Below are 57,671 nucleotides of genomic sequence, written 5' to 3' on the forward strand. Positions count from 1 at the left end.
TTATCGTTGTAATGATGTTACTAGGTTATTCGCCTGGTAATTCTGCTTTCTGGGCCACCCTTTCCTGTATTATAATCAGTCAGTTTGACAAAGAGCATAGAATGGGCCTTAAGGAAATCTGGGAGGCCATTATTACTGGAGCTAAAAGCACTCTGGTTATTGGTGCTACAGTAGGAGTAATTGGTATAATCGTAGGTACCATTGCTCTTTCAGGTATAGGCTTAAAATTTTCAGATATCATCATCTCTCTTTCCAAAGGAAGTTTGCCCATTGCTATTTTGCTTATTGGTTTGGCTTCTTTAATTCTGGGCATGGGCGTACCAGTAACAGCTTCTTACCTTATTACTGCAGTGTTAGCTGTACCTGCCCTTACTGAAATCATGCAACAGATGCCCATCTGGCAGGGACACGACGCAACCATGGCCATAGCTGCTCACATGATTGTCTATTGGTTTAGCCAGGATTCCAATATTACGCCTCCTGTATGTGTAGCTGCCTATGCTGGAGCAGCCATTGCTGGAGCTGACCCCTGGAAAACAGGCTGGACTTCCTTTAAATTTGCCAAGTTGTTATATGTAGTACCTTTTCTTTTCGCTTATGTGCCAGGCATTTTGCTTGCTGGAAGCTGGTCTGAAATAGGTATGGCTTTTTTTAGTGCCACTGTAGGCACAATAGCCTTTTCTGCCCTTACCATGGGTTATTTAGTAAGAAATACTACTATTTTCGAATGGATTATCTTTGCTCTTGGCACTTTTCTCTGTTATCATCCTCACTTAAGTAGCGATATAATTGGTATTACTATTATTTTCCTGGTTTATCTCTGGCAACGCTATAAAAACAAAAAAGAAGGATTGGCTTAAAAAATAAGGAAGGATAGGAAGAAAACAAAAATCTTCCTATCCTTCCTTTAACACTCCTATCTGTCTGTAGGCTTCATAGAGAACAATTCCTGCTGCAGTGGAAAGGTTTAAACTCCTCACCTTTCCCCAGAGAGGAATTCTTATGCGAAAAGGACTTTGGGCTAAAATATATTCAGGAAGACCTCTACTCTCTGGCCCAAAAACCAGTACATCCTTCTCAGTAAAAGAAAACTCTGTGTAAATTTCTCCCTGCCTGGCGCTGGTAAACACCAGCCTTTTATCTGGAGCCTGGTTTTGATAAAAATCACTCCAGCTTTTCCACACTCTTAAGTTTAGATATTGCCAATAATCCAGGCCAGCCCTTTTCAAATATTTATCTTCTAGCTTAAAACCCAAAGGCTCTATTAGGTGTAAAGGAGTAGTGGTGGCAGCACACAGACGGGCAATATTGCCGGTATTGGGTGGGATTTCTGGCTCAAAAAGTACAATTTCCAAGGATAACTCTCTAAGGACAGGTGGTGGGCGGTCGGGGATTTGAACCCCGGACTTCCACCGTGTGAAGATGGCACTCTAACCACTGAGTTAACCGCCCTGATTCAAAAGAAATTATCTTCACTCACCAGGGTAGTCAAGATGATTTTTCCTCTCAATTACCCTGGTGAAAATTTTTTATCAATGTAAAAATTCTTTTAAGGCCAAATAATTACTGCCCATTTGTTCTACAATCTCCCGTACTTCTGGATTGGCCAATTCTTGAACATAGTTTTTGATTTTCTTATTCTTTTGCAAGTAAAGGCGTAAGAAACCATAAAGGTCCTCTAATTCTTTTATTCTTTTAGCCCAGAATAATCCCTCTTTGTAAACCAATTTTGAAGCTAAATAAGAGCCTAACAAGGAAAACCTATATCTGGCAGGCGTATCGGCTAAAATCCTTTTTTTATACCTGGATACCAGGACAAAAGGACAATATTCCAAAACCTGTTCCTGCAACAGGTCATCTGCACTCAAATCTCCCACCTTCTCGGTTAACAGAGAGGAAATAATATCACTTAATTCATTTATCTCTCTGGAAACTTCCAGACTTATTTTAGTTAAAAATTCCTTTTTACTTCGCAACTTGTATTCCCACAAAAGAAGCCTGGCTTCATCTCTGGCCCTTTTTTCCAAAATCTCTAATACTTCTTTTATATACTCCTCCTTTAATTCCAAAAATTCCTGCTCATTTAAAATCAATCCCGCCAAAATTTCATAGGAAGAAGAAATAACCCCAGCTTTATTGGCTGAAGAGCCGTGAATGATTAATACGCCCTTTTCCTGTAATTTCTCCCTGGCTTCTGGAGAAATAAACAAGTTGGCTCCTTCTATAATGGCCTGGGCTGAAGGTTTACCTTCAGGAGTCAAAAATTTTGCCCAGTTCTTAAGGTTAATGGTATCAGGCCTGCCTCCACAGGGTAAAAATACATCTGCCACTACTTTATTATGTAGTTCATTACGGATTTTTACGCCTTCTGGAGTATCTGCTTTGACCAAAAAGGCCTCTTTAGACTTAAGCCTAGCAGGAGAAAACTCAGAGGTAGGTTTTTCTTCCTTTACCAGACGAAGTAACTCTTCATGATCCAGGCCAGATGGGTCATAAAGACAACCATGCCCATCACTTAAAGACAATATCCTGGCCTTGCTGCCATACTTCTGGATAATCAACTTCAAGGCATTACCTGCTACATCTCCAGCAGGACCACCTGTAAGTTTTACACTAAACTCCTGTTCATAAGGATTAAGGCCCAGAAACTTTAAAACCTCTTCCATATACACCACCACGCCCAGGCTGGTAACTCCATACTGCTTGTGGTTTATGCCAGCTACAGGCTTAGAGCTCATAATGGCCTGGGGCCAGGAATATCCCTTTTCCCTGGCTCTTTGAACAATCCAGTTGATGTGTTTAGGAGATATATTTTCATCCGGACCCAAGTAAATAAGTTCATGTCTTTTTAGATAATCAACAATATTTTCTTTGCAGGGAGAGTCTTTACTGGAAACAATAAGATCCAAAAGAGAATCAGCCATGGCTTTTACCGCCAAATCTATATCCCCTAAAGGATGAAGTAAAATAACTGCCTTGGAACCACCCTCAGGAATATCTTTATTTTTATATTGCTGGGCCAAAGCCAGCCCTCTCGCTTCATCAAATACCCGATGTAGCTCCATTTTGTAGTGTTCCAGGTTTTTGGTACGCACTACCCTTACTCCACCTCTGGCCATATCTCTATAACGAATGTGAAAACCAATAAAAAACCTTCCATAAAAATAATAAATACCAAAGGGGATTTCTTCATCTTTAATAAAAGAAGCAAAAACCTTTGGGTCCAAACGAAAACTAAGCCCAAAAAGGTTTTCAAAAAAATAATTGGTACGCAAAATATTCTTATAAAAAAGTAAAATGCTTTCAAAAACATTCTTGGCAATTTCATCAGTAAGTTCAGCCAAGCTCTTTTTTAGATTCAGCTCTCTTACGGCCATTAAGTCTTCTCTGGATTCTTCTTGAGGAGAAAAACGAGCATAAAAATAATCTACAAGCTCTTCTGTAATTTCTGGATAGGCTATCAGCTTGGCCTTTATTCTGGCCTGAGTATAGGCATAGGGGTCTATTTTCAAAAGATATTGATGGGCAAATTCACTACTGGCCTGTAAAAGAAAAACCTTTTTTACAGAAAAGTTTTTTTCCTGAGCAAACCATTCCAGTTCATCAGGGAAAAACCATTTTACCAAACTCAAATCCTCTTGTAGATTTAACAGGCAACTATCCTTTTCTAGCTCTTTAGCCGTACATTTTAAGTAGCAGCTTATAATCAAAGAGGTAATATCTTTTTCTCTATTGTAAAAAGTATCCAGGTAAAGCCTGTTTATATTTAAAGTATGCCTAAAAAATATTTTTATAATCTCTAAAAGCAGACCATAGCTAGGCGGGTTGTTCATGGCAATAGTTATACGGCTTTCTTCAGCATATACTTCCGGCTCTATATTTAAATATACCTCTTCTTTTCCTCTTAAACTTTTTAATATTTTAAAGTGCCTGGCAACCCTTCCTCTTTCCAGCCTGGTCAAGTATTCACTATTGGCACAGGAAATAAAAGAAGAAAACTCTTCTTTCTCTTCAGGCTTGATAATCTTCTCTTTAAAAAAATTGTCCAGTTCAAGGTTTAGCTCTTCTTTTATTTCTAAATCTTCTACTTGTTTATAGGTTTGAAAAGTACTAAGACAGATACTTCCATCCAAAGAAGTATACATCCTGACCGTCTGAATCTTTTTTTCCTTAAAATCTTCTAAAATTTTTATTAAAGCACTTTTATTTTCTCCAGGAGTAATAAAGGTAAATCTGGTCCCACAGGGGCTCTCTAAAGAAATAATACCCTTATCCGTAGTGAGTCGGCCGGAAATAATGGCCAAAATATGTTTTTTTATCTCTTCTTCAGGGTGAAAGCGAAAATAATAGGGATGCATATTGGCAAAAAACCAAGGACTTATCTCCTCAGCCATAGAGCCTAAAATTTCTTTAATCTGAGGAGTGAGTGCACTTACTTCTAAAGTCATAGGACCTCCCTTGTTTTTTCTTACCCTAGTAACTCAAATTTTTCTCTGAGGTAAAGAAAATTTTTCTTGCTTTAAACGGTTTTTTTGCTTAGCTTATAAAATATTTACATTTATTTCAGGGAGTTAGTAGTGAAAATCTTGGTAACGGGTGGAGCAGGATTTATTGGCAGTAATTTTTTATACTATCTTTTTGCAAAATATGAAAACCTGTTTGTGGTTAATCTGGACAAACTGACCTATGCTGGAAATTTAAAAAATCTAAGTGAGCTGGAAAAAAAAGCAGGAAAAAATTATGTATTTATCCGTGGCGGTATAGAAGAGGAAAAGCTGGTAACAGAAATACTTCACAAGTACGACATAGAGTATATAATCAATTTTGCTGCTGAATCGCATGTGGATAGGTCCATTGATAATCCCTACCCTTTTATTACCACCAATGTCCTGGGGACTCAAAATCTTTTGGAGTGTGCCAGAAAAAAAGGAATCAAAAAATTCATTCATATTTCTACTGATGAAGTTTATGGCTCTCTGGGCAAAGAAGGCAAGTTTACTGAAAATACCCCTCTAGCTCCCAATAGTCCCTATTCTGCCTCCAAGGCTTCAGCTGACTTGATTTGCCGAAGCTATTACAAAACTTATAACTTTCCAGTGGTTATTACGCGCTGCTCCAACAATTATGGTCCCTATCAATTCCCGGAAAAACTTATTCCCCTTACCTTTTTAAAGGCTTCTAAAAACGAACCCATTCCAGTTTACGGCAAAGGAGAAAACATTCGGGACTGGATTTTTGTGGAAGACCACTGTCGGGGGATAGATCTGGCCTTAAGTAAAGGAAAACCTGGAAAGGTTTACAACTTTGGCGGTCAGGCAGAAAAAACCAATCTAGAAGTGGTCAAGGCCATCCTTGATTTTTTGGGCAAGCCCCACACTTTAATCAAGTTTGTCCAGGATCGACCAGGGCACGATTTTCGCTATGCCATGGATTTTAGCCTGGCTTCTAAAGAACTTGGCTTTTACCCCAGCTTGACTTTTGAGCAAGGATTGGAGAAGACTCTAACCTGGTACACACAAAACTTGTCCTGGATAGAAAGTATCCTCAGTGGAGAATACTTAGAATTTATGCGGAAATGGTATGCCAAAAGATAAAAGAGCCCTGGTTTTGGGCGGTAAAACAGGCCTTTTAGGACAAAAGTTAAGCCAAGTTCTCCAGGAAAGGGGATGGGAAGTAAAAGCTCCTTTTCGGGGAGAGCTGGATATCTTTTCTGAAGAAGCTGTAAGCTCTTATGTCCAGGAACATTCTATCTCGCACATCTTTAATACTGTTGCCTATACCCAGGTGGACCTGGCAGAAGAAGAGAAAGAACAAGCCAGATTACTAAACCGCAATCTCCCCAAAATCCTCGCTCAAGTGGCCAGTAAAAAAAATCTCTATTTCATTCATTACAGCACAGACTTTGTCTTTAATGGCAAACATACCCTTCCCTATGAGCCAGAAGATAAACCCCATCCCTTAAGTGTCTATGGACAAACCAAACTTGAAGGGGAAAGGGCCATTACTGACATACTTAAGCAAAATTTTCTTATCATTAGAACAGCCTGGCTCTTTGGAGAAGACAAGGAAAATTTTGTGAGTAAAATTTTAAGGCTAGCCAGAGAAAGGGAAAGTTTAAAAGTGGTCCACGACCAGATAGGCTCCCCCACCTATACCAAAGATCTGGCTATCTATACTTTAAACCTGCTGGAAAAACAAGGTACAGGTATTTTCCATCTGGTAAATTCAGGGCAAGCCTCCTGGTGCGAACTGGCTCAAGAAGCCATAAGTTGTGCTGGACTGCCCTGCAAAGTAATTCCCATCACTTCCAAGGAGTATCCCCAAAGGGCTTTGCGCCCTTCCTTTTCAGTCCTAAGCACTCGAAAGTTTACCCAACTAACGGGCATAACTCCCAGACCCTGGATTCAAGCCTTAAGAGAATACCTTTTCTCCTTTCATTTAGAAGGCTAAATCTTTCCAAATCTTGACACTCCAACACTCCATAATTACCACTAAAACACTTAAATCTGTTTTATATCTGTGGTAATCAAAAAAATTATGCTTAACCAACGAGAAATTCAAGTTTTAGCCACTCTGATAGGAATATTCTTACAAACAGGTCAGCCTGTGGGCTCGCGTATTGTCTCCAAAAAATCCCGCCTGGGATTAAGCTCTGCTTCCATCCGCAATATCATGGCTGACCTTACAGAAAAGGGTTATCTTCATCAGCCTCATACTTCAGCTGGAAGAATCCCCACTGCTAAAGGCTTAAAATTTTATCTAAGCAAAGTATATGCACCTGCTCCGCTCACTTCTGAGGAAAAAGACCAAATAATTTTAACCTTACGCCAAAACATGCCAGACCTGGAAAAAACCCTAAGCAGTGCCAGTAAGATACTCTCTTCTGTCTCCAGGCAAGTAAGTCTGGTACTTTCGCCACAAAAAAAACTTTCTCACTGGAAAAGCATAGAATTTATGTACATCAAACCTGGTCTGGTTCTCTCCATTTTAATTCTGGAAGAAAACCTCATTCAAAATAAACTTATCAAAGTAAATAAAGACATCACTAAAGAAGATTTAATCAAGTTTAGCAATTTTTTAAATGAAAAGTTTAAAGGACTTCCTCTATATATAGTTCGGCAAAAAATTATAGAAGAAATGAAAAGCGCTCAGGCAAAATTTGAAAATCTTTACCAACAGGCAATGAAAGTGGCCAAAGAAGCCTTTGAAGATTCTAACCGTCAACTTTATGTAGAAGGCACTACCCATATTTTAAGTAAAGACCAGATGAAAAATATTAATACCATGAAAGAACTTTTCCACTTTTTAGAAGAAAAATCCAGATTACTGGAAATTTTGGATAAAACCATAGAAGAAGGTCTAAATATTTTAATTGGTTCAGAAGATCTAGAAAATTTAGGAGACTATTCAGTCATCTCTTCTCCTTATGCTTTCAAGGAAGGGACTCAGGGAGTAGTTAGCGTCATCGGGCCTATGCATATGGATTATACCTATATAATTCCACGTGTTGACTTAATTTCCAAAGTGCTTACCAAAATATTTCAAGAATTTTACTAACTAGAAGGTGTGGAGGGAAAATGAAGGACGAAAAAGAAAAAAAAAGCAAAGTAAAGGAAAAATCTTCTGAACATTCCGCTCAAGCTTCTGAAAAAAAAGAAACCAATACCCAAACTTCAAGCGAAGAAAAACTTACTCTCCAAGAATTCAAAGAAAAAATCTGCCCGGAATGTGAACAATTAAAAGAAAAGGAAGAAAAAGTTTTAAGAACTCTGGCAGAAGCTGAAAACTTAAAAAAACGCTTGCAAAGAGAAAAAGAAGAATTTTGCAAATTTGCTACTTCTGCCTTTTTAGAAGAGCTCTTACCGGTTTTAGACAACCTGGAATTAGCTCTTACCCACAGTCAAAACCAAAAAGAATGTGCTGGGCTCCACCAGGGAGTGGAGATGACCCTGAAAATTTTCAGGGATATCCTGAAAAAACACGGCCTGGTACCTGTAGGTGAGGTGGGAGAAAAGTTTGATCCCAGCATTCACGAAGCCATGGCCCAGGAAGAAAGGGAAGACATGGAAGAAGGCTGTGTAGCCCAGATGTATCAAAGAGGTTATAAACTGCACGAACGCTTGCTCAGACCAGCAAAGGTTATTGTTAGCAAAAAGTGTGCACCGAAAGAGGAAAAAACAGAATAACGCTCTTTACAAAAAGGAAAAAAGACTTAGTTTTTGTCTAGTGAAAAAATAATTAGTTTCAAATAAATGAGGAGGCTTTAGAAATGGGAAAAATCATCGGCATAGACTTAGGAACCACTAACAGCTGTGTTTACTACATGGAAGGAAAAGATCCTAAGTGTATCACCAATCCAGAAGGTGGTAGAACCACTCCTTCAGTAGTTGCCTTTACTGATAAGGAAAGACTCATTGGAGAAATTGCCAAGCGTCAGGCCATCACCAACCCTGAAAGGACTATCTATGCAATAAAAAGATTAATGGGACGCAAATATGACGATCCTCTAATCCAAAAGTGGAAAGAACGTTGTCCTTATAAAATAGTTCCTGGCCCCAATGGAGATGCTTACGTCCAGATTGGCGATAAAAAGTACAGTCCTCCTGAAATCTCAGCAATGATTTTGCAAAAATTGAAAAAAGATGCTGAAGAATTCTTAGGAGAAAAGATTACAGAAGCAGTTATTACAGTGCCTGCCTATTTTAATGACAGTCAACGTCAGGCCACCAAAGACGCGGGAAGAATTGCAGGCCTGGAAGTAAAAAGAATCATCAACGAGCCTACGGCTGCTTCTCTGGCCTATGGCATGGATAAAAAGAAAAATGAAAAGATTGCTGTATATGACTTGGGTGGCGGTACCTTTGACATCTCTATCCTGGAAGTAGGCGATGGAGTGGTAGAAGTTAGGTCCACCAATGGAGATACCTTCTTGGGTGGCGAGGACTTTGACCAGAGAATTATCAATTATCTCGTCGATGAGTTTAAAAAAGAAAATGGTATTGACCTCTCCAAGGACACCATGGCCTTACAGCGCTTAAAAGAAGCTGCAGAAAAGGCCAAAAAAGAACTTTCTTCTTCCCTAGAGACTGACATCAACTTGCCCTTTATTACTGCAGACCAAACTGGCCCCAAACACTTAAATATCAAACTCACTCGCGCCAAGCTGGAAAAATTAGTCGAAGACCTGGTAGAAAGAAGCATTGAACCCTGTAAAAAGGCCTTGGCTGATGCAGGACTTAAGGCTTCTGATATTGATGAAGTAATTCTGGTGGGTGGAATGACCCGTATGCCCCTGGTCCAGAAGAAAGTTGCTGAATTCTTTGGCAAAGAACCACACAAGGGAGTAAACCCAGACGAAGTGGTAGCCATGGGTGCAGCCATTCAGAGTGGTATCTTGGCTGGAGATGTAAAAGACGTCTTGCTCCTGGATGTAACACCTCTTTCTTTGGGCATTGAGACCTTAGGTGGCGTGTTTACCAAGCTCATAGAAAGAAACACCACCATTCCTACCAAAAAGAGTCAGGTCTTTACCACAGCTGCAGACAACCAGACTTCTGTAACCATTCATGTCCTGCAGGGTGAAAGGCCCATGGCTGCAGACAATATGTCCCTGGGTCGTTTTGAACTTACCGGTATTCCCCCTGCACCTAGAGGAGTACCTCAAATCGAAGTAACCTTTGATATTGATGCCAATGGTATTGTAAACGTTTCCGCCAAGGACTTAGGTACTGGAAAGGAACAATCCATTAGAATCACTCCGTCCAGTGGGCTTTCTGAAGATGAGATACAAAAACTCATCAAAGAAGCAGAAGCTCATGCAGAAGAAGATAAGAAAAAACAAGCTCTTATTGAAGCTAGAAACCAGGCTGACACCCTTATTTACACTACGGAAAAATCCCTCCGTGATTTAGGAGATAAGGTAGAGCCAGTCTTAAAGAGTGAGATTGAAAACAAGATTGAAGAATTAAAGAAAGTAATGAACCAAGATGATGCTGAGGCTATCAAAAAAGCTTCTGAAGAGTTAGCGCAAGCTTCTCACAAACTGGCTGAAAAGCTCTATGCCCAGAAGACAGCTGGAGCCAATCCTGGAGCTGACGCTTCTGCTGGGGCAGATGCCAGCAATAAACCCAAAGACGATGATGACGTAGTAGATGCAGATTATACAGAAGTAAAATAACCTTTACTTGACAGTACTCCCTCCCCCTCCCTATAACCAGGGTCTGGAATTAATTTCCAGGCCCTTTTAATTTTCTATCAAGAAGGTAAAACAATGTTAAAAAAAATACCTTATCTTGTTTTTTTGCTAATCTTACTTAGCAGTTGTACTAAAAATATTTACCTTACTACACCTAAAAACCCAGTAAAAGAAGCTGACCAGGCTTACAAAGAGGAAAAATGGCTTAAGAGCAAAGTCCTCTATCAAAAACTTCTCGCTACTCCCAACCTGGACTTACAAAGCAAAACTCTATTTTTAAAAAGATTGGCTAAAAGTAGTCTGGAAGTAAAAGATTTTCCGTTAGCTCAAGATAGCCTGCTTCAATTATTTACTCTCAATCCAGAAGAAAAAAAAGACTGGGAAAATCAAAAAATCCTGGCCCTCAGTCTAAAAGAGACCCAGGGAATAGATGAGTTTAAAGAATATTTATTAAGGCTGGGTCTGGATTCAGACCTTCCGTTTTCTTTAAAAAGAGAAATGGGCTTTTTTCTTCTCCAGGAACTACCAGAAAAAGACCTGGCAGATGCCTATAGCATTCTGGAAGAAGTATATAATTCTTTAACTATTGAAGAGAAAAAAACTTTGGAAGAAGATTTCTATTACTACTTAGCCAATAAGGATGGGAAAAGCCTGGAAAGTCTAAAAGCAAAAATCTGGAATGAAGAAAAATTTCCCCAAAACATTATTACCTTTGTCTATTTTTTTAACCTTGCCCAAAGAGAAAGCACAGACTGGAGCTTTTACTGGAGTAAACTAAAGGTTCTCCTGAAAAAAGCCAATTTTAGCTCTCCTCTTTTTCAAAATCTCTTTGCTGAAAAAGAAAATTCCCTGGGTATTCCAGAACAAAAAATAGCCCTGATTTTACCCCTGGAAGGTCCCTATGCCAGCTTTGGCTGGAAAATCTTAAAAGGAGCCAGTTTAGCTCAATGGAAACTTTTAGGAGAAGGGCAAAAAGTAGATTTAATTATCTTTAATTCCCTGGATTCCAGCTGGCCTGAACAAGTTCTACAAACCTCGACTAAAGTCATAGGCGGCCCCCTTATTCCTGATAATATCGCCAGGGTACTGCAAAATAAACTCTATGAGAAAAAACTCTTTTTTACCTTTTCTCCCAGTTCTGAAAAAGAAGGAAAGGAAATCTGGCGATTTTTCCCCAGTGCAGAAGACCAGGTACGCATTTTAATTAAACAGACCCATGAACAATTGGGTATCAACAACTTTGCCATTTTATACCCGGAAGAAAACTATGGACAAAGAATGAGCAAGGTCTTTTATCAAGCATTAAACCAACAGGGCGGAGAATTAAGAGGACTAACTAGCTATCCACCCGATGCACCTCCTAAATGGGGGAAAAAGGTCGCCCAACTCTTAAAGGTAGAAGAAAAAAACCAAGAAGAAGAAAAGCTAGAAACATTTCCAGAGCCAGATTTTGAAGCAGTTTTTATCCCGGACAATCTCTCCAGGGTAAAAGCCATTGCTTCTTATTTCTTTTTTTACAACGAACCACGTCTGTTTTTCCTTGGCCCCAGTTTATGGGCAAATCCAGATGAACTTTCTGATTTAGAAAAAATTTACTTAACCTTAGCCTTTTATCCCAGCCCCTGGTGGTCTGCTAATCCCAGTTTTGAAGTAAGTGAACTTAAACAGCTACTTAAGGAAAGCGTGCAAGGAGAGCCTGATTTCTGGGTGGGATTAGGTTTTGATTTTGTACGTTTCTTTGCCTCCCTTCCCATTTACCCCCACCTCCCAGCAGATAAGGTAAATGAGCTACTTAGTAATAAGTCCAGGGACTTTAACTGGACTATAGCTCCTCTTACCTGGAACGAAGAGGGAAAAGCCACTGAAGATCTTTTTCTCTTCAGTCTCTATCAAGGAGAAAATAAACTTGCGGATTTAAATTTACTCCAGAACATCAGGGCGAAAAGAATAGAAAACAGAAAAGTAAAAAAAATAGAGTATTATAAAAAACACAATCTTCCTCTTCCAGAAGAGGATACAAATTCTACTCTTGAGGAGAAAAGTAATGAAAATAACTAAAGAAGAAGTAAAACAAATAGCTACTCTGGCTAGATTAAAACTACCAGAAGAAAAAGTAGAAATTTATCAAAAACAGTTTTCAGCAATTTTAGATTATATGGAAAAATTAAAGGAAATAGACACAAAAGAGGTTAACCCCCTCTATTCTCCTGCAGAGTTAAAAAATGTTTTTAGAGAAGATGAAGTTAAAAAAGATCTAGATAGAGAAGAAATACTAAAAAATGCACCTAAAACAGATGGAGAATTCTTTATTGTACCTAAAATAATCTAAAGGAGAAAAAATGGAAATTTTAAATAAAACCCTTACAGAGATAAGAGAAAGTCTACAAAAAAAAGAAATAGGCGTTGAAGAGCTCATCAAGACTTGCTTACAGCACATTGCCAATACAGAGCCTAAAATAAACGCCTTTATCACCCTGCGCGAAGAAGAGGAGCTTTTAGAAGAAGCCCGCCAATTGGATAGACAAGGGCCTGACCCCAATCAGCCTTTGTGGGGGATACCCTTAGGGATAAAAGATGTCTTAACCACCAAAAACTTGCGCACTACCTGTGGCTCTAAAATTCTGGAAAACTTTGTGCCTGTATATGACGCCTTTGTGGTAGAGAAGTTAAAAGCAGCTGGCGCCATTATTCTGGGCAAGCAAAACATGGATGAATTTGCCATGGGCTCTTCCACTGAAAATTCTGCCTTTGGTCCCACCAAAAACCCCTGGGATTTGAGCAGAGTACCTGGTGGCTCCAGTGGAGGTTCAGCAGCCAGTGTGGCAGCCAGACAGTGTTTTGGAGCTATTGGCACTGATACAGGAGGATCCATTCGCCAGCCTGCTTCCTTTTGTGGATTGGTGGGTTTAAAACCAACCTATGGACGGGTCTCCCGTTATGGCCTGATAGCTTATGGCTCTTCTTTTGACCAGGCCGGGCCACTTACCCGCAGTGTTCAAGATGCAGCTTTACTTCTGGAAGTAATCGCTGGCCATGACCCCAAGGACTCCACTTCTTTAAATGCTCCTGTACCTAAATATAGTCAAAGCATAACTTCCCTTTCAGCAACAAAATTTACTTTTGGTTTACCCAAAGAATACCTTGGAGAAGGATTAGACCCTGAAGTAGAAAAGGTTTTTCAAAGCACCATTAAGTTAATTGAAAACCTAGGCGGAGAAATCAAAGAAATTTCCTTGCCTCACACTCAATACGCCATTGCTACCTATTATATCCTGGTTATGGCTGAAGCTTCTTCTAACCTGGCCCGCTTTGATGGGGTTAGGTATGGAGTACGCAATGCAGAAGCCAAAACACTAAAGGAACTCTATGAACTTTCACGCTCTCAAGGTTTTGGAGATGAGGTGCAAAGAAGAATCATGCTAGGCACCTATGTCCTGTCTGCAGGTTATTATGACGCTTATTACAAAAAAGCTGCCCAGGTAAGAAGGCTCTTAAGTGAAGACTTTGTTCAGGCCTGGAAAGAATGTGATTTTATTCTGGCGCCAGTCTCTCCTACTCCTGCCTTTAAACTGGGAAGCACCATTAATGACCCTTTAAAAATGTATCTCATGGACATTTATACCACTTCTCTAAATCTAGCTGGACTTCCTGGCCTAAGTTTACCCATAGGGCTTAGCTCTGACAATTTGCCCATAGGCGCACAAATAATAGGCCCCAAGTTAAGTGAAGAAAAACTTTTAGCTCTTGCTTCCAAACTGGAAGAGGCTTTGCCCAAACTTCCTCTTCCCCCTCTAAGCTAAATGCAGGTAGGAGTATTATTAAGCGGTGGCATAGACAGCCTTTATAGCCTGCTTTTATTAAAAGAAGCAGGCTATAAGGTAATGGGTATACACGGTCTTTTTTTTGATTCTCCTCAAGAAAAAAAGCAATTAGACCACTTGCGCACTTTAGCCAAGCAAATGGATTTTTCCCTGCAAATTTTGAATTTAAAAAAGGAATTTGAAACAAAAGTTATTCAACCCTTTATTCAAAGTTTTAAGCAGGGATTAACTCCCAATCCCTGCTCATTGTGTAATCCCAGCATCAAATTTGGCCTTTTACTGGAAAAGGCCAGAGCTTTGGGGTGTACTAAATTGGCTTCAGGCCATTATGTAAACCTCCAAGAAAAGGGACTTTCGCCCTTAAGCAGAGGAAAAGATAGGACCAAAGATCAAAGTTATTTTTTAGCCCTGGTACCTAGAAAAAATTTCAACTACCTGATTTTTCCTTTAGGCAGGCTGGAAAAAAAACAGGTTTACGCAGAAATAAAAAAAAGAGAACTTCTTATTTTGACTGCCCAGGAGAGTAATGAAATTTGTTTTGTCCCAGCAGACTATCGTCAGTTTCTAACTTCTAGAAATATAAGCCTGGGAGAACCAGGTCCTATCAAACTTTTAGACGGCACCCTTCTGGGTACTCACAAGGGGTTGCTCAACTACACCATAGGACAGCGCCGGGGCCTAGGGATAGCCTATAAAGTACCTCTTTATGTCCTGGATAAGGATAAAGCTTCCAATACCCTTTTTGTGGGACCCAAAGAAGAACTCCAGGCCCAAGGGGTTATAGCCAGTAAGTTTAATTTTCTCTGTCCCCTGGAAAAATGGCCTCAAGAGATTTGGGTCCAAATCAGATACAGGCAAAAACCTAAAAGAACCCGATTTTTAAAGCAAGAAGGAAGTTATTTTTACTTTGAATTCCTGGAACCAGAAGAAAGGCCTTCTCCCGGGCAAACCCTGGTGGTCTATTTTCAAGAAGAGGTTCTTGGCGGAGGTATTATTCAAGGTGGATTTTAAAACCTTTCACATCAAAACCCTGGGCTGTAAAATCAATCAATATGAAACCCAGGCAATCAATGAATTATTGCAACAACAGGGGAAAACCCCTGTCCCCTTAGAAGAAGCAGAACTGGTTATTTTTAATAGTTGTGCTGTAACCCAAAGGGCAATTAGTGACTTAAAAAAACAAATCAAGGGAGTACTAAAACACCTTTCCCCTTCTACTCAAATTCTGGTTACTGGTTGTGCTGCGCAAGTCTTAAAAGAAAAAATAAGCAGGTGGAAAGGAGTGCAGCTAGTTATCCCGCAGGAGCAAAAACTGAGTTTTTTTGCCCAAGAAAAACAACCCTTCTCTTTCCCACCCATTAACAATTACTTTCGGGCCAGAGCCATTTTAAAGATACAGGATGGCTGTTCGCACAGATGTACCTATTGTATCGTACCTCTGACCAGAGGTAAGTCTAGAAGTAGAAATCCCCGGGAAATCTTAGCTGAACTAAAAAGATTGGTAGAGGCTGGTTTTCAGGAAGTTATTCTAAGTGGAATAAACTTAAGACAATATGGACGAGACCTAACTGAAGTCAAAAACTTCTGGGAGTTAATTCTCTTTTTAAAGCAACACTTTGATTTTATAAAACATAAGGTTCGCCTGCGCATAAGTTCTCTGGAGCCAAAGGACCTGGACCAAAGGGCTTTAGATGTACTAGGGGAAAGCCCCTTTATCTGCCCTCACCTGCATATATCCTTGCAAAGTGGAAGTGATAAAATTCTAAAACTTATGGGCAGGGGCCATTATAAGGCTGAAGATCTGGAGCGTTTTATCGAACAAATTAAAACAATCTGGCCTGTTTTTGGGCTGGGTCTGGACCTGTTGGTGGGATTTCCAGGTGAAAAAGAAGAAGATTTTTTAGCAACTTATAACCTGGTAAAAAGACTTCCCTTAAGCTATGCTCATGTTTTTCCCTATTCACCCAGGCCCAATACACCTGCAGCCACCTTTTCCCAGCAACTACCTCCTGCCATAAAAAAAGAACGAGCCAAAAAGTTAAGGGACCTGGTAGAAGAAAAAAAACAACTTTTTTTACATAAACTGCTTAAACTACCCTCTCTTCAGGTCATAAAAGAAAATGAATACTCAGGCACCAGTGAGTACTATCAACAGGTATTTTTTTCTACTTCCCTTTCCCTGGCCAACAAAAAACTCATCCAAGTAAGACCTTGGCAAGTTCAGGACAATAAGTTATTTGTTTTACCCTTATGAGCATTCCCAAAGAACCTCTGCCAGGAAAATTTTTTCTCTCTATTTTAAGTGCTAAGTGGGAACTTTTCTGGCCCGAACTATTAGAACTCCTGCGCCAAAAGTGGGGACAGGAAGATTATCTATCTGATCCCATACCCTTTACTCAAACCCATTATTATGATGCAGAATTGGGCACTCCCATTTATAGAAGAATAGTTTCCTTTCAAAGCCTGGTCCCCCTGGATAGCTTGCCTGACCTAAAGCTTTTTACCAACTCCCTCGAACAACAGTATCAAAGAGAAGAAAAAAGAATCTTTAACCTGGACCCAGGCCTAATCACCTTTGAACGGTTGGTATTAGCCACAGGTAAAAACTTTACCCATCGCATTTACTTAGGCAAAGGAATCTTTGCCGACCTCACTCTCATTTATTCCAGGGAAACCTGGCAGGATTTACCCTGGACCTTTCCTGATTACCGCACTTTAACCATAAAAAATCACTTAACTGCTATTCGCAATCTCTACCAACAACAAATCCAAAGTATGAGGAGTACATCTAAATGAAAAGTATGACCGGGTATGGAAAGTTTTCTTTAGAAAAGGAAGATTATTCCCTGGTTTGGGAAATAAAAAGCGTTAATACTAGATTTTTGGATATAAACTTTAAAACCCCCTACTTTCTTACAGCCGAACAGCCTAAGTGGGAGAAAATTATTAGAAAGGTAGCCAAAAGAGGACGAATTGAAGTCTATTTAAGTCTGGTTTTTAAAAATCCAGACCTTTTAAACCTTAGTTTTGACCACGCTCAAGCCAGGGCCATGCTCCAGACCTTAAAAAGCCTGGCTCAAAGTGAAGGTGTAAACTTTGTCCCTGAGATAAATACCTTTTTATCTTTACCTCATTTGTGGAAAAATAAAGAGCAGGAAATATCGCCAGAACTGCAAAAAGACCTCACAGACTCCCTGAAACAAACCCTGAGCCTCTGGGATCAGAGTAGGCAAGAAGAAGGTCAAAACTTACAACAAAAAATTACTGAATACTTAAAACAAATGATAGGGTTATTAGCAGATATTGAAGAAATTATTAAAGAAAACACTCAAAATCACTTTTGCAATTTACAAAACAGAGTAAAAGAACTATTAAAAGACCTGGATACTCAACCTCAGCAGGACAGGTTATTAACCGAACTGGCCCTTTTAGCTGACCGTTTAGATGTAAGTGAAGAAATAACCAGATTAAAAAGCCATCTCCAGGCCATAGAAAAACTGGAAAAAGAAGAAGAAGTGGGCAGAAAATTAGACTTTTATCTGCAAGAATGCTTTCGGGAAATTAATACTTGCTCCAATAAGGTCCAGAATATAGAAGTAAGTAAACGCAGTGTAGAAATTAAGGGAATTCTTGAAAAAATAAGAGAACAAGCCCAAAATCTGGAGTAAAAATGGCCAATAAAAATCAATTGGTAAATATTGGTTTTGGCAATAGTGTGGTTAAATCCAGAATAGTGGCAGTTTTTAACCCCAATTCTTCTCCCATGCGCAGATTAAAAGAAGAAGCCAAGGACAACTTTAAACTCATAGATGCCACTCAGGGGCGTAAAACCAGATCCATAATTGTTACTGACTCCAACCATGTCATTCTTTCTGCCATTCAAACGGAAACTCTAGTTCAGAGAATTCAGGAAGGAGAATAAATAAATGGCCAATAAAGGATTGCTTATAATTTTAAGTGCTCCTTCAGGAGCAGGCAAATCTACCCTTATTTCCCTTTTGAAACGAGACTTTCCCAGTTTAGAATTTTCCATTTCCTATACCACCAGAAAGCCTCGGCCTGGCGAAGTCCACGGAAGGGATTACTTTTTCGTCTCAGAAACAGAATTTCTCCAGTTGCGGGACAATGCTTTTTTTGCTGAATGGGCAAAAGTACATGCCCACTACTATGGAACCCCTAAAAATCAGGTGCTGGAATCCTTGCAAAAGGGAAAAGACATTATCTTTGACATTGATGTGCAAGGAGCCAAACAAGTCAGAGCAAACCTCAAAAAGGGAGTATTCATCTTTATTTTTCCACCCTCTTTAAAAGAACTAAAAAATCGTTTGCAAAAAAGGCAAACCGACGACCCTCAAACCATCGAACTGCGCCTAAAGAATGCTATAGAGGAAATAAAAGAGGCCCATTTTTTTGACTATTGGATAATCAATGACAAATTGGAGCAGGCTTATTCTCAACTCAAGTCCATTATTATTGCCGAAAAGCTAAAGCCTTGTTACCAGCCTGAAAATTTAATAGAAGAGATTATAAAAGATGAGTAAAATTATAGTTGCCCTGGATTTTGACTCTCCTAAAAAGGCCCTGGATTTTCTAGCCACAACCAAAAAGGAAGTGGAATGGGTCAAGATAGGCCTGGAACTCTTTTCTGCAGCTGGTCCTGCTTTTATCCAGGAAGTTAAAAAACAGGGTTTTAAGGTATTTTTAGATTTAAAATTTTTTGATATACCCAACACAGTCTTAGGGGCAGTCAAAAGCGTACTTACTCTAAAAATAGATATGCTTACCCTGCATCTTTTGGGAGGCAAGGAAATGATCACTCAGGCCCTAAGGGCCAAAGAAATATACCCTCCATGTATCTTTCTGGGCGTAACCCTTTTAACCAGCCTGGATAAAAACAGTTTGGTTTGGCCAGAAAAAAGAAACCTGGAAGAAGTAGTGTTAGACTTAGCGCAAAAAGGAAATAACTGGAAAATAGATGGAATAGTTTGCTCGCCCTGGGAAGTGGAAACTCTAAAAAAACACCTTCCCCACTTAGTTTTTGTTACTCCAGGAATTCGACTGGAAAAAACTTCCGATGACCAAAAAAGGGTTTTATCTCCTAAAGAAGCAAGTCAAAAAGGATCAGACTTTCTGGTCATAGGTAGACCCATCACCAGGAGCAAAGACCCTGTACAAGTACTTAAAAAAATAAAAAAAGAATTAGGTGAGGCTTAAAAAAGAATGAACAAACAGGAAAACAAAAAAAAAGAATTAATTAAGGGGGTTTTTTCCACCCAGACCTTGATGAAAGTGGGTACAGGCACTACCCAGCGCAAAACCATTCAAAAATCTTACTGGTTTGCAGAAGAAAAAGAAGATGGAACAATTACTATTCAACCCTTAAATGTAAACTATGTACCTTCAGGTCCCAAAAAAGAAATCCCCAAAGATGAGTTCCTGGATAAATTTTCGCCTGAACCTGAGTTTTACATTCAAACAGTATATCCCAAAATGCGCGAATTGACCAAAACCATTGCCCGAGCAGAAAGGCACAGGAAAAGAGGTGAAACCTATAGTGCTGAATTTGAATATAAAAATGCTCTTAAAGTAGATGAAGAAAACATTAGGGCCAATTTTGGCCTGGGTTTAACCTATCTGGAAAGAGGAGAGAAAGAAAAGGCCAATGATGTCTTTAAACGCCTGGTAAAACTGGATGCTGCTTTTGAAGAAGAGCACAAACACCTATTTAACGAATTTGGTATTAATCTGAGAAAACAGGATATGTATGACCAGGCCGTAGAATACTATAGCAGAGCCTTAGAATTGACCAAAAATGATGAGCACCTTCATTACAATATTGCTCGTGCCTATTTTGGTTTAAATAAAATAGAAAAGGTGGTAGAGCATTTAAAAGAAGCATTAAAATTAAACCCAGAATTTGCAGAAGCTAAAAAGTTTTTAAATTACCTGAAAGAAAAGGGGTTATACAAAGGCTAAATAAATATTCATGAAGTGGAAAATAAAAAACAATTCTATTCCTGAAGAAGTAAAAAAAAGATGGAAAGCACTTAATATCTCTCCTTTACTGGGACGTTTGCTTTTTAATCGTGGTATTGAAACAGAAAAAGATTTAGAGATTTTTTTAAGCCCAGGTCTAAGACACTTACCCCCCTTAGAAATATGGCCAGAACTGTTAAAAACAGCTGAGTTTATTGCCAGAGAAGTCAAGCTAAAAAAAAGGATAGCTATCTGGGGCGATTATGATGTTGATGGTATCACTGCTACTGCCCTCTTGGCTGACTTTTTTAGGCAAAAAAATATCTCCTGCCTTACTTATATACCCACCAGAGAGCAAGGATACGGCTTAAATAAAGAGGGGCTAAAGCGGTTAAAAGAACAAGGGGCTCACTTAATTATTACTGTAGACTGTGGTATTGCCCAGGCCCAGGAAGTAGAATTTGCCAGGGATCTGGGTTTAGAGGTTATTATCACTGACCATCACAATCCACCACTCACTCTTCCTCCAGCCAGGTTTATCTTAAATCCCAAACTTACTTCTACTCCCTACTTTGACTTGGCTGGAGTGGGAGTTGCCTTTTTACTGGCAGCTGGTCTAAACCGCACCTTGCCAGGACCAAGATTAGATCTACGTAATTTTCTGGATCTGGTTGCCCTAGGCACTATTGCCGATGTGGTGGATTTGTCTTTAATTAACAGAATCTTGGCCAAAAACGGACTGGTTATCTTAGGCGAAACCAAACGCCCAGGACTTATTGCCCTAAAAGAAAAAAGCGGGCTTACCAGTAAAAAAACTCTGGGAAGCGGAGATATTGGTTTTATCCTGGCTCCCAGGATAAATGCCTGTGGCCGCTTAAAAGATCCCAATCTGGGGCTAAAACTCTTGCTCACTTCTGAACTAACAGAAGCTAGAAAAATAGCTGAAGAACTAGAACAATTAAACAGCTTACGCAAAGAAATAGAAGAGAAAATCCTGGAAGAAGCCCTGCTTCAGGCTCAAGAGAACTTTCCCTCTCCTGGTCTGGTGGTGTTTTCCCCTCACTGGCATGAAGGAGTAATTGGCATAGTTGCCTCCAGAATAGTGCAGGAATTTTATCGCCCCTGTCTTATCCTTACTCAAGATGGAGAATATCTAAAGGGCTCTGGCCGTAGTATTCCAGAAGTAAATTTATACGCCATTCTGGACAGGATAAAACACTACCTAGAGGGATTTGGGGGGCACAAAATGGCCGCAGGTTTAAAATTAAGGCCTCAGAATCTAAAACCTTTTACCCGAGCCTTTACCCAGACCATTTGTGAGGAAGCAGGAGAAACCTTTACTCCCACTTTACATTTAGATGCAGAAGTCAATTTCAACGCTCTAACTCCTTCTTTTTTAAAAGAACTGGCCTTACTTCAACCCTTTGGCCCGAAAAACCCCCGTCCTGTTTTTTTAAGCCCTCCTTTACAGGTAAGAGCACAAAATTTTTTTGGCAATGAAGAAAACCACTTAAGCCTTCTTTTGAGAGACAACACCAGTAATTTAAGTCTGGAAGGAAAAATCTGGCGTCAGGGAAGTAAATATCACGGCCAGGATTTTAAAGACAAAAAAATAAGAATAGCCTTTACTCCCTATCTTAGTGATTATAACGACCTTTTAAGCATTTCCCTAAAAATAGAACAAATCCTGGAAGTACATGGATAAAAAGGCCTGTCTACTTTTACATGGTTTTGGAGGAAGCACTTTTGAGTTAAAGGGGCTGCAAAGTGCTCTGGAAAAAGCCGGTTTTAAAACCAGGCTCCCCCTACTCCCTGGACACAACACTTCCCTTGAGGACTTTTCTCGCTCCAGGTATCAAGACTGGTATGCAGAAGCAGAAAAAAATCTACTGGAGCTAAAAAAAGACCATCAAAAAATCTTTGTCTTGGGCTTTTCCATGGGAGGCAGTTTAACCCTGGATCTGGCTTTGAAACATAACTTTATTGCCATGATTCTTATTGCTGCTCCAGTGTTTTTAACCAGAATTTTCCCTCCTTTGGCTTCAGATTACAGGCTTTTTTTTGTCCCTGTACTTAAATATCTAAAACCCCTTTACCCTACTGGAAATCCTCATCCCCAATCACGCCAGATTGCTCCCTGGCAAGGATATGAAGGCTATACTGCCCTAAAACCCTTACACAGTTTTTTAAAAAACTTAAAACGCATTAAAAAAAATCTAAAGCAGGTCAAAACTCCCTTTCTGGCTATTTATGCTCCCACAGATAAAACCGTACCTTTAGAAAATGCCTTTTACCTTCTAAAAAAAACCTCTTCTCCTCTAAAGGAACTCACCCTGCTTCAAATAACAGAAAATATTACCAGCAATCACTTACTTCCCACCCATCAGGAAACCAAAGCAAAGGTTGAAAAAAAGGTCCTGGATTTTTTTTCCTCCTTTTAAAGAAAAAATTGACAGCTTCCAGAACAATTGGCTAAAAAATTTTAAGTTATTAACCTTTAATAAGCTGTTAAAATATGAACATTAAAGTTATAGAGCCAGACTTTCCACCCCCCACTTCAAGATGTTATGCTTTGAGCATGACCTTACACTCCTTTAAGGGCAGAAAGGACCTGGAGGTTTACCTTTATCGCTCCAGGTGGTCTCCAGAAGAAGAAAGCTCCTATCCCTGGGAAAATATTTTAGCCAGTGCCAACCCTGCAGATAAAAGTAAAGAAATTGTCCTAGAAGCCTTTACTTTAGAAGAGGTCAAAACCCTTTTAGATTATCTACAAAATCGTTATAGTTCCAGAATAAAAGAAATTCTGGCTGGCCCTCTTAATTTTCCTCTTCCAAGTGGCCTTATTCCCTTTAGGGACATGCCCGAAGATGAAAACTTCGGTAAAATTTATCTTGATAAGGCGCCTCACTATCCACTGTCCTTTGCCGTAAGAGGATTTTACGACTTAAGTTCAGCTTCACCTCTTATTGATGAAAAATAGTCTTGTCCCTTCCAATTTTTCACCCCGTAAAATTTTAATCTGTCAACTTCGCCAGATAGGAGACGTACTTTTAGCTACACCAGCCATAGAACTTTTGGCCAAACAATACCCCCAGGCCCAAATCTACTTTTATACAGAAAAAAAATGTGCCTCTCTTTTAGAACACAATCCTTACCTTACAGATATAATCACTCTGGATAAAAACAAATTAAAAAACCCTTTCCAGGATTTTATTTTTTACTATAAAGTTGCTAAAAAAGGATTTGATTTAATTGTTGACTTCCAGCAACTTCCAAGGTCTAGATTTATCTGCTTATTCTCTAAAGCAAAAATAAAACTAACTTTTACTCCTCCCTGGTATAACAGGCTTTTTTATACTCATTTTTTAGACTCTTTTCCAGGTTATGCTGCTTATAGCAAATTGAGTATATTAAGAGCTTTAAACATAGAACCTAAAATAATTAAACCAAAGCTATACTTAAAAGATGAAGAATTAAAGTGGGCAGATGATTTTTTAAAACAAAATAAATTTGATTCTAAAAACATCTTAATTACTTTAGATCCTACGCATAGGCGTAAAACTAGAAGATGGCCAGCTAAATATTATGCTAAATTAAGTCAATACCTTTGCCAATACTTACCTCAAAGTAAAATCCTGCTTTTATACGGACCTGGAGAAAAGGAACTGGTGCAGGAAATTTATACCACCAATCCAAGGGCATTTATTTTCCCCTCCAGGTTACTCACTTTAAGGGAAATGGCCAGTTTGATTGCTAAAGCCAGGTTGCATATAGGCAATTGCTCTGCTCCCAGACACATAGCTGTGGCTGTAAATACACCTAGTTTTGTGATTTTAGGGGCAACAGGCAAAGCCTGGACCTTTCCTGAAGGTAATCACTTTGATCTTAGCCTGGGGCTATCCTGTCAGCCCTGTAATCAAAATGAGTGTGAACATTTAAGATGCTTAACAAAGCTTTCGCCAGAACAGGTCTGGCAGGAATTAAAAGAAAAGCTAAGTCAACTGGGACTTACCCAGGACTTAAGCGTGGGATGAGCAAGTGCCTTTTTTAGCCAAACAAAGTATTCCTTTCGCTCCACTTCCACTGCTCCAAAACGAACCACATGGGTGGTCTTTTGCTGGCAATCTATAAAGTAAAACTTATTTTTCGCCAAAAACCTGGCCAGGTGCACCATCCCAACCTTAGAGGCATTGGGCTCCAAGTAAAACATGGACTCGCCAAAAAAGGCCCTGCCCAGGCTTACTCCATATAAACCTCCCACCAATTTACCTTTTAACCACACTTCCACAGAATGAGCAAAGCCTAAGAGATGAAGTTTGTAATAGGCCTCTATCATTTCAGGCAGCAACCAGGTGCCACCATCTTTTTCTTTATGCACCTGCGCACAGGATAAAATCACTTGTTTAAAGTCCTGGTCAAAAGTAACCTTAAACTTGTTTTGCTTTAAAATTCGCCGCAAACTACGGGAAATATGTATCTGGGAAGGGAAAATTAAAGGTCTTGGGAAAGGAGCCCACCACAAAATAGGGGACTCCTCGTTATACCAGGGGAAAATACCTGAACCATAGGCCAGAAGCAGTCTGCTAGGAGATAAGTCCCCACCTATAGCCAATAATCCATCTTGATCTGCCCATTCTACAGGAGGAAAAGACCTTTCTGAGCCTAAAAAAAAGACTGCCACTGTTTATATTTAAACTACCTTGGTAGTTAATTTGAAGATGATTTTCTGCTTATCCTTATCTAAATCAGCTATTACCTTATCACCCTTATTTATCTCACCCAACAATATCTTCTCAGCCAGCAAGTCTTTTAACTCCTGCTCCATTACCCTGGCCAGGGGTCTGGCCCCAAAGTCGGGGTCATATCCCTTCTGGGCCAACCAGGACCTGGCTTGGGGAGTCAAGCTAACTACAACTTCCTTGTCCTTTATCTGCCCATTGAGTTCTCTTAGATACTTATCCACAATCCGTTCCATTATTCCCTGGTCAAGCCCCTTAAAAGGCACCACAGCATCCAATCTGTTTCTAAACTCTGGGCTAAAAAGTTTTTCTACTTCCTTAAGCCCCTTTTGCACCTTATCTTCCACTCGTTCAGACTTAAAGCCAATAGAACGAGTGCTCATTTCTCTGGCCCCAGCATTGGAAGTCATCAGTAAAATTACATGCCTAAAATCTGCCTGACGCCCGGTATTATCTGTAAGGGTGGCATGGTCCATAACTTGCAGTAAAATATTAAAAATATCAGGATGGGCCTTTTCTATTTCATCTAAAAGCAACACACTATAGGGATGCTTGCGAATGGCCTCAGTGAGTAATCCTCCCTGTTCAAAGCCCACATATCCTGGAGGCGAACCAATAAGTCTGGAAACAGCATGCTTTTCCATGTACTCACTCATATCAAAACGCAAGAAGTTAATGTTTAAAGTCTGGGCCAATTGACGGGCCAATTCTGTTTTGCCCACTCCTGTGGGGCCAATGAGCAAAAAAGAACCCACTGGCTTTTGAGGATCCCTAAGCCCGGCTCTTGCCCTTCGAATGGCTTTGGAGACAACATGAATTGCTTCATCTTGACCATAGAGTACTTTTTTCAAGTCTTCTTCTAAGTGTAAAAGCTTTTCTTTATCACTTAAACTCACTTCTTTGGAAGGAATTCTGGCTATACTGGCCACTACTTTTTCTATATCCCTGGGAGTAATAGTTTTCTTGGCTTTCTTAAATCTTATTTTCTCCAAAGTAAAAACAGCTCCAGCTTCGTCAATCACATCAATAGCCTTATCTGGAAGGTAGCGGTCATTAATATATCGTGCTGATAGCTCTACTGCAGCTAAAAGTGCCTTGGTTTGATATTTTACTCCATGATACTTTTCATAATAGGGCTGTAATCCCTTCAGAATCTTTACTGTATCTTCTATACTGGGCTCACTCAACTCAACCTTTTGAAATCTTCTGGATAAAGCCCTATCCTTTTCAAAATTATTTTTATACTCCTCATAAGTGGTAGAACCAATGCATCTAATCTCTCCTGAAGCTAATACAGGTTTTAAAATGTTAGAAGCATCCATGGAGCCGCCACTGGTAGCACCAGCTCCAACCACTGTATGAATCTCATCTATAAATAAAATAGCACCTTCTATCTTTTTTAATTCTTTAATAACGCCCTTTAAACGGGCTTCAAAATCTCCACGAAACTTGGTCCCAGCCAACAAAGCTCCCATATCCAGGGCAAAGATTTTTGTATTTTTAAACTGAGGAGGAACATCCCCTCTGGCAATCTTTAAAGCCAGCCCTTCAGCCATGGCAGTTTTTCCCACTCCTGGCTCGCCTACAAAAATGGGATTATTTTTGCGACGGCGAAGTAAAATCTGAATAGTCCGTCTTAGTTCTTTCTCTCTGCCAATCAAAGGATCTATTTCCCCAGACCGTGCCTTTTCCACCAGGTCTATTGTAAACTGCTCCAGATAACCTTCTCTACCTTCTTTTGTGGTCTTTGTCCTCTCTTCCTTCCCACAATCTGGACAGGAACTGCCTGGTAAGTCCCGCTCCATTTCATGTGCTACATAATCCAGCAACTCCAGGCGAGTAATTCCCTGGGTACGCAAAAAATAGGTTGCATGGGCTTCTGGCTCTTCAAAAAAGGCAACCAGGAGGTCCCCTGCCTGCACCATATGTTTACCTGCTGCTTGCACATGCATAATGGCGCGTTGAATTACCCGCTGTACACCTACAGTCTGAATAATCTCTCTTTCAGAAGCATAGGGCATGACTTCTAGATTTTCAGCAAAAAAACGCTCCAAAAGGTCCTTTAACTCTTCAATGTCTGCGCCCATATCCTCTAGAATGGTTTTACCTTTTTCATCCAAAGTATAAGCGTATAAAATATGTTCTAAGGTTAAAAACTCATGGTGACGTTTTTTTACCTCTTGAACTGCCAGACTAATGATTCTTTCTAATTCTTTGCTTAACATTTACACCTCTTCCATAGTACATTTTAAAGGAAATCCTCTGGCCCTGGCCATTTGTCTCACCAAAAACACCTTGGTTTCAGCAATCTGCCTGGGATATACTCCACACACCCCAATGCCTTTGGTGTGTACTGTCATCATAATATGATAGGCTTCTTTTTCAGTCTTGTGAAACACCTTTTTCAAAACTTCCACCACAAACTCCATGGTGGTATAGTCATCATTATGTAATAACACCTTGTATCTATGAGGCTCTCTAAGGTCGTCTCCAACTTCTCTTTCCACCAAAATCTGGGACAAGCTATTTTCACTCATGCTAAAAAATTTAATCCTTTAACCACAAAAGTCAACTCAGGGCATAATTATTGAAAAATTAAGAACTTCTAAAGAATAAAACCAGTTAAAGACCTAAAGCAGAATTTTAACTAGAGCCAGCACTAAATCTTTTCCCACTGAAATTCTTTGATATTCTTATCTTCTTTATCAAACTCAATACCTATTAAATAAAGGGGAAGGTTTTTGGACTTGTATTTATCAGCATAACCTCTGGCTTTTAGCTGGGCCAGAGCCTTACCTGGCTCCTTGTCCAGGACCTTAAACTCAAAGATAAAAATACCATCTTCCATAAGCACTGTCATATCCACCTTACCCTTGCTACTGCTATCTTCCACCACTATATCCAATCCCAGAGAGGCAAAATAACTGTAAAATACAGAAGCATAATATCCTTCATACTCATTTATCCTGTTTTTCCTGTACCAATCATAGGGTATGGAAGAAAAGTGAGATTGCATGATTTCTTTTATTTTTAGTAAATCCTTAGCTACCAGAGCTTGATATAAAGTGCTTTGATTTTGTTCCTTGAGCTTTAAATCAAAACTATAGGCCTTTAAAAGATAATCAGTTAAAGAGGCTTTTACTTCCAGATTGGGATATCTTAACCTGTAAAATAGTCTGTTACCCAGCCAGCGTTTACCAACTATGGTCAAATAACCTGCCTGAAATAAAATATTTTCTGGCTCAATAAAATCTAAATCAAAACTTCCGATTAAACTCTCTCCTACCTCCAGGTTTTCCAGATCAGGTATATAATAGTTACGCTCCTTAAGGAGTTTAATCAAAAAACCAGGCGTACCACTTTCAAACCAGTAGTTCCGAAATTCGCCCTTGGCAAAATAATTGAGCACACTAAAGGGATTGTATACCCTGCTTATTCCATCCCAGCTATAACCATCATACCACTTGCGAATGTCCTTTATATCCTTACCTGCAAGATAATCTTGAAAATAAGTTAAAATGTCCTCTTCCCTATAGCCACAAATAGCATTATACCTTTGATCTACGCTTATATCTTCCAAATTATTCAAACCAGAAAAAATCGACACCTTGCTAAACTTACTTACCCCGGTCATAAACACAAATTCTATATTGGCATCCTGACCCTTGATTACTGAATATAAATTCTTTAGCCCCTCTCTTAGTTCCTGGGCTAACTCTGGATCGGTTATATTATCCAAAATGGGCTTGTCATACTCATCTATCAATATAACTGCCCGGTTCTTATACTTAACTACACTTTTTTCTATAAGCTCACCAAAACATCCAGAAAAACTTTTATACTCACAGCTAATACCCAGTCTCTTTTGATTATTATCCAATATCTCATAAATCTTCTGATTTAACTCCTCTAAACTCCTCACCACTCCTTCAGCAAAACTAATGTGGATAACCGGATAACTCCTACTCCAATCCCACCTGCCATAGATATAAAGCCCCTTAAATAACTCCTTATTCCCCTCAAACACTTCCCTTAAGGTATCCACAAACAAAGTCTTACCAAACCTTCTGGGGCGGGATAAAAAATAATATTTCCCCAACTCCTTTAACTTACAAATAAATTCAGTTTTATCCACATATACATAGTTCTCAGTAATTATCTCCTTAAAACTGCTTATCCCTATGGGAAGTCTTTTCATTTTTAAACCTCTAGAGCTAAGTTTTTATTTATTTTTTAAAGTTAGTGATTTTTTCAGTAAAGGTAAAGGGAGAGTTGGCCTATAATCTCCAGCCTATCCCCATCCAGTCCAGCAATCAAATGTTTATCTTTTACAACAAACAAAAATTCACCTTTTTTAATTATTTTATACTGCCTATCTTCTCAATCTACAACCCCTACACCTTTTCAAAGCTTTTATAGGTCGCAACAAAACTCTCTTAAGAAATTCTGATTCCTCTATTTTTTACTTTATTTTTCTCCAATTGACATTTTAGAAATAGCTTTATAACCTTTTTCATAAACTGGTTAATTATCCTTAAAAAGGAGGAAAGGATGAAAAAAATTTTACTTTCTATTTTAATATGTTCCCTGTTTTTCTTAACCCAGGCCTGGGCCAAGCATTATATCCCAAAGGCAGATAATTTTATCTTTTTGGTAGACCATTCTGGCTCCATGTCCAAAAAGAATAATGAAGGTCAAAAAAAGGTCGCCTTAGCCAAAGAAGTCTTAACCCTTATCAACCAGAATCTTCCCCCTTTAGAGGCCAACTTTGCTTTATATACCTTTGCTCCCTTTCAGGAATATCTTCCCTTAAGCCCCTACAATCAGGCTCGTCTTCAGGAAAAAATCAATCAAATTTCAGAGGACATTCCTCTTTTTGGCCGCTTTACTCCCATAGGAGATGGGCTGGCTAAATTAGACGAAACAAAACTAAAAAATACTGCAGGCACCACCAGAGTAATCGTAATTACTGATGGTGGACAAAATTCTGGACAAGAACCTTTACCTGTACTCCAAAACATATACGATAACTATACCAATAGGGTTTGCTTTCATTTCATAGGCGTGGAAAAAAATAGCCCTCAGGTAAAAACACTCCAACAATTAACTGATCTTAATCCCTGTAGCACCTTAATTTTTGCGGATGAATTAACCAATCAAAATAATTTAAATAATTATCTGCAAAGAGTTTTTTATACCAGCCAGGAAACTAAACCTGCTCAACCTGCCCAAACCACTCCTCAAGTTTCGCCTAAACCTATTTCTAAACCAAAACCTGTTATTGCACCTGCGCCTAAAAAAGTAGAAAAAAAGCCAGTAAAGGTAGAGCAGGTAATTGTGTTTAGATCCGTAAACTTCGACTTTGACTCTGCCAAGATTAAACCTCAAGCCAAAGCCATTTTAGAAGAAGCAGCTATCATTTTACAAAAATATCCTGAACGCAAAATCATTGTAGAAGGCCATACCTGTAATATGGGTCCGGCCAAATACAACCAAAAGCTCTCAGAAAAAAGAGCTCAATCAGTAGCCAGCTTTTTAATTCAACAAGGAGTGAATAAAAATAGGATTAAAACCATTGGCTATGGAGAAAGCAAACCCAAATTTGACAACAAAACCCTACAGGGCAGAAGACTAAACAGAAGAGTGGAAATAAGACTGGCTGAATAGGAGAACAGAAATGTTTGGGGGAAGAAGAGTATTTTTAGTTTTCCTTTTCCTTCTTCTTCCCCTAAACTTACAGGCGCAGGACCAGGACTTTCTAGTCTGGAAAAAATTGGCTTTTTTTGTCATCTCCTGGGTTGAAAATATTAATAACAACTTTCAGTATTCCCCGCAACAACCTCAAATTGTCCAGGTAAACAATCTCTATGTGGCCAGTTTCTCCAAAATAAACCCGGAAAGTATCTCTTTTCACCTGAAAAAAACTCCCAATTCCTACCTGGGAATCCTGGAATATGACGAAGTCATCTACCAGGCTCAAGCTTTGACTCTGGAAAGTCTAAGACAAACTTCTTTTGTCCCGGTAAAGGTTAGAAGACTTACAGAAATTTTTCGTTATAATGGTTCTTCCTGGGAATAGAAAAAAATATTGACCAGACTCAAAAACTACCCTAGGAGCGACCCAAAACAAATTAACCCCCCAAAAAGGAGGAAAAACTATGGCCAGAGTTTTAATCATTGGAGCTGGTGGAGTTGGCAATGTGGTCACCAAAAAATGTGCTCAAAACCAGGAAGTCTTTTCTGAAATTTGTCTGGCCAGTCGTACTCTAGCTAAATGCCAAAAAATTGCCCAGGAAGTTAAAAAACTCTACAATATAGAAATTTCCACAGCCAAGGTAGATGCAGATAGGGTTCCAGAACTGGTAGCTCTTATTAAAGATTTTAAACCAGAAATGGTTATCAATGTGGCTTTGCCCTACCAGGACTTGACCATTATGGATGCCTGTTTGGAGACAGGGGTCCATTATTTAGATACTGCCAATTACGAACCACCAGACAATCCCAAATTTGAATACAAGTACCAGTGGGCCTATCAAGAAAAGTTTGAACAGGCTGACCTTATGGCTATTTTGGGTTGTGGCTTTGACCCTGGTGTTACCAATGCCTTTTGCGCCTACGCCCAGAAACATCTCTTTGATGAAATTCACTTCATTGATATTTTAGATTGTAATGCAGGAGAGCATGGACATCCCTTTGCCACCAATTTTAACCCTGAAATAAATATTCGAGAAATCACTCAGGTAGTGAGACACTGGCAGGAAGGAAAATGGATTGAAACGCCACCTGTAATTGAAGAAAACTCTGTGCATTTTACCTTCAACTATCCTGAAGCAGGTCCCAGAGAAAGCTACCTTCTCTATCATGAAGAAATGGAATCCCTGGTCAAACACATTAAGGGACTAAAACGCATCCGTTTCTGGATGACCTTTTCTGATACCTATCTTACTCACCTAAGAGTACTAAAAAATGTGGGAATGACTAGAATTGATGAAGTGGAATTTGAAGGACAAAAAATTGTCCCCCTTAAATTCTTAAAAGCCCTTCTTCCAGATCCTGCTTCTCTAGCAACCAATTACAAGGGAAAAACCGTTATTGGTTGTATTTTTAGAGGAATAAAAGATGGCCAGCCAATATCCAAATACATTTACAATGTCTGTGACCATGCCAAGGCCTACCAGGAGGTTCAATCCCAGGCCATTTCTTATACCACAGGTGTTCCTGCCATGGCTGGAGCCATGATGGTCTTAAAAGGCCTCTGGAGTGGTAAAGGAGTGTTCAATATTGAACAACTAGATCCAGATCCCTTTTTAGAAACCATTGCCCAAAATGGTCTTCCCTGGCAGGTAGTAGACTTTGAAGGGGACTTGCCTGAATAATGCTCGAACTAGCCAAAAACTCTTTACTAAAGGCTAAAGAAGACTATCCAGAGTTTATTATTCAGCAGGTAAAAACTCCCTGCTACCTTATCAGTGAAGATGTTCTTGAGCGTAATTGTAAGACCTTAGATTGGGTGCAAAAAAAAACAGGGGCCAAAATCCTTTTGGCCCTAAAAGCTTATAGCCTGCCAGCTACTTTTCCTCTTCTCAGCAAGTATCTGGCAGGAGTGTGTGCTAGTGGACTTTTTGAAGCAAAACTTGGAAGAGAGTACTTTCAAAAAGAAGTACACACCTTTTCTCCAGCTTACAAAGAAGAAGAGTTAGAAGCAATAGCCAGAGTTTCAGATGTAATTATTTTTAATACCATTGAACAACTTGTAAAATTTCAGCCCAGAGTTAAAAAAATAAACCCCCAGATTCAAATAGGCCTTCGCATAAACCCTGAATATTCAGAAGTAGAAGTAGAGCTATACAACCCCTGTACTCCTAAATCCCGCTTTGGGGTGCTTTCTTCAGAGTTAAAAGAAGAGCATCTTAGCTTCCTGGATGGACTGCACTTTCATGCCCTATGCGAACAGGATAGCATTCACCTGGAAAAAGTTTTAAACGCAGTAAAAGAAAAGTTTTATCCTTATTTATCTAAAATAAAGTGGCTTAATCTAGGGGGAGGACATCACATTACCAGAGCAGGCTATAATATAGATTTGCTCATAAGACTTATTAAGGATTTAAAACAAGAGTTCCATTTAGATATTTATTTAGAACCTGGAGAAGCAGTTGTTTTAAATGCAGGGGTAGCAGTCACTTCAGTACTGGAAGTCATTACCAGAGAGCAAAATATAGCTATAGTGGACATATCAGCAGAAAATCATCTTCCCGATGTATTGGCCATGCCCTATAGACCACAGATAATAGGTGCAGACCTACCTCAAAGGAAAAAGTACACCTATATCCTGGGAGGCCCAACCTGTCTGGCTGGAGATATCATTGGAACTTACTCCTTTGATAATCCCTTAAAACCAGGAGATAAACTGGTTTTAACCGACATGGCCCTTTATACCTTTGTTAAAAATACCTTTTTTAATGGGATAAACCTGCCCTCTCTGGCTACTTTTAACCTCAAGGAAAAACAGGTTAAGCTAATTAGAGAATTTTCTTATGCAGATTATAAGAGTAAGTTTATGGAAAAATAAAAGACCCTTTATTTAAACAACAGGTTTTATAATTTTTGATTTTTCTAAATAACTTAATATTTTGAGGATACAGCTTTCTATATCTTTTTTATCTGTTTCTACGATGATTTCAGGGTTTTCTGGTTCTTCATAAGGTGCATTAAATCCTGTAAGGTTATTTATCTCTCCTTGTTTAGCCCTTTTATACAGCCCTTTGGGATCTCTTTGCATACACACTTCCAAAGAGCATTTCACATACACCTCAATAAATTCTTCTTTTTTAAATAAGCTTCTAACTAAATTTCTATCTTCAGCAAAAGGAGAAGCAAAAGCAGCAATGGTTACTATCCCAGCATCTACAAACAATTTAGCCACTTCTCCTATACGGCGTAAATTTTCTTTTCTATCTTCTTTAGAAAACCCCAAATCCTTACAAAGGCCATGTCTGATATTATCTCCATCCAAAAGATAAGTCTTTATACCTTTTTGATGAAGTTTATATTCCAACTCCTTAGATAAAGTGGACTTTCCTGCTCCAGGAAGGCCAGTAAACCAGATCAAGCCAGCCCTATGGCCATTTAACCTTTCCCTATCTTCTCGCTGCACCTTCCCCCTTTGCCAATATATATTGGACTTATTTACTCCCTTTGTTTTATCTAAATTGGTCAACAAATACATACCAGCTCAATCAAAAGGATAAAATTCTTTTAAAAATTTATACACAGATCTGGGAACCAGATCTTGAAAATCTTCTCCCTTTAGCAACCTTTTCCTTACTTCTGTGCCAGTAGTAAACCGCTCTTGCATGCTTCTTTTCCAAAGGACTTGCACTGCAAAACCAAGCTCTTGCAAAAGCTTAACCTTATACTCTCCCCATTTATCATAAATAGTGACAAAAATATTGGAGCTTTTGGGTATGTAGTACTTTATCAACCAGGGCTTATGAATGGGAAAGGGAACAATATCAAAAAAACTGGCTTTAATATTATGCTCCAATAAAGCCAGCTTAAGCATCTGCATTCTTTCAAAAAAGGTAAAAGGATAAATGGGATCTTCAAAGCTTCTAAAGGGCTTCATTTCTTTTTTATCCTGTTCTAAAATATCACTGTAATCAAAATAGGCACAAGAAGGATCCATATCCGAAATACCAATGAGTAAATAATCACATCTTTTACAACACTCCAATAAATATTCCATATGACCAAAATGAACTATATGAAACCTTCCCTGAGCAACACCTATTTTCATCTTAAATTTACCTGTAAACCAGTTAACTATTCTTTACATGCCAGTTATAGGCACTTTGTATAATTTGCTCAATATGAGTAAAACGTGGTTGCCACTTTAAAACTTTACTTATCTTCTCCTTGGAAGCAACCAGCATAGGAGGATCTCCTGGCCTTCTAGAACTATATTCATAGTTGACCTTTTTAGCAGTAACCTTATTTACTGCCTCTATAACCTCCTGGACTGAAAAACCAGTCCCTATGCCCACATTAAATACCTCAGAACTGCCTCCACCTAATAAATACTCTAAGGATTTTATATGCGCATCTGCTAAATCAAACACGTGAATATAATCCCTTATACAGGTACCGTCTTTTGTGGGATAATCTCTACCAAGGACCTGTAACCTATCAATTTTACCCAGGGCAGAATAAATAGCCAGAGGAATCAAGTGGGTTTCAGGGTGATGCAATTCTCCAACTTCTCCTTCCAGATCAGCTCCAGCAGCATTAAAATACCTTAAAATCACGTATTTTAAGCCAAAACTTTCAGCAAAATCTTTAATCATGTTTTCTGAAAACAATTTGCTTTTACCATAGGGGTTAATAGGTACTTGAGGTGTGTTTTCAGTAATAGGTATTTTTTGAGGAATACCATAGGTAGCACAAGAAGAAGAAAAAATTATATTCTGGACTTTATATTTTTTCATAACTTTAAGTAGATTTAAAGTTCCAAGGACATTATTTTCATAGTACATATCAGGATTTTCTACAGACTCTCCCACATAAGCATAAGCTGCAAAGTGAATAACTGCTTTAAAAGAATATTGCCTAAAAACTTCCTCTATATCTTCTATATTTCTCAAATCCCCCTTAAAAAACTCTCCCCATTTAACAAAATCCAAATGACCTCTTTCCAGGTTGTCAAATACAATAGTTTTATATCCCTTTTGACTTAACATCTTATTAGTATGACTACCAATATATCCAGCTCCACCAGTTATAAGTATCACTTTAATACCTCCAAAAGCTCTGCAGGAAGACTATTTCTATATTCCCAGTATAAATGGCGTAAAGGATGATAACTATTACTATGCCAGGGTTTTACAGAACGAGTATAGTGAACAATAACAGGATTTTCTTTAGCTTCTTTTATCTCTGGATTATCAGAGTTAGATTCCAAAACTTCCCAGATTACATTGTATTTTGGATGTAGTTTCTTCCATTTTTTATGAAAAAAAACATTTAACACATCCTGATCCCACCACAAAATATCATCAAACCTATCATAGGCAAAATCCATAAGCTTTTTAGAAATACCTTCCTCTCTCCACTTTTTTAAATCTATAAAAAGTACTCCTGCGTTAAAATACTCATCGTACTCATATAAACCAAAACGCCTCAGATGAAGCTTTTGTTCAGGCTTAAACAAATGATCACAAGCATAAAGATAAATATCACTATCAAAAGTTAAGTCAAAAATAGAGGAAATATCTCCATTGATTATGGTATCCGCATCTAAATACAAAAGTTTGTCCACACTATCAGGTAAGATATCAGGTAAAATAAAGCGATAATAGGTAGAATGATTAATGTGGTGGGAAATTTTACAATTAACAAATTTTTCTTTTTTTATCTCAATACAATTTATAGCTACGCTAAAATTCTTTACAAAAAATTCACCTATCAAATTTAACTTCAAACTATTTTTACAATCTGTTACCAAAAATAAATCTAGTTCTATACCACTACAATTTTTAAGAAGTGAGAACAAAGACACAAAAAAATATTGCAAATAGTTTTCATCACTACAGTAGGTTATGTTATTTTTCATTTAATTAAATTTAATATTCTAATTAATAATTACCATCTATTTAAATCCATATTTCTGTAATTATAGATATAAAATAAAGAAAAAACAATAAAAATCATAAGATAAAAATCTTATTCTCTTCTTACTAAACCTATTTTTCTTAATTCTCATCTTAATCAAAACATATGTACAGTTATAAAGTTTTTTTATAATCCCAAAAACCTCCTCAAATTGGTTTTATGAAAGAGATTTTTTAGGTTTGACTAGAATAACATTGTATTACTTAGTTTTATTTTTTTAACAAAGTTATACAATCTAAATCTTTTATCTCTCCCCAATCTATTATTTTTTGCTCGACAACTTCAAAACCACATTTTATAGATATATGCTTAAATAATTCTCTAGTCATAAAATTTCTCCAATGCGGACTATGCCTAAAATCGCCACCGAGATTACAACTACAATTAGAATGATGCAAAAGAACATACCCATCTTTTTTTAAGACTCTATAAAACTCAAATAAGTATGAAATTATAACAATAACATCAAAATGAACCATTGAATCAAAACTAAATATGAATGTAAATTTATCATCTTTAATTTCTTGTAAGTTATACCCACTACATATAAAGTATTCCAAACGATCTAAATCTTTAAATCTTTTCTTGCAAAAATCGATATTTTCTTTATTCACATCAATCAATGTTATTTGTTTAGAATATGATTTTAAAATATTTATCCACCTACCCCTTCCACAGGCAAAATCTGCTGTATATGAAAAGTCTATATTAAAGTTGTTAAAAAAGGTAAAATTACATCTCTAAATTGGTTGTTTATATACTCCTCAGATGAATTAAAATAATGTTCAGCATTGTTTCCCCAAAAAAAGCTCTCTTTTTTTACTAAGTTCTCTATTTTTTCCTTATTTACTTTTAAATTCATACATTTCCCCCTTTTTAAACTTATAAAATATTTTATTAAGAATCTTTTAACATATAACATAATTTTTTTAAACTATGCTTATTTTTTATTAATTATAATATCAAATAATAAAGAAAATACCTGACATCCTATTCTCCACTCTGAATAAAACTTTTCAACCTTATTCTTAGCTTTTTTGCCCAAAATATTAGAAAATTCTGCATTGTTAGTTAATTCAATAATATTATTTACAACATTTTTAGTGTTTTCAAATTCTACTAAAATACCTGTACCGTTATCCAAAAATTCTTCAGCACCTCCGCCACCCTTAAACGCAATTATAGGTAAATTATTTAGCCCTGCCTCTAACATTACTAGTGGGAAAGGATCTTCTCTCGATGACAAAAACATAATATCACTTGCCAAATAATAATCATTTACATTCATAGTAAACCCTGTAAACTCTATGTTATCCATGGTTTCAATTAATGAAACATAATCTTTCCAAAAGCCAAAATCTTTATTATAATAATTTTTATCAAACCCTCCAACCCAACAAAAATAAATATCATCATTAATTTCTCTCGTTTCTAGGGCAACTTTAATAAACAGGTCGGCCCCTTTCCTGAAAGGCATTCCAATTCCAACACCTAAGACTATTTTTTTATGGACAGGTAAGCCAAGTTTACTTCTTAATTCTTCTTTTTTTATATTTTTATATTGAGAGGTATCAATACATTCGTTAATTATTGACACTTTACTTTTATCTATACCATATTTTCTTTTTAAATTTTTATATACACTTTTCGAAACAGCAATGAAAAAATTAGTATACTTTACTAAGTTGTCAATATGGTCTTTAGCATATTCTTGAATAGAACTTTCTAACTCATGTATGTGTGAAACTATTGGGATATTCAATTTAGATAATTTGTCATAAATTTTAGCGGAAACAACTGTATTTCCATATATGATATCAGGGTAACCTGAAAACATATTTTTTATAATTCCTAATAATTCATCGGTTTTATTATGTTTATCTTCTATAACATAAGTTTCACAATATTTTTGAAACTCACCTAAAAATTCACCCCTATTTAAAAAAAGAACTTTACAGTTTAAGTGAAGATTTTGAGTTAAATATTTTATTATACTTAATAAAACCTTCTGAGCCCCTCCAAAACAAGCATCATGACTAATGAAGAGTATGTTTAATTTATTTAAATTATTTCTCTTTTCGAAAAAATCTAATACATCTTTTGTTGCTTCTAAATATTGCCTGCCAAATTTTTTATCTGGTTCAAGACAAGCGCCCTCTGCCCATTCATTCCATGCATTTATAAATACAAACCTTTTATCTTTTTCAGATATTTTTCTTAAAGTAAAATCAGATACAATACTTAGCCAGGCTTTATAATACAATGGCAAAGAGAAAAAGAATGTAGTACCCATTCCTCTACGTCTTGCTTCATTATCCCATGAAGGACAAATTCCCCTAAATTTTTCGAAATCAGGAGCTATATTATCATATTTTATTGCAAGATCAATATTAGATAAATAATCTAAAACTTTACCTTTAAAATTTCTTCTTTTCACTAATATATCTGTAATCTCACTGGCAGGAAATGTATTAGGTGCAAATTCCAATGCAGCGTCAAAACCAAAATCTCTTGGATCATAATGTTCAATAGCATGTGTTCCAATTAGATATATTTCTCCTATACCGTTTTTAAAACACCAATCTCTAATTAAATCTGTATGCTTATTAGGCTCATTAAAAAGATTTGGTCTGTATATAATTAATACGGGCTTACCCTCAACTCTAATATAATTTTTATGCATCATATAGTTCATTGCAACATACTCTATAAATCTAACAGTATCATCAAATGAGTGTTCCTGTTTTATCAAAATCTCATTTTCCCTCCCATCCCATCTTCTAGTCCAATTCTCATTAGCCCAATTAAGACAAAAAGGAAAATCAATATTTTCATTTTCAACAAACTGCTTAATGGGTAACTCTAAAAGTCTTTTGCCTTGAAACCAGTAAAAGTGGAAACAAAAACCATAAATACCGTAAGATTTAGCTAAATCAACTTGTTGTTCTTATATAGTTTTTAAACGTAGATCGTAAAAGCCTAATTCACCAGGTAGCTTGGGTTGATAATGGCCTTTAAACCTCGGTTTTCCTAATACCACATTTGTCCATTCTGTAAAACCTTTTCCCCAAAATTTGTCATTTTCTGGAATAGGATGAAATTGTGGCAAATAAAAAGCAATATATTTCATACATTAATAACCTTTATTTTTTACAAACAATAACTTCATTATATTCACCTTCTATACCTAAATATTTATTTTCTATCGAAAAAATAATAGTTACAAAACGCTCTTCCCATTTTCTGATTAAATGGGTTATATCATATCCAAAATGCCAAAAAACAGGGCTTCCTTTAGAATTAATTGGATTTCCATGATATTCCTCAGAATAATACCAGACAATATTTCCTTTCGCATCTATATCTGCCCACCTTAAAGTGTTGTTGAATTTATTAACAAGAGGAACAGTAAAAATATAATAACCTCCCTTTTTTAAAGTTCTATAAATTTCTTTTAAAGCTAATTCAGGATTAGGCAAATGCTCCATGACATCTTGTGTAATTACACAATCAAATTGTTCAGAGTCAAACCATTGATTCTGCAAATCAATATTATAAAAATCGCCATTTTTTTTATCTTTTTTATCAGGAAAAAAATGTGATTGGATATAACTTTTACACTCTTTTTTTAACTTCAAACTAGTCCCTCTGTCAATTGGCGAAGATTCATGAATAATAAGATTAGTGTAATTATATCCAAAGATCTGCTTCAATACATACATTAGAGCTCTCTCGCGTGGAATACTTCCACATATTTCACATAAGTAATTATCTCTTAACCATTTACGGTTGCTCTTAAATTGAACTTTCTTTTCACAAATCGGGCAATATCCTTTTACTATATATACAAATTCTTTTTCCATTATTAAATATCCTTTTATATAATGTTATCAAGTTTTAAATTTTGTGTCTTAAGATTGTATAATAACCTTGGGTTTAAGTTTTGGTATCTACCATACACAACCAAATCAACTTCATCTTGATATTTTTCCAAAAACTCATCCGTAGTAACAATTAGGATCCCTTCATAATTTCCTTTTACATTATCATCTATAAAATACCTTATTTTCTCAGGATAAAATTTAGAAAGAAAATTATATGTCATTTTACCTGACTTTCCTAAACCAAATATTGCTATACTTTTTGCCATTCTTAAAAACTCCAAATTATCTAAAGCAATGTTTTTCAACTTAATTTCTTGATTCAATAAACTATTTATCATATTTAAGGATTTTATTATTTTATGTAAATAAAAAATTAAATCCATATATTTATTATTTTTAGACATGTATTTTACTTCTTTATTGTATTGTTTTAATTGATCATATAAAATTTCTAAAATTTTATTCCTCACCAAAGACACCTCATGAGTATGATCAAACCTATTCCTACAAGTGTTAGAATGATTCCTGTGAAAATTTAAAACATCAGATAAAAAAGCAATTTTTCCTAAAGTTGAAAGCAGTACATAAACATACCAATCACCAGCTACATTAAACTTAAAAATTTCTTCTTTATTCTTATCAAAAACATACTTAAGCTTATCTTTTCTAAACACCACAGCACTAGCATTTGGAATAACATTTTTTACATAAAACGCTCCAAATAACAAATCTAAACCATCAACAATAAAATCTTTTTTCCACATAGATGAAATTTCTTCAGTATAAAACAGATAATTTTTATGCATTATCTTATCATTTTCATCTACTACAGCTGATTGACAGTAGGATAAAACCACTCTTTCATCATCAAAAGGCTTTATAACCTCTTTTAAAAAATTATTTTTACAACAATCATCTGATTCAGCTATCCAAATGTAATCACCTTCTGCTAAAGAAATACCTTTATACCATTGTTTAAAAACATTACCACTATTTTTTTTGTTAATAATAAACTTTACAGAGAAATTAATATTATTTATTATATTTTTAATAATTTTTACACTATTATCAGTTGAAGCATCATCAATTATTATAAGTTCATAAATTGGAAAAGATTGATTTAAAATACTCTTAATTCTTTTATATAAATATTTACCATGATTAAAATTTGGAACAATAACTGAAATCTTTTTCAAGCTTTAACCCCTTAAAAATTTTTACTTAAAAAAATAATTAAGTTTTTTTACAATCCAAGTATTTGCCTTTCATTTTAATTGTAACTCGTTTATCTGCTTATCAGTCATAAAAGCTTCAATTACAACTAAATTATCAGTTCTAGCTATTACTTTAACTAGCTGTCCAATTATTATTTAGTAAAACAAAACTCATCAATTATACAATAAATATCATCTAAAAAATTTACATCTATTTTTTTCTTTTACTATTTTTTAAAATTACGTCTAACCATACTTATAACAGCAAACATCTTAAAAAATAGTCTAATAACATTACTTTATAAAGTATAAATAAATATTAAACATTCACTTTTTAAACAAAAAACCACCATACTATTTATAAATATTAACAACTTAAAACAAAACTTTTATCTATCATAAACAAAATAAAAAATCAAAAAACCTTTTACTATCTTTTTAACAAATTTTCTAAATAATAATTTAAATTATCTTAAATTACAGACAATCACATCATCACAGGTCAGCATAATAACTTAAATACCTATTTAATATTTTCACTTTATCTTTACGATAATATATTTTCTCTATTTATCAAAAAACCTGATTCTTCTAAAAAGTCAGTGTACACTTGCACATTTATTTTCCTTCTAAATAAATATTTATTCACATTTTCTTCACGCCGTTTAATTAATAATTTCAATTGATTATAGTTAAAAATATTTAAAATTTCTCTTTCTTTTAAAACAGGTATTTCTGCAAACTTAGCTACCTCAGACGTCCTAGAATCATGACATATTAAAAAACCGCAAATACCAGAATTAAGTGCGACAATAGTTCCATGTAGCCTTGTACCAACAATATAGCTATATTTTTTTACAAAATCAGACCATTTATCCACATCAAAAAAAACATTACCTTTACTAATTAAATAGGTTATTAATTCAGATAGGCTACTCTTAGCATACAGCTTAAGTATTAAATCCAATTTATATTTATCTTTAAAAGTTTTATGCAATAGAAACTCTATTTATTCTGGTTCAGATTGATATATAATAGGACAAAAAAAACTTCCAGCAAAACTGTATATATACTTATTTACCTTAGAAATAATAGAATTTTCAGAGATATAACCATGCCTAGTTCCCTGTAGTAAAATATCACCTTCTTTTGTATAAGAAATAAATTTATTATTAAACTTCATATATAATGAAGGACAACCAGTAGTAACAACATTTTTTATCCCAATAGATTTTAACCAAGAACTCGTGAACTCTCCTCTAGTAGAAATATATTTCGATTTTTGAGATAATAAATTAATCAATTCTAAACATGTGTTATTAATAACCACTTTATCTAAATCTTCTTCAGTTGCCTGCAACCCTATTCCTAAAGGAACTATAGGTATTTCGACTTTCTTTAATAGAGCATTAAGACTACTCCAATTAAAATGTGAATGTAACCAATTAACAGCAGGAATAACTAGTACATCGTATTTCTTGTTAACCTCATGAGGATCAAACAAGTAACCAACTGATTCTAATTTTCCCATTATATGCCTATATACGGCATTAACAAATAATAAATTACCAGTATTAAGACCAACTCTCCTGTAAAGAATTTCAAAATCTACAGATTCTGGACAATCATGCTTTAAGGGAATATCTACCACTGCTATTTTTGAATACTTTTCTCCCATATTAATCCCTAAATAATGTTATCCAATCTCAAATATTTTATCTTTATATTAGATACCAACTTAGGATTCAAATGTTGATACCTACCAAATAAAACTACATCTACTTCATTCTGATGATTCTCTAAAAACTCATTTGTTGTCACAATTGGTATTCCATTAAATTCTCCCTTTACATTATCATCAATAAAATATTTTATCTTTTCTGGAAAATATTTTGATATAAATTCGTAAGTCATTTTGCCAGATTTACCTAGGCCAAATATACTTATTCTCTCATAATAAGTCAATTTTTCTATATTCTCTAATTTCAACTTTATATACTTATTTTCATTTGTTAAATACTTATTTTGATTTATTAAATGAGAATTATACTGGTTTAACTGTGAATATTTTCTTTTGTAGTAGCTTTTCTCAATTAAAAAAAATTTTTCACTGTTTATAATGCTCCTATATTGAGAAAGATAATTTTTAACAATATCCTTTTCAATGCTATTTTTTATTAATTTTTCGTATATTTCCATTCCTAAGCTTAATAAGTTTTTTTCAACTATTACATCGTCCTTTTTTCTGCTCCTATAAAGATTTTCATCTAAAAATGAACTAAGCTCTTTTTTATTTTTATCAAATTGAATTCCTAAAAGATTTGAAATTTTATTGAAATTATTATCAAAATCATATAAAAGATTACTGTACACAACATTAATCTTTTGATATTTATCACCTATAAAATACTCAGCCAATAGGTTATAGTTTATCCATAAAGCCAATGATTTGTTATAGTCAAAATCACCTACTGCTTTTAAAGAAACAGCTACTTCTAAAGGATCTCTTATCATTCTTATAATTTTTATATTTAACCCAAGTCTCTTTAATGCTTCTTCATATATTGGAAATAACAAACATAAACGAGGATCCTTTATGGCAAATAAATCCACACCATCAAATTCATTATCTATTATACCACAAAGATCATTAACATATTTATCATAATCATCAGATTCAATTATCCATCTATAATCAAATTCTATATCCTCAAAACATGTCCCTAAGCTATTTAAAAGGCTATCATTAAAAAATAATAATTTTTTGTTTTCAAAATAGCCTTTTGGATTTCCTTCATTTGCTTCTAATAATTCTTCTCCTAAATAAACCCCCATTTTATTCAATAGACCAGTAATCGCAGATGTACCACTTCTATGCATAGCTAATACTACAACACATTGCTTCTTACTTAGAAGTTTAAAACGCCTTCTAAATATAACCTTATCCTCTTTGTGAATAGAGTAATATGTTGTCTCCAGCATTTTTTCAACTTTTGCAATTCTATTATTTACTATTTGCTTTTCAATTTTTGGAAAAATTTTAGTAGAAGACACATAATTTCTGTCTTGATATCTAAACATAGAACAAGAACTAAAATTAAACTTCTTTAAAATATCTATTGTTTCTGCAAAATCCTCATCAGTCTCAGTAGGGAAACCAACTATTGCATGCAAATGATAGTTTATTTTATATTTATCTAACAACTCTAAGACTTTTAAAATATCTTTCTTACTATAATCTCTATTCATTATTTTTAAAATTCTATCACTACCTGACTGAAATGCTACTACTAAATTCTTTATTTTTTTACTGTCAAAAATTTTTTCAAAGTCTTTGAAATATTTCTTTACATATTTTAAATTTAATTCAAATAAATTTAAAGTTTCTATATCCTTATTAAAATTAGATATAATCAAATTCAACAATTCAACTATACTAGTTCCTTGATCTACTCCATAAGCGCCAACATCGTCTCCTATTAAATTTATATTTTTACAACCTTTAGCAACTGCACCATTAATTTCCTTCAATACATCATGTAAACTTTTACTTCTAATACTGCCAACTACTTTTTTATCTCCACAATAAGAACAATTACTGTCACAACCATAAGAAACCATTATAGAAAAAGTGTTTTTTCTTTTATAAAAATAATTTTGTTCAGGTATATTATTTATAGATATACATTTGTTATTAAACAATAAATAGTCTAACTTATTTATATCGTCAAAAGTTAGTATCTTTTGTTCTGAAACACCAAGCTTTAATATTTTATTCTTAGCTACAGAAGACAAGCATCCTATAACAAAAATTTTATTACCTACATTATCAATAAAATTTTTTAAAATTTGTAACCCATTTACCTCATTAAATGCACATGAAAAATAAAATACTGCGTCAGACTCAGTTACATCATAAACAACACAAACATTATTAACATATAAGTATTTTTTTATTTTTTCTAATAGCAATTGCCTTCTATTACAAACATTATTAATTTTAAAGTATACCCTCTTAAACAATCTCTTTTCTCCATTTTTGATATTGAACATTAAATCTTTTTACCATAGCAATAAAGTTTTCATTAGATTCTAATCTCACTAAAAGTGTATTAAAATATGGAACAAGATAATCAACTTCTAAAATTTTTTGATTAATTCTACTGAAAAGGTTTGCCACCATATCACCGGTATAAATGTTAAAACAAGTTAACCCATCAAATATTTCTTTTCTATACCCATTATCATCTAAAACAGGGGTCACAACTTTCTTATAAAAGTATTTTTTTTCTGTCTCACTGAGCTTTATTAAATTAACTATTACAGAAAAGATTAAGGCTGTCAAAGACTCTACTCTTTCTCCATAATCTATGATAGTATCCATTACAGAAACTATCCATCTTAAATTTAAATTTTCTGCTAAATGAATATTTTCATTTTTAACTAAAAAGAAAAATTTTTCTAAATTATTGCCAAGTTCAACCTTTCTTCTTATACAGACTATTAACTTTGCAATTTCGTAACTTAACCTCGATTTCCCTAAAAAATCTTTTTTAATTATTTCAAAATGTTCTGACAGATCTTTACTATAAATAATTGTATATCTTTTATAGCTTGCTATTATCTCCTTTTTCATTTTTTCTATAGCAACTTTATCTAATATTGTTGATTTGCTTATAACGTATTCCATACAGTATTTCCTCATAAATATTTGAAAAATTACTTTTCCAGGTGATAATAGCACAAGCCCAATCAGACTCACTATAAACCAAAAAAGACTTAGGAAAAACTCTTTTTATTTTTTCTAACCACCAGTTTGCATTTCTTACTGTGCAGTGGGCATTTTCTCCATTAGGTAAAATTTCTGCAGCTGTTCTTGTAGCAATAAAAAAGAATACATTTTCAGAATAATATTTGATATGTTTAACAACATCTTCTATGTCAGTTTCGGGTATATGCTCTAATACATCTGTATTAATAATCAAATCATATTTTTTTTTGGGAATACTGCTAATTTTGTCAATCGCTGGATCATATCTATCACATTGAAGATTTAATTTTTTTTGTATTAAACTGTAAAGATTGCTTTGCCCAGATCCATAGTCTAACAATATATTAGCATCAATTTCATAAGTTATTAATTGTATTAGATTAATAAATCTTATAGAATTATATCCATAATGTTTTATTTTGTGAATCTTGTTGTACTGTTCTATCAACTTAACATCTAATATAGGCATATCAACTCCTATTTGATTGTTTAACTCTTGACAGTCTCTTTAAAATTCTAATTTTATACATGAGTTTAGGATTATTTATTTCCAATAATATCCTTTTATAAAAATATTCTTCTTTGGTAGAACTTAAATAGTAAAATTCATTAAACTCTTCATAAGATGAAAAGCAATCTTTTATTAACAGCCACATTAAATCAACCATATTTTCTGGTTTATAATCAATTAGTTTACCAAATCTCTCATTAAAAATTTTACTTTTTACATTTTTTTCGTAGTTTTCAGCAGATATCAAATATTGCGGCTTTTCAGGAAAATCAATTTTTAGCCTAATGGGTCTTGAAAATGTAAAATTAAATACAAAATTAGATATAGATTTTTTATCTTCAAACAACACAAAAAAATCCGACCTATACGCCCTTTCATAAACATCATCATTAATGATTATTCTATTTTCAAAATTATTATCAATCATCAATTTATTATAATCACTACCTGATGCTATAATCTTTATATTATCAAATCTTCTTAAAATCTCAATAAGCAACTCTAAATTTTTCTCTTCCATTATTTTATCATAACTTAAAAATAACTCTTTATTATCTTTAAGCAAGCTAAAATTCCAAAAATCATCTCTGGTAAATGAAACTTTTGGATATTTTTGGGTAGCTTTGTAAAATGGAATCATATCCAGGGATTCGTTAATATAGAAATTGATAAGCTCATTATCATTGTATTTCTTATCAAACTGTACCTTAGGAAGCTCTGGCCTCAGAAACACAAAACTGTTTGACTCTATTAACTGCCTAAAAGCAGATATATTTTTACGAGTATAGTCAAAAGGGTTTAAATAAACATCTATCACAAAGTACCCAAAATGAGGATCTGTTTGCTTTTTTATATAAAAACTCTCTTCAATACCTACACCTTGAACTATCCTTTCCAGAGACTCTAAATCTTCCTTTTTATAACAAGGATTTACAAACCCCACATAAACAGCTTCTTCATATTCAGTTAATACTATTTTTAAAGCCCTTAAAAACTCTTCATCAGGTAAGTTTTCATCTAAAACTGACCCTAAAACAATTTTATTTTTAAAATACTTTTCTTTATATTCTTTGGCTTGTTTTTTTAATTCCTTAAATACTTCTGCTTTTGGATTTATACTAAGTACTTCATGGCTTTGAGGATTAACTTCTCTTTTAAACCTCTTATAATAATTATCTTTTCCTATTTTTCTAATTACACACAGATATGAATTAGCCTGATTAAGATAAGCTTTTATTTTACTTTTATCTATTTGCATTTTTAAAATAATCTTTTTTAAGCCAGACTCACAATAAAAGGATAATCATCTTTTGCCCAGAATTCTCCAATAACTGCTCCACTATGAAAAGGAAAAGTATTTAAATAAACATCTATTACGTATCTATAAACCTTCGGATCAACCCAGCCAGGAAAATAAAATCTCTTTTCATCTATACCTACTTCCCTTAATTTTCTTTTTATAGATTCCACATCTCCTATACCACAGGCTAAATAAATGGTATCCTGGTTATCTTGCATAATTTTAGCAACAGTTTGTAAATAATCATAGTTATCTACTTTGATCAACCTACCAATAGAGCCCAAAATAATTGCTCCTTTTGGGTATTTGGCCCTTATTTGAGCAGCTTCTTTTTTAAATTGTTCTTCATCTCCTTTCAAGAAAATGTCATCTAATTTTAGAGTAAATTGTTGAAAGTCGTCCTTAAACTTAGAATCTTCTGGAGGTGGGTAGTGAATAATTCTCTCATCTATCCCTTCATTATCAACCTCATGGTTCATATGACACCAATACACTTGATTGGGGGCAGCCCTGGTTAGGAGCAAAAACTCACCCACAGAGTACAAGTGATCAGAATAAACAAGAACATCAATCCCATCATCTATTAATTGTTTCCTGAAGGATAAAATCAACTTCACCCTATCTACAAATATACCTTGTTTTAAAAATCTCTCATCTGGTTTTCTAACTTCAACGCCTATATCCCTTAGCATCTCTATGCACTTGCTCTCATCTTGATGAGTTCCAAAATCAAGTAAAGAAATTGAATAAAAATACAGCTCACACCTAGAGGTAAAATCAGCATCTTGTAAAAGACTTTTAGCCAGAGAATATTCCAGCTTAAAAGGAGACCAAAAGGAAAAAGTAGGTCTAACTATAGCTACTTTTATCTTTTCATTGCTAGTTTTATTCTTGGGCTTGGGTGGAGACAGGTTTAAATGCTCTTTAATCCATTGTTTATAAAACTCTCTACACGGTCTGGATATTTCTGCTTCTATTTTCTGAAAGTCAGCAGTTAAATCTTGGACAATGCCAATTAAGACAGAATAAGCTATATTATGAAAGAATAAAAGGTCTTTAATTAGTTTATTTTTTATCAAAAAAGATATCACTTTTTTAAACAAAGGATAGATAACCTCTCTTTTTTCTACTGGAGAGAGATTAAAAGAATAGTTATACAAAATTATAAACCAGGAAAAAAGCATTATTCTCTTTCTATATCCAACCTCAAGTAGGAATTCACCTTCTAATAAGTTAGATAAAAGTTCTAAAATCAACTTGTTATCAACTTTACTTAAAAAAAAGGAAATAAACTTATCATAACCATCAGAAACAAGGACATTATTATCAATAAAAGTAAATAACCTTTTACAATAGGTTAATAATCCATCTTTAAAGTTATTATTTAGAATATCTAATAAAAATATCGTATCATTTATATAAAGATATTCTTTTTTATTTCTATAAAAATTAAAATAGTTTTCTAACTTTTTCTTAATTAAATCTATTCTATCATCTTTATCTATAACTTTGTTTTGCATAAGAAAAAATACATATAAAAATCGCTTGGTAAATAAATGACCACTGGCAGTTTTTTGAATAAAATACTCCCTGATAGCTTCTGAGTCGATATTTTCAGGTTCCTTCCCTTCAAGATAGTCTTCTATAAGTTTTAAAATAAGTTTATCTGTGTACATTTTTTACACGGCCAAAATATTTTCCAAAATATAAGCAAAATTTATGCTCATTTTTCGAAAAAAATCAGAATTATTTCGTTTTCCTAAAATTTGCAGCGCAATTTCTACCAGTTCCTGGGTATTATCAGCCTTTTTCATCAAGCCCTTGTCTATCAAAACTTTGTCATAATGGCTTACAAAAGACCTGGTGGAAATAGTAGGAGTGCCAAAAAAACAACTCTCTGCATTAATAGTCCCACCACCGCCAATAAAAAGGTCACAAAAGGCCAATAAATGCTGTAGATAAATTTTTTCTTTTAAAATAGTGGCAAAAGGAAATTGTTGCTCTAGATAAGAACTTTCATAACGAGGAATAAAGATGAAATTTGCATCTAACTTTTTATTTAAAATCTCAACTCCCTTATAAAGAAAATTATTTTTCTTAGACACATAAGAAGACTTAAACTCTTCCTCTCTTACTAAAATAAGAGGTTTTCCATTATCAAGTCCATATTTGTTTAAGATATATTGAAAATATTTTTTATCTGGTTTAAAGTCATAAAGCCAGAGATATACATCGTAAAAATTATAGGTAATGATCTGGTCCTCTTCCAAACCAAAACGCAAAAATATCTCTTTGGGAACTAAATAGGGATGAAAAAGTTTGGTGGACAGAGGTATGGTCAGCCTGGCCTGGGGCAAGGCCTTTTTAAAATTGGCTGAACAATCAGATAAAGGGATGTCATAAAAATTTATAATAGGAATACCCAAACCAAAAGCAACTCTATTGGCATCTACAGAGCATAAAGAAACCAGTTTGCTGATATTATAAAGAGAGATAAACTCCATAAGAGCCTTTTGCCTTTCAATAGATGCTCGAAGCTTATCTCTAAGATCCCCTCCGCCAAATTCTCCTCTATTTACAAAGTCAATTTTATATAAATTTAAAAGGGCTACAACTTCACGATATCCAACGCCTTCCCTGGCTGTAACCAGAACCCTTTGCCCCTGTTTTTGCAAAGCTTCAATAATTTTTCTAAAAAAAAGCACAGACTTGGGTGTGACCAGATCAAACCAGATCATAAGTTAAATGATTCCCTTTTCTTTATATTCCTCATACCACCAAGGCCTGATGGGAATTACATCCAGGTCAGAAAAAATGAATCCATATTTCCCTTTATACTTTAAAAGACCAACAGATTTTATATTTGGCTCTATTAGTTCACATTTATTAGCACAGGTATATAAGCAATCAGGATGACATTCTTTATTTTCTATTTTAGTAAGTATATTTCGAGAATTTTCCAGGACTCTATCCAAGCTCCTGGCTGTTCTAATATTCCCCATCTTAAGATAGGGCAACCAAAGCAAACAGGGATACACATTACCATAAGGGTCAATATCTATACTCCTGGCTCCCATATAACAATTGAAATCTATTCTTTTATTTTCAAAAATAGCTTTTTGCAAAAAATATTTACTTGCATATCTTCCTTTGTGATACCCTATAGCTCTAAGCTGCCTGTCTATCTCTTCTAACTCTTGCCTGGAAAACAAAAAATCTTCTTTACTCAAAGTTTTCTGAGTTAAATTATCCACCTCATTTCTGAATCTAGAAGGATTATATCTGCCGTATCCAATATATAAGCCTACACCTAACTTTTTAGCAAAATTATATACCCACTCTATAAGATGAAAGTTTTCTTTATAAATTGTAAACTGAAGTCTAAGAACTACTCCTTTAATTTCTTTTAACCTTTCTATGGTTTTTAAAACCTTTTCATATCCCCTTTTATGCAATCTTATCTTAGAGTAAGTAGATTCATCTCCATCAAAGGATATGTCTAACCTATAAATTGGCACTTTATTTAAAACATATTTAGCAATTTCAACATGCCTTTCAGGAAACCAGCCTGTAATAGGAGAGTCAATTATAATGTCTTTATGAAACTTATAGATGGAATCTACAGCCTTTATGTAGGTATCAGAAAGATGGGGCTCTCCGCCTGTTATATGAACTTTTTTTAAATCTAAGTAGTTAGAACTAAAAATACTATCTAGTTCTTCTTCTGTAAGCTCTTCTTTTCTTTTGTCTTCCAGTTTCCAGATAGAACAATACCTGCATGGCCCGGGGCAATATTCAGTAACAGTATAGGAAATATCCTCTATTTTATAATCCACAATCACTCTCCCTAAAAATAATTAAATTTTGTAATTTACTGAAAACAGGAGTGCTTTTCAAGCCATTTTTGGAGCTTTTGGTCCAAAATTTCATGTCTACCCAGCAAGTTTTGGGCTACTTGAAAATACTTGCCCTTGCGAAACTCAGCTTCTCCCTGAGAAATCATTTCTTTATTCTTTTCAATAAAAAGATAAATTTTCTTGTCCTTAACATTATGAAAAGCTTCTAAAAATTTTTCATAAACAACTTCAAAAGGAAAAAAATTTAAAGCAAGATCAGCTATCAATAAAAAAGAATCTACATCTTTTTTTTCTAGAAAAAAATCCATAACTTTTAAATAACCCTTAAACCAGAATGGCTCTTCTTTTATTTTTTCTAAATAAAAACAAGGTTCTAATTTTTTATTTAGCCAATCTTTTTCTTTTTCCTTAGATATGTTAGGTAAAATTTTTAAAAATCTAGTAAGCTCAAAATCATAACCATCTTCTAAGTAATAAAGATATGAATCTTCTTTAAGTGAATTAATATGCCTATTGCTTAAAATTTTACTATTATAAAGATCATATTTATAACGATTAGGAGTCTGGCTACATAAATGATAGATAACACTCTTAGGCTCTACTAATAGCTTTTTCCCCTTATTTTTCAAACTCAAACATAGATCCACATCTTCAAAACCATTTTTATACCTGGGATAAAAACCATTGATCTCCCAGAATAAGTCCTTTTTAATCAACAAAGCAGCTCCAGTAATTACTTGAAAAGAACGTTTTTTTTTCACCACCTCATGTTCTCTAGGAAAATAAGAGTACAAATGAAATACTTTCCTATGCAAATTAGCTACCACTCCCAAATGTTGAACAGTATTATCTGGGTATAAGAGCAAGGGGCCAACTGCTCCTATATCTTCATCACTTGACCAGACTTCAAGCAGAGGTTCCAGCCAGTTTTCAGTCAAAATGGTGTCATTATTTAAAAAGAATAAAAATTTACCCTTAGCTATCTTTGCTCCCAGATTACAAGCAGGACCAAAGTTTATATTTTCAGGCAAAGGTACATACACAAATCTTTTCCCAAAAAGCTCTCGGCCAAATCCCTTAGCTAAAGTAGCTGTTTCGTCCTGAGAGCCATTATCTACCACAATAACTTCTACATCTTCTCTGGGTGTGTTTTTTTTCAAACTTACCAAACAATTTCTGGTAAGCTCCCACTTATTAAAAACAGGGATAATAATTGATACTATGATGTTCATCTTTACAAATAAAGTTGTTAATTTTTTAGAAAATTCTAATTAGTACTTAATACTTCTACTATTTCATCCAGATCAACTTTATAAGATGGATTATTAGATTTAGACGAGACAATATACTTATAATTTCCATATATATATTTCATAAAATTATTATTTATTTCTGATAATTTTTCATCATCTAACCCATATATATTTGCGAAACCAAGCATATCTACAGAGTGATGTAAAGAAAACACAAAAAGGCTTCTCCATATAATGTAATCTTTAGGAATTTCAAAATTAAATACCCACTCATAATCTATAACAAAAAATTTTCCATCTTTATCTAAAAATATATTCTCAAAAGAAATATCTACATTTGCTAATTCCATTATATCTTGCGGAGTTTCAATCTCCCATTTGCCAAATATTTTTTCAAACTCTAAAGAAGGTTTAAAAATAACTTTTCTTTTTGAAACCATGGAATCAACAAATCCTAAAAACCTTTCTAGATATTCCTGAAAAAGTTCTCTGTCATTATTTTTTATAGCCTTTAACATCAGCAAGTCTAAGGGATTACCATCAATAAACTCAAAAATAAGCCCCTGCTTTATTTTCTTGGGCTTAGCCAAGTTAAGCTTATAAGTAGTTTGAAGTAATTTATAATTTTTAAATATATTATTAAGATGCTGCCAAGCTTCTGGACACAAAGGCTCTTTGAGCGCATACCTCTTACCTTGGTTATCTTCTACAATCTTGGTAACTATCTGATACTCAGGTAATCTTTCTCTATTATATTTAGCAAAGATTGTTTTCACAGACGTGCCTCCACTAAAAAAGAATTAGCAAAAAAAGGAAACTGCTTATTTTCTATAATATTTTTAAAAACTTTTCGTTCATCAAAAAGCACGCACCTATCCCTATCCAAATTCGGACTATAAATATCAAAAAAATCGTTAATTTTAGGCAGGTAAGAATCACTATAAATAACTTTTGGCAATTTATAGTCTGGCATTGGATAGTAAAAATTGAGAGACTTAAATCCAACACTTCTTAAAAGCTCTTCCAATTCTATTTTTCCAAAAGTTCTAATTTGCGTATAAGGGGAATAACCTTCTATACTCTCAAAAAACTTTCCTGTATGATCTTCTCTAGCTCCAGCCCAATATTTAAGTCCAAATTTGTTTTCTATAGCAATAAACAATGTTCCATCATCTTTTAAATATTGTTTTAAATTATCTAAAAATATCTTAAAAGGTTCTTTTCCTGGAGTAAACCTAGCAGCATATTCTAAAACTCCAATTAGAGTTACATAATCAAATTTAGTATCTAACACTATATCATTAAGATTTCCAACTATTATCTCAATATTAAAAAAATCTTTATATCTATTATAAATTATTTCAGACCTTCTTTTAGATAACTCTATAGCAGTTACATTTTTAACTTTTCTAGCAAATAATCCAGTTAACGCACCACAACCAGCACCTATCTCTAAAAGAGAAGCTTTGTCATCAAAGTCATACCAATCTAAAATATTCTCCCTATTTGGCAAAAAATGATAAAGTATTGCCCAATTGCTAATATTATACACTATCTCCTGAAAATTTTTTTCCTTTTTTATAATATCTAAGATAATATTCTCAACATCTCCATCAGAATAACAATCCTGTCCCTTATAAAACTTTAGATTTAGCTTTGCCATAAGTTATCTTTTCCCCTTACAACCACCTTTTTGCTAAAATAAAATTACTCCCACAAACATCTAATATCATTCTATTATCTTAGCAAATAACATGCCTATATTTTCCAATTATAAGCCATTGAGAAATTCCAAAAAAATTGTTAGTTATAGCCCATTATGCAAGCCTACCTCTATCATCTCTTTATCTTAGGCGGAATATACATCCTGCTTAGCAGTAGTCTAAATATTTTAGTTGGTCTGGGAGGATTGGTCTCCCTGGGGCATGCTGCTTTTTTTGGTTTAGGAGCCTATACTTCAGCCTTGCTTTCTTTGCACACTCAGCTTGGCTTTCCCCTTTTGCTCCTTTTATCCGGTTTAATAGCTTCTTTTGCCTCTATACTCGTAGGTATTCCAGCCCTAAAGTTAAAAGACGAATTTTTGGCAGTGGTAACACTGGGGCTAGGGATTATTTTTGAACTAATCTTAAAAAACCTAAATTTTACCGGTGGACCTGACGGGCTTTATGGCCTACCCAATTTTAACCTTTCTTCCTTAAAACTGTTGTTATTAATCTGGGCAAATATTTCCCTTTGCCTTTTTCTTACCTTTCGCCTGAAAAAACACCTCTGGGGCTTAAACCTTACTGCCATCAAAGAAAACGAGCTTACTGCTAAGGTTATGGGAATTCATCCCTTTCCTTTAAAAATTTTCCTTTTTGGACTCTCCAGTTTTTTTGCTGGCCTGGCAGGTTCTTTGTATGCTCACTATATCACCTTTATTGGACCCAATGTATTTGGTCTGCATACATCAGTTTTAATCCTTTGCATGGTTGTTTTGGGTGGAATGGGCACTATTTTTGGGCCTGTTCTGGGCAGTGTTGTGCTCTTTCTCTTACCAGAATTCTTACAATCTCTGGCAGACTATCAAGACCTCTTCTATGGCTCTCTTTTAATCCTCATACTTATCTTCAGGCCTCAAGGCTTATTAGGAAAAGGAAAAAAGGGATTAAAATGCTCTTTGTAAAAAGCCTCACCACTTATTATGGCCCTATAAAAATACTCAAATCTGTATCTCTGCACTTAAAAGAAGGAGAAATAGTTACTGTCATAGGAGCCAATGGAGCAGGTAAAACCACACTTTTAAAAACTATAGCAGGTATTTTGCCGCCTAAAAAAGGAGAACTTGTTTTTCTTAATCAAAAAATAAATCATTTTTCTCCTCCTCAACGTCTAAAACTGGGCCTAAGCCTTTGTCCTGAAGGTAGAAAACTTTTTCCAGAGCTTTCGGTAAAAGATAATATCCTTTTGGGAGCTTTTTTAAATCAGGATAAAAAACAAGTAGAAGCCACTTTTCAACACTTACTAGCTTCTTTTCCCATTTTAGAAAAATTACTCAACCGAAAAGCCAAAAGCCTTTCTGGAGGAGAGCAGCAAATTGTAGCCCTGTGCCGGGCACTTATGTCAGACCCTAAACTCTTGCTTTTAGATGAACCTTCTCTGGGTCTGTCTCCACTTTTAACCAAAGAAATTTTAAAAACTATTTTGAAGTTAAACCGAGAGAAAAACTTAAGTGTCTTATTGGTAGAGCAAAACGCCAGAGCAGCCTTAAGGATTTGTCATCGGGCTTATGTGCTGGAAACAGGAAGAATTGTTCTGGAAGGCTCAGGTCAAGACCTCTTAAATCACCCTGAAGTCAAAGAAGCTTATTTAGGCAAAGGCTATCAAGAAGTGTGGGAAAGAGAATAAATTTTAGTTTACAAACTCAAAGAGCATATAATCTACAAATTGCTCCCTTCTTGTAATATCCTCTGCCAGATTAAAATACCTGGTAGAAACAAAAATCTTACCTATTTCCTCTTCACTTTTTTTAGCTACAAGTAGTTTAAGAGCTCCTTTTAAGGCACTATTGTCTAAAAAAACTATCTTTTCTTCCCAGGTCAAAGGGAAAAAACCTAAGTTAACCAAAACATCAGCAGTTAAATTACTACCCAAAGCTCCAGAAACATAAATAGACTTTATATCCTTAAAAGCTATCCCGCCTTTAGTTAATAAAAAATTTATTCCCCAATTTAAAGCAGCTTTAACCTTTAAAATTTCTTCTATATCTTTTCCATCTAAATAAACTTCTTTATTTAAAAACAACTTATTATTTTTATATTGTAAATTCAGGTTTAATTTCCAATTTGAACCGGCTTGAAAATGACCTTTTCTATCCAATATATCCAAATTTAAAAGCAGGCTTAGTAAATATAAATAACCGGTCCCAGTTATTCTAAAATTATCCTGGGGTAATTTATTTTTTACTAAATCTAAAAGTTCTAGTTTGCTCACGCTATTCTCAGAAAAAATACCTCCAAAACTAAGGCCAACACCTTCCAAAGCAGGCCCCATGGCCACACTGGTACAAAATATTTCCCTTTCATTTTTAGCCAGAACCATTTCTCCATTGGTCCCAAAATCACAAAAAAGAAAAGGATACTCAGGGCCCTGCTCTAAAATAAAATAAAGTCCACTACTAATATCAGCGCCTACAAAAGGGCCTAACAAGGGCGGAATATATGCTTTTTTACCTAATATTTTCTCCCTGGTATTGCCTTTATAGGTGAGAAAAAAAGGACTTTTACTTAAGGAAGAGACATCTTTTCCCAGCAACAAATAAACCATTACCGAATTACCCGTAATGCACATAGGTTTATTATGATGCCCTATTATGGACTGCAAATCTTCTAAAAGTAGCTCCCTTAAGAAAAAAAGATTATTCTCCTTTAAGGCAAACTCCAATCTGCTTATAACTTCTGACCCTGCTCCCATTTGAGGATTTATTTTTTTACCCAGTAAAACA

The 57,671-nt window shown here is 35.1% G+C and carries 55 protein-coding genes, 1 tRNA gene and 1 pseudogene (2 of these 57 only partly in view); 27 read left to right on the plus strand and 30 right to left on the minus strand.

The window, feature by feature from the left end; genetic code table 11:
* Positions 1-860, plus strand: the final stretch of a protein-coding gene (locus tag ACTCIM_RS03760) for a TRAP transporter permease (RefSeq protein ID WP_472313902.1). Its footprint begins 1,126 nt before the window's first position; 860 of the gene's 1,986 nt are visible here — the last part of the coding sequence; the start codon falls outside the window, past its left edge; the stop codon is at positions 858-860.
* Between the two features lie 36 nt (positions 861-896).
* Here ACTCIM_RS03760 and ACTCIM_RS03765 read toward each other — a convergent pair whose 3' ends face one another.
* The 3 genes from ACTCIM_RS03765 to ACTCIM_RS03775 form a co-directional block, all read right to left on the minus strand.
* A complete protein-coding gene (locus ACTCIM_RS03765; RefSeq protein WP_472313904.1) occupies positions 897-1,355 on the minus strand; it encodes a tRNA (cytidine(34)-2'-O)-methyltransferase in 459 nt (152 codons plus the stop codon).
* Between the two features lie 21 nt (positions 1,356-1,376).
* A tRNA-Val gene (locus ACTCIM_RS03770) sits at positions 1,377-1,452 on the minus strand.
* Positions 1,453-1,532: 80 nt separating this feature from the next.
* The gene (locus ACTCIM_RS03775; protein WP_472313907.1) at positions 1,533-4,448 is read right to left on the minus strand and encodes an NAD-glutamate dehydrogenase domain-containing protein; all 2,916 of its coding nucleotides are present in this window, start codon (positions 4,446-4,448) and stop codon (positions 1,533-1,535) included.
* Between the two features lie 129 nt (positions 4,449-4,577).
* Here ACTCIM_RS03775 and rfbB point away from each other — a divergent pair, with 129 nt between their 5' ends.
* From rfbB to ACTCIM_RS03875, 20 genes are all read left to right on the plus strand, one after another.
* Positions 4,578-5,594: a dTDP-glucose 4,6-dehydratase gene (gene rfbB, locus ACTCIM_RS03780; RefSeq protein ID WP_472313909.1), complete on the plus strand. Its 1,017-nt coding sequence runs from the start codon at positions 4,578-4,580 to the stop codon at positions 5,592-5,594.
* Complete coding sequence (gene rfbD / locus ACTCIM_RS03785; protein ID WP_464279420.1) at positions 5,581-6,450, plus strand: dTDP-4-dehydrorhamnose reductase; 870 nt, start codon at positions 5,581-5,583, stop codon at positions 6,448-6,450. The genes rfbB and rfbD overlap by 14 nt, the downstream gene beginning before the upstream one ends.
* An 87-nt stretch (positions 6,451-6,537) precedes the next feature.
* The gene (hrcA, locus tag ACTCIM_RS03790) at positions 6,538-7,557 is read left to right on the plus strand and encodes a heat-inducible transcriptional repressor HrcA (protein ID WP_472313911.1); all 1,020 of its coding nucleotides are present in this window, start codon (positions 6,538-6,540) and stop codon (positions 7,555-7,557) included.
* A gap of 20 nt (positions 7,558-7,577) precedes the next feature.
* Positions 7,578-8,186 carry a nucleotide exchange factor GrpE gene (gene grpE / locus ACTCIM_RS03795; RefSeq protein ID WP_472313914.1) on the plus strand — a complete coding sequence of 203 codons (609 nt, stop codon included), beginning with the start codon at positions 7,578-7,580 and terminating at the stop codon, positions 8,184-8,186.
* 83 nt (positions 8,187-8,269) lie between these two features.
* Positions 8,270-10,177, plus strand: coding sequence for a molecular chaperone DnaK (gene dnaK / locus ACTCIM_RS03800; protein WP_472313916.1), 1,908 nt, complete (start codon positions 8,270-8,272; stop codon positions 10,175-10,177).
* A 93-nt stretch (positions 10,178-10,270) separates the two neighbouring features.
* Positions 10,271-12,253, plus strand: coding sequence for a penicillin-binding protein activator (locus ACTCIM_RS03805; protein ID WP_472313919.1), 1,983 nt, complete (start codon positions 10,271-10,273; stop codon positions 12,251-12,253).
* Positions 12,240-12,524, plus strand: coding sequence for an Asp-tRNA(Asn)/Glu-tRNA(Gln) amidotransferase subunit GatC (gene gatC, locus ACTCIM_RS03810; RefSeq protein ID WP_464279416.1), 285 nt, complete (start codon positions 12,240-12,242; stop codon positions 12,522-12,524). Before ACTCIM_RS03805 ends, gatC begins: the two co-directional genes overlap by 14 nt.
* 10 nt (positions 12,525-12,534) lie before the next feature.
* Positions 12,535-13,995 (plus strand): Asp-tRNA(Asn)/Glu-tRNA(Gln) amidotransferase subunit GatA, encoded by a 1,461-nt coding sequence (gatA, locus tag ACTCIM_RS03815; protein ID WP_464279415.1) that lies wholly within the window; start codon positions 12,535-12,537, stop codon positions 13,993-13,995.
* Positions 13,996-15,027 (plus strand): tRNA 2-thiouridine(34) synthase MnmA, encoded by a 1,032-nt coding sequence (mnmA, locus tag ACTCIM_RS03820; RefSeq protein ID WP_472313922.1) that lies wholly within the window; start codon positions 13,996-13,998, stop codon positions 15,025-15,027.
* Positions 15,017-16,270: a tRNA (N(6)-L-threonylcarbamoyladenosine(37)-C(2))-methylthiotransferase MtaB gene (gene mtaB / locus ACTCIM_RS03825; RefSeq protein WP_472313924.1), complete on the plus strand. Its 1,254-nt coding sequence runs from the start codon at positions 15,017-15,019 to the stop codon at positions 16,268-16,270. The genes mnmA and mtaB overlap by 11 nt, the downstream gene beginning before the upstream one ends.
* The gene (locus tag ACTCIM_RS03830) at positions 16,267-16,812 is read left to right on the plus strand and encodes a DUF4416 family protein (protein ID WP_464279411.1); all 546 of its coding nucleotides are present in this window, start codon (positions 16,267-16,269) and stop codon (positions 16,810-16,812) included. The genes mtaB and ACTCIM_RS03830 overlap by 4 nt, the downstream gene beginning before the upstream one ends.
* Positions 16,809-17,684, plus strand: coding sequence for a YicC/YloC family endoribonuclease (locus tag ACTCIM_RS03835; protein ID WP_464279410.1), 876 nt, complete (start codon positions 16,809-16,811; stop codon positions 17,682-17,684). The genes ACTCIM_RS03830 and ACTCIM_RS03835 overlap by 4 nt, the downstream gene beginning before the upstream one ends.
* Before the next feature lie 2 nt (positions 17,685-17,686).
* Entirely contained in the window at positions 17,687-17,938 is a 252-nt protein-coding gene (locus ACTCIM_RS03840; RefSeq protein ID WP_029969118.1) for a DUF370 domain-containing protein, read from the plus strand.
* 4 nt (positions 17,939-17,942) lie between these two features.
* Positions 17,943-18,557 (plus strand): guanylate kinase, encoded by a 615-nt coding sequence (gene gmk / locus ACTCIM_RS03845; RefSeq protein ID WP_029969120.1) that lies wholly within the window; start codon positions 17,943-17,945, stop codon positions 18,555-18,557.
* Entirely contained in the window at positions 18,550-19,230 is a 681-nt protein-coding gene (pyrF, locus tag ACTCIM_RS03850) for an orotidine-5'-phosphate decarboxylase (RefSeq protein ID WP_472313927.1), read from the plus strand. The genes gmk and pyrF overlap by 8 nt, the downstream gene beginning before the upstream one ends.
* Positions 19,231-19,236: 6 nt before the next feature.
* Complete coding sequence (locus ACTCIM_RS03855; RefSeq protein ID WP_035260624.1) at positions 19,237-19,992, plus strand: tetratricopeptide repeat protein; 756 nt, start codon at positions 19,237-19,239, stop codon at positions 19,990-19,992.
* A gap of 10 nt (positions 19,993-20,002) precedes the next feature.
* Entirely contained in the window at positions 20,003-21,697 is a 1,695-nt protein-coding gene (recJ, locus tag ACTCIM_RS03860) for a single-stranded-DNA-specific exonuclease RecJ (protein ID WP_029969126.1), read from the plus strand.
* Positions 21,690-22,433 carry an alpha/beta fold hydrolase gene (locus ACTCIM_RS03865; protein WP_029969128.1) on the plus strand — a complete coding sequence of 248 codons (744 nt, stop codon included), beginning with the start codon at positions 21,690-21,692 and terminating at the stop codon, positions 22,431-22,433. The genes recJ and ACTCIM_RS03865 overlap by 8 nt, the downstream gene beginning before the upstream one ends.
* 74 nt (positions 22,434-22,507) lie before the next feature.
* Complete coding sequence (locus tag ACTCIM_RS03870; protein WP_464279405.1) at positions 22,508-22,972, plus strand: hypothetical protein; 465 nt, start codon at positions 22,508-22,510, stop codon at positions 22,970-22,972.
* Positions 22,962-24,026, plus strand: coding sequence for a glycosyltransferase family 9 protein (locus ACTCIM_RS03875; RefSeq protein ID WP_472313929.1), 1,065 nt, complete (start codon positions 22,962-22,964; stop codon positions 24,024-24,026). The genes ACTCIM_RS03870 and ACTCIM_RS03875 overlap by 11 nt, the downstream gene beginning before the upstream one ends.
* Here ACTCIM_RS03875 and aat read toward each other — a convergent pair.
* The 4 genes from aat to ACTCIM_RS03895 form a co-directional block, all read right to left on the minus strand.
* Positions 23,990-24,673, minus strand: coding sequence for a leucyl/phenylalanyl-tRNA--protein transferase (gene aat, locus ACTCIM_RS03880; RefSeq protein ID WP_464279403.1), 684 nt, complete (start codon positions 24,671-24,673; stop codon positions 23,990-23,992). The two genes, ACTCIM_RS03875 and aat, sit on opposite strands and share 37 nt — an antisense overlap.
* Before the next feature lie 9 nt (positions 24,674-24,682).
* Positions 24,683-26,956 carry an ATP-dependent Clp protease ATP-binding subunit ClpA gene (clpA, locus tag ACTCIM_RS03885; protein WP_464279402.1) on the minus strand — a complete coding sequence of 758 codons (2,274 nt, stop codon included), beginning with the start codon at positions 26,954-26,956 and terminating at the stop codon, positions 24,683-24,685.
* The gene (clpS, locus tag ACTCIM_RS03890) at positions 26,957-27,268 is read right to left on the minus strand and encodes an ATP-dependent Clp protease adapter ClpS (protein ID WP_464279401.1); all 312 of its coding nucleotides are present in this window, start codon (positions 27,266-27,268) and stop codon (positions 26,957-26,959) included.
* A gap of 122 nt (positions 27,269-27,390) precedes the next feature.
* Positions 27,391-28,929 carry an ATP-binding protein gene (locus tag ACTCIM_RS03895; RefSeq protein WP_464279400.1) on the minus strand — a complete coding sequence of 513 codons (1,539 nt, stop codon included), beginning with the start codon at positions 28,927-28,929 and terminating at the stop codon, positions 27,391-27,393.
* Between the two features lie 353 nt (positions 28,930-29,282).
* On the opposite strand from ACTCIM_RS03895, the gene ACTCIM_RS03900 reads away from it, so the two are divergent.
* From ACTCIM_RS03900 to nspC, 4 genes are all read left to right on the plus strand, one after another.
* Positions 29,283-30,398, plus strand: a complete 1,116-nt coding sequence (locus ACTCIM_RS03900) for an OmpA family protein (protein ID WP_464279399.1) — start codon at positions 29,283-29,285, stop codon at positions 30,396-30,398.
* A gap of 10 nt (positions 30,399-30,408) precedes the next feature.
* Positions 30,409-30,810: a hypothetical protein gene (locus ACTCIM_RS03905; protein ID WP_472313930.1), complete on the plus strand. Its 402-nt coding sequence runs from the start codon at positions 30,409-30,411 to the stop codon at positions 30,808-30,810.
* A 79-nt stretch (positions 30,811-30,889) separates the two neighbouring features.
* The gene (locus ACTCIM_RS03910) at positions 30,890-32,107 is read left to right on the plus strand and encodes a saccharopine dehydrogenase family protein (protein ID WP_472313932.1); all 1,218 of its coding nucleotides are present in this window, start codon (positions 30,890-30,892) and stop codon (positions 32,105-32,107) included.
* The gene (nspC, locus tag ACTCIM_RS03915) at positions 32,107-33,300 is read left to right on the plus strand and encodes a carboxynorspermidine decarboxylase (RefSeq protein ID WP_464279396.1); all 1,194 of its coding nucleotides are present in this window, start codon (positions 32,107-32,109) and stop codon (positions 33,298-33,300) included. The genes ACTCIM_RS03910 and nspC overlap by 1 nt, the downstream gene beginning before the upstream one ends.
* 12 nt (positions 33,301-33,312) lie before the next feature.
* Here the strand turns inward: nspC and cysC are convergent, their stop codons facing one another.
* The 22 genes and pseudogenes from cysC to ACTCIM_RS04025 all read right to left on the minus strand — a co-directional run bounded on the left by cysC (position 33,313) and on the right by ACTCIM_RS04025 (position 54,851).
* Positions 33,313-33,957 carry an adenylyl-sulfate kinase gene (cysC, locus tag ACTCIM_RS03920; protein ID WP_464279395.1) on the minus strand — a complete coding sequence of 215 codons (645 nt, stop codon included), beginning with the start codon at positions 33,955-33,957 and terminating at the stop codon, positions 33,313-33,315.
* A 6-nt stretch (positions 33,958-33,963) separates the two neighbouring features.
* Positions 33,964-34,527, minus strand: coding sequence for a nucleotidyl transferase family protein (locus ACTCIM_RS03925; protein ID WP_464279394.1), 564 nt, complete (start codon positions 34,525-34,527; stop codon positions 33,964-33,966).
* A gap of 22 nt (positions 34,528-34,549) precedes the next feature.
* Complete coding sequence (gene galE / locus ACTCIM_RS03930; protein WP_464279393.1) at positions 34,550-35,518, minus strand: UDP-glucose 4-epimerase GalE; 969 nt, start codon at positions 35,516-35,518, stop codon at positions 34,550-34,552.
* Positions 35,515-36,339: a glycosyltransferase family 8 protein gene (locus ACTCIM_RS03935; RefSeq protein ID WP_464279392.1), complete on the minus strand. Its 825-nt coding sequence runs from the start codon at positions 36,337-36,339 to the stop codon at positions 35,515-35,517. Before ACTCIM_RS03935 ends, galE begins: the two co-directional genes overlap by 4 nt.
* 268 nt (positions 36,340-36,607) lie before the next feature.
* Positions 36,608-37,105, minus strand: coding sequence for a class I SAM-dependent methyltransferase (locus ACTCIM_RS03940; RefSeq protein WP_464280277.1), 498 nt, complete (start codon positions 37,103-37,105; stop codon positions 36,608-36,610).
* Positions 37,102-37,260, minus strand: coding sequence for a hypothetical protein (locus ACTCIM_RS03945; RefSeq protein ID WP_464279391.1), 159 nt, complete (start codon positions 37,258-37,260; stop codon positions 37,102-37,104). The genes ACTCIM_RS03940 and ACTCIM_RS03945 overlap by 4 nt, the downstream gene beginning before the upstream one ends.
* Positions 37,261-37,338: 78 nt before the next feature.
* Positions 37,339-37,995, minus strand: a complete 657-nt coding sequence (locus tag ACTCIM_RS03950; protein WP_472313978.1) for a glycosyltransferase family 4 protein — start codon at positions 37,993-37,995, stop codon at positions 37,339-37,341.
* Positions 37,975-39,528, minus strand: a pseudogene (locus ACTCIM_RS03955) (glycoside hydrolase family 99-like domain-containing protein); the annotation flags it as partial. The pseudogene ACTCIM_RS03955 and the gene ACTCIM_RS03950, both read right to left, overlap by 21 nt.
* 13 nt (positions 39,529-39,541) lie before the next feature.
* Entirely contained in the window at positions 39,542-40,261 is a 720-nt protein-coding gene (locus tag ACTCIM_RS03960; protein ID WP_464279389.1) for a class I SAM-dependent methyltransferase, read from the minus strand.
* Positions 40,262-40,275: 14 nt separating this feature from the next.
* Positions 40,276-41,478 carry a glycosyltransferase gene (locus ACTCIM_RS03965; protein ID WP_472313935.1) on the minus strand — a complete coding sequence of 401 codons (1,203 nt, stop codon included), beginning with the start codon at positions 41,476-41,478 and terminating at the stop codon, positions 40,276-40,278.
* 565 nt (positions 41,479-42,043) lie between these two features.
* Entirely contained in the window at positions 42,044-42,493 is a 450-nt protein-coding gene (locus ACTCIM_RS03970) for a polysaccharide pyruvyl transferase family protein (protein WP_472313936.1), read from the minus strand.
* A 12-nt stretch (positions 42,494-42,505) separates the two neighbouring features.
* On the minus strand, positions 42,506-43,174 hold the full coding sequence (locus ACTCIM_RS03975) for a polysaccharide pyruvyl transferase family protein (RefSeq protein ID WP_464279386.1): 669 nt from the start codon (positions 43,172-43,174) through the stop codon (positions 42,506-42,508).
* A gap of 8 nt (positions 43,175-43,182) precedes the next feature.
* Positions 43,183-45,468: a radical SAM protein gene (locus tag ACTCIM_RS03980; protein WP_472313939.1), complete on the minus strand. Its 2,286-nt coding sequence runs from the start codon at positions 45,466-45,468 to the stop codon at positions 43,183-43,185.
* A 43-nt stretch (positions 45,469-45,511) separates the two neighbouring features.
* Positions 45,512-46,186, minus strand: coding sequence for a hypothetical protein (locus tag ACTCIM_RS03985; RefSeq protein ID WP_029965563.1), 675 nt, complete (start codon positions 46,184-46,186; stop codon positions 45,512-45,514).
* A complete protein-coding gene (locus ACTCIM_RS03990) occupies positions 46,149-46,736 on the minus strand; it encodes a methyltransferase domain-containing protein (RefSeq protein ID WP_464279383.1) in 588 nt (195 codons plus the stop codon). Before ACTCIM_RS03990 ends, ACTCIM_RS03985 begins: the two co-directional genes overlap by 38 nt.
* Position 46,737: 1 nt before the next feature.
* A complete protein-coding gene (locus tag ACTCIM_RS03995; RefSeq protein WP_472313941.1) occupies positions 46,738-48,036 on the minus strand; it encodes a hypothetical protein in 1,299 nt (432 codons plus the stop codon).
* Positions 48,037-48,053: 17 nt separating this feature from the next.
* The gene (locus ACTCIM_RS04000; RefSeq protein ID WP_472313944.1) at positions 48,054-49,754 is read right to left on the minus strand and encodes a hypothetical protein; all 1,701 of its coding nucleotides are present in this window, start codon (positions 49,752-49,754) and stop codon (positions 48,054-48,056) included.
* A gap of 3 nt (positions 49,755-49,757) precedes the next feature.
* On the minus strand, positions 49,758-50,816 hold the full coding sequence (locus tag ACTCIM_RS04005) for a DUF354 domain-containing protein (protein ID WP_472313946.1): 1,059 nt from the start codon (positions 50,814-50,816) through the stop codon (positions 49,758-49,760).
* A 3-nt stretch (positions 50,817-50,819) separates the two neighbouring features.
* Positions 50,820-51,914, minus strand: a complete 1,095-nt coding sequence (locus ACTCIM_RS04010) for a radical SAM protein (protein ID WP_472313949.1) — start codon at positions 51,912-51,914, stop codon at positions 50,820-50,822.
* 35 nt (positions 51,915-51,949) lie between these two features.
* Positions 51,950-53,167: a glycosyltransferase family 2 protein gene (locus tag ACTCIM_RS04015; protein ID WP_472313952.1), complete on the minus strand. Its 1,218-nt coding sequence runs from the start codon at positions 53,165-53,167 to the stop codon at positions 51,950-51,952.
* Positions 53,168-53,202: 35 nt separating this feature from the next.
* Positions 53,203-53,964 carry a hypothetical protein gene (locus ACTCIM_RS04020; RefSeq protein WP_472313954.1) on the minus strand — a complete coding sequence of 254 codons (762 nt, stop codon included), beginning with the start codon at positions 53,962-53,964 and terminating at the stop codon, positions 53,203-53,205.
* Entirely contained in the window at positions 53,961-54,851 is an 891-nt protein-coding gene (locus tag ACTCIM_RS04025) for a class I SAM-dependent methyltransferase (RefSeq protein WP_464279375.1), read from the minus strand. The genes ACTCIM_RS04020 and ACTCIM_RS04025 overlap by 4 nt, the downstream gene beginning before the upstream one ends.
* 156 nt (positions 54,852-55,007) lie before the next feature.
* On the opposite strand from ACTCIM_RS04025, the gene ACTCIM_RS04030 reads away from it, so the two are divergent.
* A complete protein-coding gene (locus ACTCIM_RS04030; RefSeq protein ID WP_472313957.1) occupies positions 55,008-55,853 on the plus strand; it encodes a branched-chain amino acid ABC transporter permease in 846 nt (281 codons plus the stop codon).
* Entirely contained in the window at positions 55,841-56,575 is a 735-nt protein-coding gene (locus ACTCIM_RS04035) for an ABC transporter ATP-binding protein (protein ID WP_472313959.1), read from the plus strand. Before ACTCIM_RS04030 ends, ACTCIM_RS04035 begins: the two co-directional genes overlap by 13 nt.
* A gap of 3 nt (positions 56,576-56,578) precedes the next feature.
* Here the strand turns inward: ACTCIM_RS04035 and ACTCIM_RS04040 are convergent, their stop codons facing one another.
* On the minus strand, positions 56,579-57,671 hold the 3' portion of the coding sequence (locus tag ACTCIM_RS04040; protein WP_472313962.1) for an ASKHA domain-containing protein. Its footprint extends 359 nt past the window's final position; the window shows 1,093 of its 1,452 coding nt (coding positions 360-1,452); its start codon lies beyond the right edge, outside the window — the gene reads right to left on this strand; the stop codon is at positions 56,579-56,581.

Source organism: Desulfonauticus sp., from assembly GCF_055126295.1.

Bases quoted from the DNA above. Each gene is read 5' to 3' on its own strand.
- ACTCIM_RS03775 (WP_472313907.1), bottom strand. From the start codon at position 4,448: ATGACTTTAGAAGTAAGTGCACTCACTCCTCAGATTAAAGAAATTTTA.
- rfbD (WP_464279420.1), top strand. From the start codon at position 5,581: ATGCCAAAAGATAAAAGAGCCCTGGTTTTGGGCGGTAAAACAGGCCTT.
- hrcA (WP_472313911.1), top strand. From the start codon at position 6,538: ATGCTTAACCAACGAGAAATTCAAGTTTTAGCCACTCTGATAGGAATA.
- grpE (WP_472313914.1), top strand. From the start codon at position 7,578: ATGAAGGACGAAAAAGAAAAAAAAAGCAAAGTAAAGGAAAAATCTTCT.
- dnaK (WP_472313916.1), top strand. From the start codon at position 8,270: ATGGGAAAAATCATCGGCATAGACTTAGGAACCACTAACAGCTGTGTT.
- ACTCIM_RS03805 (WP_472313919.1), top strand. From the start codon at position 10,271: ATGTTAAAAAAAATACCTTATCTTGTTTTTTTGCTAATCTTACTTAGC.
- gatC (WP_464279416.1), top strand. From the start codon at position 12,240: ATGAAAATAACTAAAGAAGAAGTAAAACAAATAGCTACTCTGGCTAGA.
- gatA (WP_464279415.1), top strand. From the start codon at position 12,535: ATGGAAATTTTAAATAAAACCCTTACAGAGATAAGAGAAAGTCTACAA.
- mnmA (WP_472313922.1), top strand. From the start codon at position 13,996: ATGCAGGTAGGAGTATTATTAAGCGGTGGCATAGACAGCCTTTATAGC.
- ACTCIM_RS03830 (WP_464279411.1), top strand. From the start codon at position 16,267: ATGAGCATTCCCAAAGAACCTCTGCCAGGAAAATTTTTTCTCTCTATT.
- ACTCIM_RS03835 (WP_464279410.1), top strand. From the start codon at position 16,809: ATGAAAAGTATGACCGGGTATGGAAAGTTTTCTTTAGAAAAGGAAGAT.
- ACTCIM_RS03840 (WP_029969118.1), top strand. From the start codon at position 17,687: ATGGCCAATAAAAATCAATTGGTAAATATTGGTTTTGGCAATAGTGTG.
- gmk (WP_029969120.1), top strand. From the start codon at position 17,943: ATGGCCAATAAAGGATTGCTTATAATTTTAAGTGCTCCTTCAGGAGCA.
- pyrF (WP_472313927.1), top strand. From the start codon at position 18,550: ATGAGTAAAATTATAGTTGCCCTGGATTTTGACTCTCCTAAAAAGGCC.
- ACTCIM_RS03855 (WP_035260624.1), top strand. From the start codon at position 19,237: ATGAACAAACAGGAAAACAAAAAAAAAGAATTAATTAAGGGGGTTTTT.
- recJ (WP_029969126.1), top strand. From the start codon at position 20,003: ATGAAGTGGAAAATAAAAAACAATTCTATTCCTGAAGAAGTAAAAAAA.
- ACTCIM_RS03865 (WP_029969128.1), top strand. From the start codon at position 21,690: ATGGATAAAAAGGCCTGTCTACTTTTACATGGTTTTGGAGGAAGCACT.
- ACTCIM_RS03870 (WP_464279405.1), top strand. From the start codon at position 22,508: ATGAACATTAAAGTTATAGAGCCAGACTTTCCACCCCCCACTTCAAGA.
- ACTCIM_RS03875 (WP_472313929.1), top strand. From the start codon at position 22,962: ATGAAAAATAGTCTTGTCCCTTCCAATTTTTCACCCCGTAAAATTTTA.
- clpA (WP_464279402.1), bottom strand. From the start codon at position 26,956: ATGTTAAGCAAAGAATTAGAAAGAATCATTAGTCTGGCAGTTCAAGAG.
- clpS (WP_464279401.1), bottom strand. From the start codon at position 27,268: ATGAGTGAAAATAGCTTGTCCCAGATTTTGGTGGAAAGAGAAGTTGGA.
- ACTCIM_RS03895 (WP_464279400.1), bottom strand. From the start codon at position 28,929: ATGAAAAGACTTCCCATAGGGATAAGCAGTTTTAAGGAGATAATTACT.
- ACTCIM_RS03900 (WP_464279399.1), top strand. From the start codon at position 29,283: ATGAAAAAAATTTTACTTTCTATTTTAATATGTTCCCTGTTTTTCTTA.
- ACTCIM_RS03905 (WP_472313930.1), top strand. From the start codon at position 30,409: ATGTTTGGGGGAAGAAGAGTATTTTTAGTTTTCCTTTTCCTTCTTCTT.
- ACTCIM_RS03910 (WP_472313932.1), top strand. From the start codon at position 30,890: ATGGCCAGAGTTTTAATCATTGGAGCTGGTGGAGTTGGCAATGTGGTC.
- nspC (WP_464279396.1), top strand. From the start codon at position 32,107: ATGCTCGAACTAGCCAAAAACTCTTTACTAAAGGCTAAAGAAGACTAT.
- cysC (WP_464279395.1), bottom strand. From the start codon at position 33,957: ATGTATTTGTTGACCAATTTAGATAAAACAAAGGGAGTAAATAAGTCC.
- ACTCIM_RS03925 (WP_464279394.1), bottom strand. From the start codon at position 34,527: ATGAAAATAGGTGTTGCTCAGGGAAGGTTTCATATAGTTCATTTTGGT.
- ACTCIM_RS03935 (WP_464279392.1), bottom strand. From the start codon at position 36,339: ATGAAAAATAACATAACCTACTGTAGTGATGAAAACTATTTGCAATAT.
- ACTCIM_RS03945 (WP_464279391.1), bottom strand. From the start codon at position 37,260: ATGAATTTAAAAGTAAATAAGGAAAAAATAGAGAACTTAGTAAAAAAA.
- ACTCIM_RS03960 (WP_464279389.1), bottom strand. From the start codon at position 40,261: ATGGAAAAAGAATTTGTATATATAGTAAAAGGATATTGCCCGATTTGT.
- ACTCIM_RS03975 (WP_464279386.1), bottom strand. From the start codon at position 43,174: ATGGGAGAAAAGTATTCAAAAATAGCAGTGGTAGATATTCCCTTAAAG.
- ACTCIM_RS03985 (WP_029965563.1), bottom strand. From the start codon at position 46,186: ATGGAATACGTTATAAGCAAATCAACAATATTAGATAAAGTTGCTATA.
- ACTCIM_RS03990 (WP_464279383.1), bottom strand. From the start codon at position 46,736: ATGCCTATATTAGATGTTAAGTTGATAGAACAGTACAACAAGATTCAC.
- ACTCIM_RS03995 (WP_472313941.1), bottom strand. From the start codon at position 48,036: ATGCAAATAGATAAAAGTAAAATAAAAGCTTATCTTAATCAGGCTAAT.
- ACTCIM_RS04000 (WP_472313944.1), bottom strand. From the start codon at position 49,754: ATGTACACAGATAAACTTATTTTAAAACTTATAGAAGACTATCTTGAA.
- ACTCIM_RS04005 (WP_472313946.1), bottom strand. From the start codon at position 50,816: ATGATCTGGTTTGATCTGGTCACACCCAAGTCTGTGCTTTTTTTTAGA.
- ACTCIM_RS04015 (WP_472313952.1), bottom strand. From the start codon at position 53,167: ATGAACATCATAGTATCAATTATTATCCCTGTTTTTAATAAGTGGGAG.
- ACTCIM_RS04025 (WP_464279375.1), bottom strand. From the start codon at position 54,851: ATGGCAAAGCTAAATCTAAAGTTTTATAAGGGACAGGATTGTTATTCT.
- ACTCIM_RS04030 (WP_472313957.1), top strand. From the start codon at position 55,008: ATGCAAGCCTACCTCTATCATCTCTTTATCTTAGGCGGAATATACATC.
- ACTCIM_RS04035 (WP_472313959.1), top strand. From the start codon at position 55,841: ATGCTCTTTGTAAAAAGCCTCACCACTTATTATGGCCCTATAAAAATA.